This window comes from Gilliamella sp. B2969 (assembly GCF_026536195.1).
Taxonomy (GTDB): Bacteria; Pseudomonadota; Gammaproteobacteria; order Enterobacterales; family Orbaceae; genus Gilliamella.
In genome coordinates this window covers 57,672-115,342 of the sequence record NZ_JAFNOP010000005.1, presented here as the reverse complement: position 1 = coordinate 115,342, position 57,671 = coordinate 57,672, and the positions used below count along the sequence as shown (strand labels likewise).

52 protein-coding genes and 1 pseudogene (2 of these 53 cut by a window edge) are annotated in these 57,671 nt (G+C 35.8%); 24 read left to right on the top strand and 29 right to left on the bottom strand.

The window, feature by feature from the left end; genetic code table 11:
- The 3 genes from J3U66_RS05920 to J3U66_RS05910 form a co-directional block, all read right to left on the bottom strand.
- Positions 1 to 577 carry the 5' portion of a T6SS immunity protein Tli4 family protein gene (locus J3U66_RS05920; protein WP_267348357.1) on the bottom strand. The gene continues 467 nt to the left of window position 1, outside the view, so only the first 577 of its 1,044 coding nucleotides appear in the window; the start codon lies at positions 575 to 577; its stop codon lies off the left edge, out of view.
- 73 nt (positions 578 to 650) lie between these two features.
- A complete protein-coding gene (locus tag J3U66_RS05915; protein WP_267348355.1) occupies positions 651 to 905 on the bottom strand; it encodes a hypothetical protein in 255 nt (84 codons plus the stop codon).
- 79 nt (positions 906 to 984) lie between these two features.
- Positions 985 to 2,646 carry a type VI secretion system Vgr family protein gene (locus J3U66_RS05910; RefSeq protein ID WP_267348354.1) on the bottom strand — a complete coding sequence of 554 codons (1,662 nt, stop codon included), beginning with the start codon at positions 2,644 to 2,646 and terminating at the stop codon, positions 985 to 987.
- A gap of 417 nt (positions 2,647 to 3,063) precedes the next feature.
- Here J3U66_RS05910 and J3U66_RS05905 point away from each other — a divergent pair, with 417 nt between their 5' ends.
- Positions 3,064 to 4,128 (top strand): MJ1255/VC2487 family glycosyltransferase, encoded by a 1,065-nt coding sequence (locus J3U66_RS05905; RefSeq protein ID WP_267348353.1) that lies wholly within the window; start codon positions 3,064 to 3,066, stop codon positions 4,126 to 4,128.
- A gap of 14 nt (positions 4,129 to 4,142) precedes the next feature.
- Positions 4,143 to 4,640 (top strand): type 3 dihydrofolate reductase, encoded by a 498-nt coding sequence (gene folA, locus J3U66_RS05900; protein WP_416379635.1) that lies wholly within the window; start codon positions 4,143 to 4,145, stop codon positions 4,638 to 4,640.
- Positions 4,641 to 4,690: 50 nt separating this feature from the next.
- On the opposite strand, the gene relA is transcribed toward folA, so the two are convergent.
- The 11 genes from relA to trmB all read right to left on the bottom strand — a co-directional run bounded on the left by relA (position 4,691) and on the right by trmB (position 17,892).
- Positions 4,691 to 6,934 carry a GTP diphosphokinase gene (relA, locus tag J3U66_RS05895; protein WP_267348352.1) on the bottom strand — a complete coding sequence of 748 codons (2,244 nt, stop codon included), beginning with the start codon at positions 6,932 to 6,934 and terminating at the stop codon, positions 4,691 to 4,693.
- Between the two features lie 10 nt (positions 6,935 to 6,944).
- On the bottom strand, positions 6,945 to 8,273 hold the full coding sequence (gene rlmD, locus J3U66_RS05890) for a 23S rRNA (uracil(1939)-C(5))-methyltransferase RlmD (protein ID WP_267333740.1): 1,329 nt from the start codon (positions 8,271 to 8,273) through the stop codon (positions 6,945 to 6,947).
- Positions 8,274 to 8,288: 15 nt separating this feature from the next.
- Positions 8,289 to 8,777, bottom strand: coding sequence for a pantetheine-phosphate adenylyltransferase (coaD, locus tag J3U66_RS05885; RefSeq protein ID WP_267333739.1), 489 nt, complete (start codon positions 8,775 to 8,777; stop codon positions 8,289 to 8,291).
- A gap of 238 nt (positions 8,778 to 9,015) precedes the next feature.
- Entirely contained in the window at positions 9,016 to 10,014 is a 999-nt protein-coding gene (galM, locus tag J3U66_RS05880) for a galactose-1-epimerase (RefSeq protein WP_267333738.1), read from the bottom strand.
- A complete protein-coding gene (gene galK / locus J3U66_RS05875) occupies positions 10,005 to 11,162 on the bottom strand; it encodes a galactokinase (protein ID WP_267348350.1) in 1,158 nt (385 codons plus the stop codon). The genes galM and galK overlap by 10 nt, the downstream gene beginning before the upstream one ends.
- Complete coding sequence (galT, locus tag J3U66_RS05870) at positions 11,163 to 12,212, bottom strand: galactose-1-phosphate uridylyltransferase (protein WP_267343642.1); 1,050 nt, start codon at positions 12,210 to 12,212, stop codon at positions 11,163 to 11,165.
- 44 nt (positions 12,213 to 12,256) lie between these two features.
- Positions 12,257 to 13,273 carry a UDP-glucose 4-epimerase GalE gene (gene galE / locus J3U66_RS05865; protein WP_267343641.1) on the bottom strand — a complete coding sequence of 339 codons (1,017 nt, stop codon included), beginning with the start codon at positions 13,271 to 13,273 and terminating at the stop codon, positions 12,257 to 12,259.
- 9 nt (positions 13,274 to 13,282) lie between these two features.
- Positions 13,283 to 14,590 (bottom strand): MFS transporter, encoded by a 1,308-nt coding sequence (locus tag J3U66_RS05860; RefSeq protein WP_267348348.1) that lies wholly within the window; start codon positions 14,588 to 14,590, stop codon positions 13,283 to 13,285.
- A gap of 705 nt (positions 14,591 to 15,295) precedes the next feature.
- Positions 15,296 to 16,447, bottom strand: a complete 1,152-nt coding sequence (locus J3U66_RS05855) for a histidine-type phosphatase (protein ID WP_267343639.1) — start codon at positions 16,445 to 16,447, stop codon at positions 15,296 to 15,298.
- Positions 16,444 to 17,169, bottom strand: a complete 726-nt coding sequence (gene nfsA, locus J3U66_RS05850; protein WP_267343638.1) for an oxygen-insensitive NADPH nitroreductase — start codon at positions 17,167 to 17,169, stop codon at positions 16,444 to 16,446. Before nfsA ends, J3U66_RS05855 begins: the two co-directional genes overlap by 4 nt.
- An 18-nt stretch (positions 17,170 to 17,187) precedes the next feature.
- Positions 17,188 to 17,892, bottom strand: a complete 705-nt coding sequence (gene trmB, locus J3U66_RS05845) for a tRNA (guanosine(46)-N7)-methyltransferase TrmB (protein ID WP_267346715.1) — start codon at positions 17,890 to 17,892, stop codon at positions 17,188 to 17,190.
- A gap of 266 nt (positions 17,893 to 18,158) precedes the next feature.
- Here trmB and J3U66_RS05840 point away from each other — a divergent pair, with 266 nt between their 5' ends.
- Together J3U66_RS05840 and pth are read left to right on the top strand one after the other, a co-directional pair.
- The gene (locus J3U66_RS05840; protein ID WP_065634720.1) at positions 18,159 to 19,106 is read left to right on the top strand and encodes a ribose-phosphate pyrophosphokinase; all 948 of its coding nucleotides are present in this window, start codon (positions 18,159 to 18,161) and stop codon (positions 19,104 to 19,106) included.
- A 78-nt stretch (positions 19,107 to 19,184) separates the two neighbouring features.
- Entirely contained in the window at positions 19,185 to 19,769 is a 585-nt protein-coding gene (pth, locus tag J3U66_RS05835; RefSeq protein ID WP_065634721.1) for an aminoacyl-tRNA hydrolase, read from the top strand.
- Between the two features lie 89 nt (positions 19,770 to 19,858).
- On the opposite strand, the gene J3U66_RS05830 is transcribed toward pth, so the two are convergent.
- Positions 19,859 to 20,290, bottom strand: a complete 432-nt coding sequence (locus tag J3U66_RS05830) for a DUF3597 domain-containing protein (RefSeq protein ID WP_267348346.1) — start codon at positions 20,288 to 20,290, stop codon at positions 19,859 to 19,861.
- A 412-nt stretch (positions 20,291 to 20,702) separates the two neighbouring features.
- On the opposite strand from J3U66_RS05830, the gene J3U66_RS05825 reads away from it, so the two are divergent.
- The gene (locus J3U66_RS05825) at positions 20,703 to 21,974 is read left to right on the top strand and encodes an MFS transporter (RefSeq protein WP_267333729.1); all 1,272 of its coding nucleotides are present in this window, start codon (positions 20,703 to 20,705) and stop codon (positions 21,972 to 21,974) included.
- 158 nt (positions 21,975 to 22,132) lie between these two features.
- On the opposite strand, the gene uxuA is transcribed toward J3U66_RS05825, so the two are convergent.
- Both uxuA and J3U66_RS05815 read right to left on the bottom strand, forming a co-directional pair.
- Positions 22,133 to 23,314, bottom strand: a complete 1,182-nt coding sequence (uxuA, locus tag J3U66_RS05820) for a mannonate dehydratase (protein ID WP_267348344.1) — start codon at positions 23,312 to 23,314, stop codon at positions 22,133 to 22,135.
- A 78-nt stretch (positions 23,315 to 23,392) separates the two neighbouring features.
- Positions 23,393 to 24,154: a GntR family transcriptional regulator gene (locus J3U66_RS05815; protein ID WP_267333727.1), complete on the bottom strand. Its 762-nt coding sequence runs from the start codon at positions 24,152 to 24,154 to the stop codon at positions 23,393 to 23,395.
- Positions 24,155 to 24,429: 275 nt separating this feature from the next.
- Here J3U66_RS05815 and J3U66_RS05810 point away from each other — a divergent pair, with 275 nt between their 5' ends.
- From J3U66_RS05810 to rpmE, 8 genes are all read left to right on the top strand, one after another.
- Positions 24,430 to 25,899, top strand: a complete 1,470-nt coding sequence (locus J3U66_RS05810; protein WP_267348342.1) for a mannitol dehydrogenase family protein — start codon at positions 24,430 to 24,432, stop codon at positions 25,897 to 25,899.
- A gap of 16 nt (positions 25,900 to 25,915) precedes the next feature.
- Positions 25,916 to 27,334 carry a glucuronate isomerase gene (gene uxaC / locus J3U66_RS05805; RefSeq protein WP_267348340.1) on the top strand — a complete coding sequence of 473 codons (1,419 nt, stop codon included), beginning with the start codon at positions 25,916 to 25,918 and terminating at the stop codon, positions 27,332 to 27,334.
- A gap of 96 nt (positions 27,335 to 27,430) precedes the next feature.
- On the top strand, positions 27,431 to 29,806 hold the full coding sequence (locus tag J3U66_RS05800; protein WP_267348338.1) for a glycoside hydrolase family 31 protein: 2,376 nt from the start codon (positions 27,431 to 27,433) through the stop codon (positions 29,804 to 29,806).
- Positions 29,807 to 30,198: 392 nt separating this feature from the next.
- Positions 30,199 to 30,660 (top strand): DUF721 domain-containing protein, encoded by a 462-nt coding sequence (locus tag J3U66_RS05795; protein WP_267343635.1) that lies wholly within the window; start codon positions 30,199 to 30,201, stop codon positions 30,658 to 30,660.
- Between the two features lie 58 nt (positions 30,661 to 30,718).
- Positions 30,719 to 31,123 (top strand): YhcB family protein, encoded by a 405-nt coding sequence (locus tag J3U66_RS05790; protein ID WP_267333722.1) that lies wholly within the window; start codon positions 30,719 to 30,721, stop codon positions 31,121 to 31,123.
- A gap of 80 nt (positions 31,124 to 31,203) precedes the next feature.
- A complete protein-coding gene (locus tag J3U66_RS05785) occupies positions 31,204 to 32,580 on the top strand; it encodes a Do family serine endopeptidase (RefSeq protein WP_323849430.1) in 1,377 nt (458 codons plus the stop codon).
- 114 nt (positions 32,581 to 32,694) lie between these two features.
- Positions 32,695 to 33,747 (top strand): outer membrane-stress sensor serine endopeptidase DegS, encoded by a 1,053-nt coding sequence (gene degS / locus J3U66_RS05780; protein WP_267333721.1) that lies wholly within the window; start codon positions 32,695 to 32,697, stop codon positions 33,745 to 33,747.
- 137 nt (positions 33,748 to 33,884) lie between these two features.
- On the top strand, positions 33,885 to 34,100 hold the full coding sequence (rpmE, locus tag J3U66_RS05775; RefSeq protein WP_065634733.1) for a 50S ribosomal protein L31: 216 nt from the start codon (positions 33,885 to 33,887) through the stop codon (positions 34,098 to 34,100).
- A 72-nt stretch (positions 34,101 to 34,172) separates the two neighbouring features.
- Here rpmE and metJ read toward each other — a convergent pair whose 3' ends face one another.
- Positions 34,173 to 34,490 carry a met regulon transcriptional regulator MetJ gene (gene metJ, locus J3U66_RS05770; protein ID WP_267333720.1) on the bottom strand — a complete coding sequence of 106 codons (318 nt, stop codon included), beginning with the start codon at positions 34,488 to 34,490 and terminating at the stop codon, positions 34,173 to 34,175.
- Between the two features lie 172 nt (positions 34,491 to 34,662).
- Here metJ and metB point away from each other — a divergent pair, with 172 nt between their 5' ends.
- Positions 34,663 to 35,829, top strand: coding sequence for a cystathionine gamma-synthase (gene metB / locus J3U66_RS05765; protein ID WP_267348337.1), 1,167 nt, complete (start codon positions 34,663 to 34,665; stop codon positions 35,827 to 35,829).
- A gap of 84 nt (positions 35,830 to 35,913) precedes the next feature.
- Here the strand turns inward: metB and citX are convergent, their stop codons facing one another.
- The 7 genes and pseudogenes from citX to J3U66_RS05730 form a co-directional block, all read right to left on the bottom strand.
- Entirely contained in the window at positions 35,914 to 36,468 is a 555-nt protein-coding gene (gene citX / locus J3U66_RS05760) for a citrate lyase holo-[acyl-carrier protein] synthase (RefSeq protein ID WP_267333718.1), read from the bottom strand.
- A 47-nt stretch (positions 36,469 to 36,515) separates the two neighbouring features.
- The gene (citF, locus tag J3U66_RS05755) at positions 36,516 to 38,045 is read right to left on the bottom strand and encodes a citrate lyase subunit alpha (protein WP_267348336.1); all 1,530 of its coding nucleotides are present in this window, start codon (positions 38,043 to 38,045) and stop codon (positions 36,516 to 36,518) included.
- Positions 38,046 to 38,057: 12 nt separating this feature from the next.
- Positions 38,058 to 38,945 carry a citrate (pro-3S)-lyase subunit beta gene (gene citE / locus J3U66_RS05750; RefSeq protein ID WP_267343632.1) on the bottom strand — a complete coding sequence of 296 codons (888 nt, stop codon included), beginning with the start codon at positions 38,943 to 38,945 and terminating at the stop codon, positions 38,058 to 38,060.
- The gene (citD, locus tag J3U66_RS05745; protein ID WP_065634739.1) at positions 38,942 to 39,232 is read right to left on the bottom strand and encodes a citrate lyase acyl carrier protein; all 291 of its coding nucleotides are present in this window, start codon (positions 39,230 to 39,232) and stop codon (positions 38,942 to 38,944) included. Before citD ends, citE begins: the two co-directional genes overlap by 4 nt.
- Positions 39,233 to 39,253: 21 nt before the next feature.
- On the bottom strand, positions 39,254 to 40,288 hold the full coding sequence (citC, locus tag J3U66_RS05740) for a [citrate (pro-3S)-lyase] ligase (RefSeq protein WP_267343631.1): 1,035 nt from the start codon (positions 40,286 to 40,288) through the stop codon (positions 39,254 to 39,256).
- 4 nt (positions 40,289 to 40,292) lie between these two features.
- Complete coding sequence (locus J3U66_RS05735; protein ID WP_267333714.1) at positions 40,293 to 41,138, bottom strand: fumarylacetoacetate hydrolase family protein; 846 nt, start codon at positions 41,136 to 41,138, stop codon at positions 40,293 to 40,295.
- 95 nt (positions 41,139 to 41,233) lie between these two features.
- A pseudogene (locus J3U66_RS05730) lies at positions 41,234 to 42,523 on the bottom strand (2-hydroxycarboxylate transporter family protein); the annotation flags it as partial.
- A 282-nt stretch (positions 42,524 to 42,805) separates the two neighbouring features.
- Here J3U66_RS05730 and J3U66_RS05725 point away from each other — a divergent pair.
- The 7 genes from J3U66_RS05725 to J3U66_RS05695 all read left to right on the top strand — a co-directional run bounded on the left by J3U66_RS05725 (position 42,806) and on the right by J3U66_RS05695 (position 49,078).
- The gene (locus J3U66_RS05725; protein WP_267333713.1) at positions 42,806 to 44,398 is read left to right on the top strand and encodes an ATP-binding protein; all 1,593 of its coding nucleotides are present in this window, start codon (positions 42,806 to 42,808) and stop codon (positions 44,396 to 44,398) included.
- 10 nt (positions 44,399 to 44,408) lie between these two features.
- Positions 44,409 to 45,110: a response regulator gene (locus J3U66_RS05720; protein ID WP_065634742.1), complete on the top strand. Its 702-nt coding sequence runs from the start codon at positions 44,409 to 44,411 to the stop codon at positions 45,108 to 45,110.
- A gap of 168 nt (positions 45,111 to 45,278) precedes the next feature.
- Positions 45,279 to 46,250 carry a glutathione S-transferase family protein gene (locus J3U66_RS05715; RefSeq protein WP_267348332.1) on the top strand — a complete coding sequence of 324 codons (972 nt, stop codon included), beginning with the start codon at positions 45,279 to 45,281 and terminating at the stop codon, positions 46,248 to 46,250.
- 21 nt (positions 46,251 to 46,271) lie between these two features.
- Positions 46,272 to 47,012 (top strand): amino acid ABC transporter permease, encoded by a 741-nt coding sequence (locus tag J3U66_RS05710; RefSeq protein ID WP_267333712.1) that lies wholly within the window; start codon positions 46,272 to 46,274, stop codon positions 47,010 to 47,012.
- A complete protein-coding gene (locus J3U66_RS05705; protein WP_267333711.1) occupies positions 47,009 to 47,767 on the top strand; it encodes an amino acid ABC transporter ATP-binding protein in 759 nt (252 codons plus the stop codon). The genes J3U66_RS05710 and J3U66_RS05705 overlap by 4 nt, the downstream gene beginning before the upstream one ends.
- An 18-nt stretch (positions 47,768 to 47,785) precedes the next feature.
- Positions 47,786 to 48,211: a GNAT family N-acetyltransferase gene (locus J3U66_RS05700; protein WP_267343629.1), complete on the top strand. Its 426-nt coding sequence runs from the start codon at positions 47,786 to 47,788 to the stop codon at positions 48,209 to 48,211.
- Positions 48,212 to 48,256: 45 nt separating this feature from the next.
- On the top strand, positions 48,257 to 49,078 hold the full coding sequence (locus J3U66_RS05695; RefSeq protein WP_267343628.1) for a transporter substrate-binding domain-containing protein: 822 nt from the start codon (positions 48,257 to 48,259) through the stop codon (positions 49,076 to 49,078).
- A 32-nt stretch (positions 49,079 to 49,110) separates the two neighbouring features.
- On the opposite strand, the gene J3U66_RS05690 is transcribed toward J3U66_RS05695, so the two are convergent.
- On the bottom strand, positions 49,111 to 49,590 hold the full coding sequence (locus tag J3U66_RS05690) for an AraC family transcriptional regulator (RefSeq protein ID WP_267348331.1): 480 nt from the start codon (positions 49,588 to 49,590) through the stop codon (positions 49,111 to 49,113).
- A 306-nt stretch (positions 49,591 to 49,896) separates the two neighbouring features.
- Between J3U66_RS05690 and J3U66_RS05685 the strand changes: the two genes are divergently transcribed.
- Positions 49,897 to 50,754, top strand: coding sequence for an RNA ligase family protein (locus J3U66_RS05685; protein ID WP_267348330.1), 858 nt, complete (start codon positions 49,897 to 49,899; stop codon positions 50,752 to 50,754).
- A 3-nt stretch (positions 50,755 to 50,757) separates the two neighbouring features.
- Positions 50,758 to 51,900, top strand: a complete 1,143-nt coding sequence (locus tag J3U66_RS05680; RefSeq protein WP_267348328.1) for an AAA family ATPase — start codon at positions 50,758 to 50,760, stop codon at positions 51,898 to 51,900.
- 72 nt (positions 51,901 to 51,972) lie between these two features.
- Here the strand turns inward: J3U66_RS05680 and J3U66_RS05675 are convergent, their stop codons facing one another.
- Both J3U66_RS05675 and J3U66_RS05670 read right to left on the bottom strand, forming a co-directional pair.
- Positions 51,973 to 53,370, bottom strand: coding sequence for a glycoside hydrolase family 1 protein (locus tag J3U66_RS05675; protein WP_267343624.1), 1,398 nt, complete (start codon positions 53,368 to 53,370; stop codon positions 51,973 to 51,975).
- 10 nt (positions 53,371 to 53,380) lie between these two features.
- Positions 53,381 to 55,243: a beta-glucoside-specific PTS transporter subunit IIABC gene (locus J3U66_RS05670; protein ID WP_267348326.1), complete on the bottom strand. Its 1,863-nt coding sequence runs from the start codon at positions 55,241 to 55,243 to the stop codon at positions 53,381 to 53,383.
- A 258-nt stretch (positions 55,244 to 55,501) separates the two neighbouring features.
- On the opposite strand from J3U66_RS05670, the gene J3U66_RS05665 reads away from it, so the two are divergent.
- Positions 55,502 to 56,665 carry an MFS transporter gene (locus J3U66_RS05665; RefSeq protein ID WP_267348325.1) on the top strand — a complete coding sequence of 388 codons (1,164 nt, stop codon included), beginning with the start codon at positions 55,502 to 55,504 and terminating at the stop codon, positions 56,663 to 56,665.
- A 159-nt stretch (positions 56,666 to 56,824) separates the two neighbouring features.
- On the opposite strand, the gene citG is transcribed toward J3U66_RS05665, so the two are convergent.
- A protein-coding gene (gene citG, locus J3U66_RS05660; protein WP_267348324.1) for a triphosphoribosyl-dephospho-CoA synthase CitG crosses the window boundary here: on the bottom strand, positions 56,825 to 57,671 show its 3' portion. Its footprint extends 41 nt past the window's final position; only the last 847 of its 888 coding nucleotides appear in the window; the start codon falls outside the window, past its right edge — the gene reads right to left on this strand; it ends in the stop codon at positions 56,825 to 56,827.

Below are 57,671 nucleotides of genomic sequence, written 5' to 3'. Positions count from 1 at the left end.
TAAAACAAAAACCAGGTTCGGTAGGTATGGTATATTCATCACGCACCGTAATTTGTTCAAACAGTTTATACATCTGCGCTAATTTTTTGGGTACATTATTTCCATAAAGCTTTGGGGAATCTTCTCTGTCTTGGTCATATCGATTTGCTAACCCATTACGAGCTTTTATTTCAATTGTTAAGGAGACGTCGTCTTGCCAGCGATAACCTTCTAATATTCTGGCGACATCTGGAATAGTAGTATCTTCCATTCTTTCAAAAATAATACCTTGCATTTTGTCTGGATTGGTTGTAGGTACAGGATAAATAGCTTTTAAAAAATTCCCGTCAATTGCATAAACCGGTTGGGTATTTTTTAGTTCTTGCTCACGGTAAACAAGCATTTGTTTAAATGGTGGCAAATAAATCTTTTCAGTTTTAATAACAATTTTATGATTATCGGTATAATCCAATTCCGTCACCATAGAAGGGATAAATTGTTTGGGCAGATCAAATAAGTAAACCCCCATGCATCGGGTAGCGGTATTGTTTAACAGTTTATTAACTTGTTGCTGTTCGTGGGTTGTTAGGGTAACCATACGTATATCCTTAGTTAAATAGCGGTAAGTAACAAATAAAATAATGAGTAGAGCGATAATTAAGAGGTAATGCTCATGCGTTAGGGGCAGTCTTTTTTTCATTTTGTTTATTTACCTCAAGTAAAATATCGACAATAGCACGCAAGGTAAATTCTTGCGTGATTGAATTTTTGTATGCGGGCTCATGCTCTATGGGCAAATGCATGCGTGCTTTAATGCTTTCAAGAGGGATTTCCCCAGAACGTTGAGGTACCGTGCCATCACCATTACCAATGGCGGGTTTGAGGGTATAGCTCTCGGCAATGTTACCTTCATAATCTTTATACATTACATGTGTGCGTCCAGCTTTTCGTTGGACTTCATCCCAATAGTTATTCTCTGTAGTTAGGGTTCGCGTTTCTAATATTTCACTTAAATCTAAACGATTTTTTGCTCCTAAAGGAATTTTTACAGGTTTTTTGGCTATTCACCATATGCCCTAAGTTAAGTTGAGTTTTGCCATATTCGGTAGAGAGTTTGATATGTTCTTGCCCTCGTTTATCATCCATTCTTAGCTTGTTGTTTGCTGGAGTACGAATCACATTTCGATGCTTGTTGGTCGTAGTGATGTGATCGGGATGCATACTATCGTGCATAGCATGAGCAATATAGGGTCTATCAGGATTACCATTCGTAAAGGCTATGGCTACTGCGGTTGAATCAATTAATGGGAAGTGAAAACCATAAGTTTCACCGGCATAAGGTTTAGCAAGCCGGACCCATAAGCTTTCGTGGCCTTTTTTCCAATTTTTTAAATCAAAATTGAATTTGACTCGATAGCGTCCTTGAGTATCAATATAGGCATAAGTATCGTTATCTGGACTGGTTACTTTGGCTGGTAACGTACCACTAACTTGTGGCCAGGGTAAGGGCGCAGGGCGATAAGGTTTAAGTTCATCATAGGCAATGGCAGTAAAATGGGTTTGATAAGGATAAGTTCTGTCCCCATAATTTTGTGTCGAGAGAATAATAATACCATTATGGATATCATTAATTGGACATTGAGGTATGATGATATGTTGACCGGGAGCAAGATTGTAGTCATTGCATTTGCCAGAAATAATAAGTTTGCCGCTGATATACTGCTGATGGCGAATTTGTGCATACCATTGACCACTTTCAATGGTGCGTTCGTCTCCCCGTAATTTGTAATGCTCTTCATAATGATAGTCATCACCACGGGCGGTGATATCTTTAGGTTGGGTGTTGATTTGAGTATGAAGATCACTGTCAGCAGTTAGATAGTTATAGTCGTTAACAATGACATTTTGGGGCTTGGTGTGACTGGTGAATTGTAAATCCCAGACACTGTTTTGATGATCATCATGCATTCCACTTGGTGTTTTGAGTGAAATGGTGCCACCGTCTGCAAATCCTTGTTGATCATCACTTATTACCATCACATCGCAATGATGCTCAGGATGCGTTTCAAAACGGAACCAGATCCCAACATCTGCAAGTAATCGTTGTATAAAAGTGAGATCACTTTCTTGCCATTGAGTAATAAACTCTCTTTCTGGATAAGTTTCTTTAAGTTCAAATCGGTAATCAATACCAATAAAATTATGATTACGTAGGACTTCTTCTACCACAGCAACAACACTTTGATTTTGATAAATTGCGCAGTGATAGCTATTTGCCAGCAATGCTAAGCGTGGTTCAAGTGTCACCTTATAGCGAGCTTCATCTTTACTAATAGATAACAAGCTGAATTGAGTAATAATGCCATAAAACGTTTTCGGCTTTTGATCTAAGTTGTAAGAAGCTAGATGCGTTAAGACATTGGCTAAGTTGTGAGGCTGAAAGGTTAAAGAAGCATGTTGGCTAAGTACTGAATCAATCTCAATATGCTTATTTGAACAAGTGAAGATAATGTTGTAATGCCAGGGTATATTTAACGCTTCATTGCCTTTAATGGATTCAATTGAAAGAGAAAATAACTCGTTTCTTAAACCATCTATGGAAAGGGAATAGTTATTAAGAGCTAAATTATTTATCAATGATGAAATACCGTTAACAATCGATTCCATAGAATTCCTAATAATGTTAATCAATATACACAAAATAAAATACGTCTATTTTTTAGATAATGCAATCTTTATTTATTTACTGAAATCAATAAGATTATTAAATAACTTTATATTTTTATTATCATTTTACAAAAGTGCTTTTTTATTGAAAGTTAGAGACAAAAGACAGAAGAAAAAGTTATTAAAATAAATTTCGCTGATAGTGAAATTGAATCACCATATTAACCTTTTAAATGTTCAACTATGCATTAATTTATAAATAAATTATTTAACGTGATTTTGATTAGTTGAAATCAAAATTGAAACATCATAAATGTTTGTTGTAAAGATCGAGGACATTTATATAAAATTATGAAGCGAATAACTGAGTGTTCTGTTATTATATTTACCTAACTTTAAATCGACAAATCACACGATATGAAAATTCTCTTTGGTGTTCAAGGAACAGGAAATGGCCACGTCAGTCGTTGTAGAACATTAGCCAATGCACTTAAAAAAGCAGGGGCTGATGTTGATTATATTTTCAGTGGACGTGATCCTAAAGACTATTTTGATATGCAAGTTTTTGGTAATTATAAAACCTATCGCGGTGTTTCGTTTGCGACGTTAAATGGTAAGATTAATTTTCGCAAAACCGTACAACGGATTCGCGCTTTTCGTTTAATTAAAGATGTGCGTGAACTCGATTTATCGACATATGATTGTGTTATCAGTGATTTTGAGCCAGTTAGTGCTTGGGCTGCGCATTATCAACATCGTGATTGTTTAGGGATTAGTAATCAGGCGGTGTGTCAATATCTTAAACCTAAAGAATATGGATTGATAGCCAATGTGATTATGAAGTATTATGCACCAGTGACTAAACCCATTGGGTTACATTGGTTTCATTTTGGACACAAATTGTTACCGCCAATGATTGATTCATTTGAGGTTGCCTCAAGTGAAAATGGCAATATCGTTGTTTACTTACCATTTGAAGCATTAGATGAAATTACTGTGTTATTGCAGCAGTTTCCAAATTATCAATTTATCTGTTTCCATCCGGATATTAAACAAGTTGAACAGCACGGTAATATTCTTTTTCAACCACTTGGTCGAGATAGTTTTACGCACGCTTTAGTCAGTTGTTCCGGAATCATTGCAAATACTGGCTTTGCTTTAATTTCAGAAGCGTTAGTTTTGGGTAAAAAGATTTTAACTAAACCGGTATCGGGGCAATTTGAACAGATCTATAATGCTCAATGTTTACAAGCGTTAGATATGGCAACAGTGATGGAAAGTTTGAATAATATCAAACTTAAATATTGGCTTAGTTTGCCTTCTCCTAAACCAATCATCTATCCAGATGTCGCAACTGAACTTGCTAATTGGATCGTTTCAGGGCAAAAAGAGCCATTACTTTCGTTAAGTGAACGGCTTTGGAGTCAAACGATATTTCCTGAAAATGTCAATCAGAAGATAAAATCCTTAGGATATGTGTAAGTAAAGGTATAAAAATGATTTTAAGCATTATTGTTGCTATGGCGAAAGATCGTGTCATTGGTCTTAACAATCAAATGCCGTGGCATTTACCGGCAGATTTGGCTTGGTTTAAGAAAAACACACTACATAAACCGGTTATTATGGGACGCAAGACTTATGAGTCTATTGGTCGTCCTTTACCCAATAGACATAATATTATTATCAGTCGACAAGCTCAGTTAGAACATAATTCTGATAATGTAAGTTGGGCAAAATCAATTGACGAAGCATTATCTATAGCTAAAGATCAGCTTGCCGATGAAGTCTTTATTATTGGTGGCGGTAATATTTATCAGCAAGTTTTACCTTTTATCGATCGGTTATATTTAACACATATTGATGCCTATTTAAAGGGTGATACCTATTTCCCCGATTATTTGGTTCGGCAATGGCAACAAGTTTATTGCCAAAATTGCTTTGCTGATGAAAAAAATCCTTATCATTATCAATTTGAGATTTTAGAAAAAGTTTAACTATCGGTAAATTGCCACAGCATTAATTGATGTGGCAATTAAATCAAGGGTTATCCTTGAAAGCGTTTTGCTTCAACAACATCGGGTAATTGCTTAATTTTATTTAGTACACGATTAAGTGAGTCGTGATCGAAAATTTGTAAATCCATGTCAATTGTCGCTAATTGCTGTTTAGTATCACTGCGACTTGATACACCTAATACGTTGACTTTTTCGTTAGCAACAATAGTGGTAATATCGCGTAATAAGCCACTTCTATCATTAGCTATAATTCTAACAATCATGGTATAGCTTAATTGGGTGTTTTCACTCCACGCTGCACTTGTTATGCGTTCCGGAGCATGATTTTTTAACTCTTGCAATTGTTCACAATCAGCTCGATGTATTGAGATGCCTCGACCTTGGGTGACAAAACCAACAATAGGATCACCTGGAATAGGGCGACAACAGTTAGCAATGGTATACATTAAGTTACCTACGCCTTCAATGATGATTTCACCACTTTTTGTTGTATTTTTGGTTTGAGCGGTCGATTTTTGCGAAATTTGCTTTAATACCGCTTCGTCTTCTTCTTCCGCTGTTGGCTTATTAAATTGCGCGTTAATAAAGTTAACTAGTTGGTTAATTCTGATGTCACCACTGCCAATACCCGCTAAAACTTCATCAAATGAATGGGCGTTATATTTTGCGATAAGAATTTTTTCAACGCTTTTGATACTAATATTCAGCGGTTCTAATTCGTTTTCAAGTATCTGTTGACCAGCCGCAATATTCTTATCACGATCTTGTTTTTTGAACCAAGCTTGAATTTTGGCACGTGCACGGCTACTATTGACAAAACCTGTATTAGGATTTAACCAATCACGACTTGGATTAGGTTGTTTTTGCGTAATGACTTCAACTTGATCGCCAATTTTTAACATATAAGTAAAGGGGACAATGCGCCCATTTACTTTGGCACCAATACATCTGTGGCCGACATCGCTATGAATATGATAAGCAAAATCAAGTGGTGTTGAACCCGCTGGCAAATCAACCACATCACCTTTAGGTGTAAATACATAAACCCTATCATCAAAAATTTGGCTTCTTACTGCTTCTTGGATTTCACCACTTTCTGACATCTCTTTTTGCCAAGTTAATAGTTGTCGTAACCAAGAGATGCGCTGATCATAAGCCGTCATCTTGTCAGTAGTGCCTTCTTTATACTTCCAATGTGCAGCAATACCGAGTTCAGCATCGTTATGCATTTGTTCGGTACGAATCTGAATTTCGATAGTTTTGTCTTGTGGGCCATAAACAACCGTATGAATAGATTGATAGCCATTGGGTTTGGGATTGGCTACGTAATCGTCAAATTCTTTAGCAATGTGTTTGTAATGACTATGTACAATACCCAGTGCGTTATAACAATCTTCAACGCGATCGCAAATAATTCGTACCGCTCGAATATCATACAGCTCTTCAAACTGTAAATGCTTACGCTCCATTTTTCGCCAAATGCTATAAATATGTTTTGGACGACCATAAACTTCGGCATGAATATGATCTTGATTCATTAAATCCTGTAAAGTTTTAACAAATTTATTGATATATAATTCTCGGTCTAATCGCTTTTCTTGTAGTTTGATTGCGATCATGCGGTATTGGTCAGGATATAAATACCGGAAGCAAAAATCCTCTAATTCCCATTTTAATTGCCCAATACCTAATCGGTTGGCCAGTGGGGCATAAATATTAAAGCACTCTTTAGCGGCAAGGACTTGCTCTTCTTTAGGGGCATTCATTAAATTGCGTAAGTAAGTGATACGCTCAGCGATTTTGATTACAACGCTACGAAAATCATTTACCATCGCCAGTAACATACGCCTGATACTATCGATTTGTTCTGTTGTCGCATTACCGTTACGAATTGCACGTAGTTGTCGCAAGTCTTTCATTCGGATGATGCTTGAAATAATATGGGTAATTTCGCGGTCAAAATCTTCTGGAATATCTTCACGACGGATAATCTTAGATTCTAAGAAAGGTAGCAATAACGCAGCACTTAAACTGTTAACATCCATACTTAAGGTTGATAAAATTTCAACCATTTCAATGGCACTTTTGAAACAATACAGCTGCTCAGGTGCGCCTGCACTATTTTCAAAACAGAAATCCCAGACATCTTTAAATTTTTCATAAGATTGCGGGTTAGTTAGTAACAGTTCTTGTTTGGCCCATTGTTCGACATCAAACTGAGCAAGAGAATAGTGTTCTTCGCTCTGTTGGTGGGCTCCTCTAATAGATACCATAATTATGATCCTACTTCGTTAACAGCAACATTGATTCAATGTGCTTGGTTTGTGGAAACATATCTAAAATTGCAACTTGAGCAATCTTGTATCCTTTAGCAATAAATTGTTTACAATCTCTGGCTAATGTAGCCGGATTGCACGAAATATAAACGATCTTTTTAGGTGATATTTTTACAATTTGGGCGGTAGTATTAAAAGCACCTGCTCTAGCGGGATCCAATAGAACTTTCTCAAATTGTAAATGATTCCATGTTGAAAATTGCTGCTCATCCTCTAAATTACTGGTTAAAAATTGGGTATCTGCACGTATTTCACTGCGATTTAATTTGGCATTGAATTGTGCTTTTTCAACCAGTGCTTTAACACCTTCGATGCCTGTGACCGATTTACTTAATGTTGCCATCGGCAATGAAAAATTACCCATTCCACAAAATAGATCTAAAACGTTGTCCGTCGGCTCTAATGTTAGCCACTCAAGTGCTTGGTTAATCATCTTTTGATTAATTTTACTGTTTACTTGAATAAAATCTAGAGGGCTAAAGGTTAATTTTAACTTATTGATTTGATAATAATGCTGGTTATCACCGGTAATATGAACAAGTTTATCGCCATGCAAATAGAGTGAAATGTTATGTTCTTGAGCAAATTGTCGTAATAATTTGGTATCTTGTTCATCCATCGGGCTAATATGTCTTAATACAACAATTACCCCACTATCTACCGAGATTAATTCAATATGACCTAGTGATTTTTTTTGTTTAATATTAGTTAAGCAGTGTTGTAATGGAATCAGTAAGTTATTTAACTTATCAACTAAAACAGGACAATGTTTAATATTAATTATTTGATTTGATTCTGCTTGTCTAAAACCAACAAAAAGTACACCTTTGATCAGGTTGATAGATAATCTGGCTCTTCTGCGATAAGCGTAAGGTTGATCGGCAATAATAATAGGGGCATCGTTAAGCACATTATCTAATGTTGCGCCACTCTCTTTTTTTAACAAATTAATTAATGCTTGATATTTAGCTTGTTGTTGCACGCGTGGTGATATGTGCTGTAAGTCACAGCCACCACATTTTTGATAATATTGGCATGGCGGTTTAAGGCGATCTTGGCTTTGGTTATGATATTTAATGACGGTTGCTTTGGCATAATTTTTTTTATCTTCCGTAAGTTGAATATCAACTGTTTCATTAGGTAGCGCAGATTTAACGAAAATTGTTTTGCCATTATGATTGGCTACCCCTTGACCGAAGGCATCTAACGTTGAGACTGTTACAGTCAATTTTTGCGGAATAAATTTCTTTTTAGGTGGAGTATAAAAATTAACCATATTAACTTACTTAAATTATGTCAAGCGCTTTAAAAGTTCCGTTTTAACGTGTAAAGGCACTAAGTTTGAAATATCACCACCATGAAAAGCAACATCTTTTACAATAGTTGATGAAATAAATCCCATTGCGATAGATGGCATTAAAAATATCGTATCTAAATCGGGTTTTAGTGCGCGGTTCATTTCGGCCAGTTGCCTTTCGTATTCAAAGTCATGCGTGGTTCTTACACCACGGACAACCACGGTCGCATTATGTTTTTGGGCAAAATCTGCCATTAAATTATCAAAGCCAATGACTTCAACATTAAGTAAATGCTCAATGGCGCTAGATGCTAAATTGACGCGTTCATCTAGTGTAAAAAGCGTTTTTTTATTAGGATTTTGTGCAACAGCAATAATTAAACGTGGAAATAATTGCGACGCTCGGGTAATAAGATCAATATGACCATTGGTGATCGGATCAAAAGTACCAGGAAAAATAGCGGTTAAAGTTTTACTTTTCATGTTCAGGTTATCCATTAGGACATATTAAAAATATCATACCTAATTTTATGCCAGATTGTTAGTTTAAGCTGGTAAAAACTTACTGTTTTTATTTTGGTGTATATGGTGCACCTTAATTTCTTATATTTAATGGTATACCAAAATTGGTGAAAAGAGTAAAGTTGCTTTTTCTTTAATTGGTGGGTTATGGGTAAAAATTAAGTATTACTGTCATGTACTTTAATCAAATAAGTCGTTTTTACGTTGTGATAAATTGATAGGTTATATGGTGATGATACACTTCATTGGGTTGCAAATAGCAGCTTGGTTGTGGCCATTGTGGGTGATGCGGGCTATCGGGTAAAAATTGTGCTTCTAATGCAATACCCGCAAAGTTGCTATATACATCATTATGACGATTAGGCGTATTTTGTAAAAAATTACCAGTGTAGACTTGTAATGCAGGTTTAGTGGTTTTGATATTCATTAAAACTTTTTTATCTGATGATATCAGCTGTGCAGCAATAGCTTTGCTTTTATCTAGTAAATAAGCATGATCATAACCGCCTGTCACTTGCCGTTCGGGACTTTCGAGCAGTCTATCAGACAATTGTTTTGCTTGCCGTAAATCCATGTCATATTGACCAACATCAGCTAAGTTATGATAAGGAATCCCCGCGCTATTAACCGGTAAATAGAAATTTGCATTAACTTTTAATGTATGTGCAAGGACACTGTTACTCAAATCACCATCAAGATTAAAATAAGCATGATTAGTTAAGTTTACTGGTGTTGTTTTGTTAGTTGTTGCCTGAAAATCGATAATGACTTCATTTTCATTAGTTAAATAATAGGTCACAATCACCTTCAGCTCACCGGGAAAGCCTTGATCACCATCAGCCGATATCAAGTTAAATATTACTTTTTGAGCTGATTGATATTCAATGTTCCAAATTTTTTTATCAAACCCACATTGTCCACCATGAAGTAGGTTTACCCCTTGGTTGGCGGTGAGTAAATAGTGTTGACCATTGACATCGATAGTTGCATTAGCAATGCGATTTGCATAACGTCCAATAGTCGCACCAAGATAAGCATCTTGGTGTTGATATTGGTTTAGTGATTGACAGCCCAGCAGTATTTCGCGATGCTTGCTTGCTACAGGTATTAAGCATGATAACCAAGTTGCCCCCCAATTAGAGACCTTAATGGTCATTCCTTGTTGATTTGTTAATGTAATAATTTGTTTTATTGGCATAAAACGTGGGCTCCTTCACTAGGTTCACAAACATAAATTGTTTCTTTAATACCAAACTTTTTAGAATAATTGTCATTAACGATTGTTTTAACACTGTTTACTTTATCTTTTGCCACCAGTGCGACCACACAGCCGCCAAAGCCACCGCCAGTCATGCGAACGCCACCTTGTTCGCCAATTACATCATGAATAATTTCGACAAGATAATCGATAGCAGGAACCGTAATTTCAAAATCATCACGCATTGAATGATGACTTGCTGCCATTAATGCAGATAATAATTTATAATCTTTGGTTTCGAGTGCTTTTGACGCTTGAACAGTGCGTTCATTTTCGGTAATGACATGGCGTGCACGTTTAAATACTGTTGGATCTAAGGTGGTTTTAATTTTTTCAAGATCAGCTAACGATGCATCACGTAATGCCTTAACACCTAGTGCTTTTGCAGCCGCTTCGCATTGTTTACGACGAGTATTATATTCACTATCAACTAATCCCCGTTTAATATTAGAATTAATAATGACAACAGCAAAATCGTTGGGCATTTTCACTGCTTTGGTTGTCAGTGAACGACAATCAATTAATAGTGCATGTTGAGCTTGTCCTAGTGCCGAAATTAATTGATCCATAATGCCGCAATTACAACCGACAAATTGGTTTTCAGCTTCTTGACCAATTAAGGCTAATTTTGTGCCATCAAAAGGTAACTGATAAAGGACTTGTAACATTTTACCGACGGCAACCTCAAGTGATGCTGACGAGCTTAAACCTGCACCTTGGGGGACATTGCCACTAATGACACAATCGACGCCATGGATAGCATTTGTATAGTTTTTAAGATGTTTTATTACACCTCGCACATAGTTAGCCCATTGGTAATCAGGATGTTTTTCAATGGATGAATCAAGAGAAAATTGGTCTTGTTGATTATCATAATCGACAGCAATAACACGTATAATATTATCTGAACGTTTGTGACAACTTATCACTGTTTGATAATTAATTGCGCAGGGTAGAACAAAACCATCATTGTAATCGGTGTGTTCACCAATTAAGTTTACGCGCCCTGGCGCTTGTATAAAGGTATCGGGTTGATAACCGAATTGGCTTTCAAATACTTGTGTAGTGCTATCAATTAATGCTTTCATTTACTTATCCTTTTGCTCTTTATAATGCACATCACTTACGTTGCGCAGTTTTTCGGCAGCTTGTTCGGGGGTTAAATCTCGTTGCACTTCGGCAAACATTTCGTAACCAACCATGAATTTTTTTACCGTCGCTGAACGCAACAAAGGTGGATAAAAATGTGCATGTAGTTGCCAATAATCATTGTTATCCCCCACAAATGGTGCGCCGTGCCAACCCATTGAATAAGGAAAAGAACAATGAAATAAATTATCGTAGCGACTTGTTAGTTTTTTGAGCGCAATAGCTAAATCTATTTGCTGGTCATTATTTAACTGAGTTAATTGCGCAATATGCGTTTTGGGTAATAATAGTGTTTCAAATGGCCACACGGCCCAAAAAGGGACAACGGCAAGCCAATGTGCTGTTTCTACCACAATTCGTTCACCCAACGTTAACTCTTTTTGCACATAATCGACTAATAAATTTTGGTGATATTTTTCAAAATAATGGCGCATATTTAGGTCTTCACGCGCAACTTCATTGGGGATAAAGCTATTGGCCCAAATTTGTCCATGTGGATGTGGGTTAGAGCAACCCATTGCCGCACCCTTGTTTTCAAATATTTGTACCCAAGGATAATGTTGGCTCAGTTCTTGTAATTGACTTATCCAAGTTTTAATCACGCCTTCAATAGCGGGTAAATTGAGTTCGGGAAGTGTTTTACTGTGATCGGGCGAAAAACAGATAACGCGGCTAGTACCTTTAGCACTTTGGATCTGGAATAACGGATCTTGGCTTTGCGGTGATTCTGGCGTATCTACCATTAATGCGGCAAAATCATTAGTAAAAACATAGGTTCCAGTATAGTTAGGATTAATATCACCCGTCACTCGCTTATTCCCAGGGCATAAAAAGCAGTTTGGATCGTAACAGGGTTTTTGTTCTTGATTTAATGTTTCTTGCTGGCCTTGCCAAGGTCGTTTGGCTCGATGTGGCGAGACAAGTACCCATTGATTAGTCAATGGGTTATAACGACGATGAGGGTGATCAACAGGATTAAAAATAGCCATTTTTGCCTCTTTTATCTTTCTTCTTATGATTGATGCTATATGGTTTAATCTGGATAGCCTTGTGGGTTATGTGATTGCCAATTCCACGAGTCTTTTACCATATCATCAAGTGTTAATTTGGTTTTCCAACCTAAAATTTGTTCTGCTTTTTTTGCGTCAGCCCAAAATGCAGGTAAATCACCTGCACGTTTAGGAGCAAAGTGCCAATTGAGTGGTTTACCAGAGGCTTTTTCAAAAGCTTTAATAACTTCTAAGACACTATAGCCAATACCTGAACCTAAATTATAAATATGTACACCTGCTTTATGTTGGTCAGCTTTAAGTGCAGCGATATGTCCATCAGCTAAATCGACTACGTGAATAAAGTCACGAACACAAGTGCCATCTTTTGTCGGGTAATTATTACCAAAAACAGCAAGTGACTCACGTTTTCCTACAGCAACTTGGGTGATATAAGGCATTAGGTTATTGGGAATACCGAGTGGATCTTCACCCATTAATCCGCTTGGATGTGCGCCAACAGGATTAAAGTAACGTAATAAAGTTAATGACCAGTCTGGTTCAGCAACAGCTAAATCCATCATACATTGTTCAACCATTAATTTACTTTTTCCATACGGGCTACTTGGTAAACCTTGTGGTAATGTCTCGACATAGGGAACTGGTGCGAGTTCACCGTATACGGTTGCTGACGAACTAAATATTAACTGTTTTACACCCGCAGCTCGCATTGCTTTCATTAACACAATACTGCCATAGACATTGTTTTCATAATATTCAAGCGGTTTGTATACCGATTCCCCCACGGCTTTTAGTCCAGCAAAATGGATAACTGCTTGAATATCATGCTCAGCAAATATTTTTTCTAATAATTGTTGGTCACAGATATCACCATGATAAAAACTGACACTATGACCAGTAATTTGTTTAATTCTATCTAATACCGAAGCTTTGCTGTTGAATAGGTTATCAATGACAATCGGTGTGTATCCTGATTGAATTAATTGTACACATGTATGACTTCCAATATACCCGCAACCACCTGTTACTAATATTTTCATGTTAAAACCTTAATCTAATGTTATATTTTTGTTGAGTTCTTGTTGATCTTTATTTTGTTCACTGTTTAGTCTTTTAAAGATATCCCAAGGACCGCGTCCAGATAAAGTGAATGACGAAATCAATGTAAAACTTAATGCGATTGCGCCAAGGACTAAATACGTGCCTTCGTAGCCAATTTTAACATACATTAGACCTGCAAAGGTGGACATAAACATAATAGAGAGTTGTTTTGCAAAACAAAATGCAATTAAATAAACCGTTGCTGATAATCGAATAGGAAAGTGTTTAGTAATATATTTAAATGCACCAACCAATAATAACGGCGCTTCGAACATATGTAATGTTTTTAAAATAACAACTTCAATTGCGTTAGTTGCAAATGCTGAACCGGTTATACGAATCGACATAATCGCTCCAGCTATTAATAAAGTATTTTTGCTACCGATCTTCATGACAATAATTGGTGCAAAAAACATAACAGTCGCATTTAAAAATTCCCCAAGCGTTGTGACATAACCAAACGCTTCACGGCCCACTTGTTCGCTTTTGAAAAATGAAGTGAAAAAGTTAGCAAATTGCTGATCAAACACATCATAAGTACAGGCAACACCGATAATATAAAGCATAAAATACCATGTTTTACTCATGCTAAGTAAGTTAAATGCAAGTTTCAAATTGAACGGTTCTGGTTTATTAAGTCCCATTTGTTCAACAACGTCGGTCGTTGTTGTTTTGGCTGGATCGGCTATTTTAACTAAAAACAATAAGATAATTGCAAAACCTGAACATAACCAGTAAACCGCATTGATATCTTTTGAAATCATAATACCAACAAATGAAGCACAAATTGCCCAACCAAAACAACCAAACATACGGCATCGACCAAATTCAAATCCACTTCGTCGACTGATTTTTTCAACCAAGGCTTCTATTGATGGTGAACCGCAATTAAATGCCACACTCAGATAAAGTCCCCCAACTATAGCACCTAAAGTAACGTTAAATTGAAGTAGTGGTCCCAATACAAAAATAAAAAAGGGGCCAAATAGAACTAATAGTAATGTGATAATCCACAGTAGATGTTTTTTTAATCCGAGTTTATCCGAGATTAACCCAAAGAAAGGTTGAAAAAGAAGCGCAAATAATGAAATAAATGAGAACACATATCCTGTTTCGGCTTGATCTAACCCATTCATTTTTAACCATACAGGAAAAAATGGCGAATAGGCCCCCATAATGAAAAAATAAAGGAAAAAGTAAAGCGTAAATACCCAGTAATTTTTATTATAAAGGGATGAGGTTATTTTTTGATTCATAATCAACTTCCTTTGCTAATCTTTCAATGAACACGTTATTTGCATATCGTTTACATTAAAAGTAAGTACAAAAAGCCATCTGTTTTTAAGGATAATATCATCTTACTTTTTCAAAAAAAGTGATCTAGATAACATTTTGTGAAATCGATTACATTATTTTATGTTACTAATTTGTTAAATTACATCATTGAGTTTTTTTAAAATGCAGTATTAATGCTAAATCTGAGTTTATACATGCTGTTATTTATAGAAAAATAGTGGCTATTTTCATTAAACTGAATTTTTTCAACTATGATAAAATTAGTTATGACTTAAAATTGTGCTTTTATGATATCGGTTACATTTTTAAAACAGGTTAATTAAGGTAAAGATCTTTATCAAGTCAAAAATTGAGTGATTTTAAGAAATATGAACCGTAACTAAATCAAAAATAGATTATTTGTTGTTAGTTTTTAGGTATGCCATTTTAGACGATTGATAAAAAATTTTTGATGGAAATTATAAATAATCTGTTGAGTTAGCTAATATAATATGTAATTTTTAATTAGTTATGTTTGTGTATGTATTTTACTGTGTGATTTTATAAAGTTTATCAATAGAGCAATTAACATAACTATAAACGTTAAAGTTAGCTATGGCTTGATAAAACTATTCCGCCAATTTTGTTGGCGGAATGGGCACTAAGGTTATTTATACTTTTTAGCATTAAACATGGATACGTTTTTCAAAATCGCTCCAATCATAAAACCCATCAGAGTTGAGTGATGCATTTTTGAGTTTTAGCTGAAAATGTTCAGGTGGATTATTGATATCGAGCGCTTGTCCTGTATAAAGTTGTTCAAAACTTTGATAAACATATTCAGCTTTAAAATAATGCTTGCCTGTTAGCGAGTGTTTGAAGCGTTGAAAAATTACTTTACCACCAATAGGAGTGGTTTCATATTGATGAGGTAGTTGATACTCTTCAAAATCTAAAGCGCCTAATAGTGATGCGATTGTACTATCATGGCCGACTAATAAATTGACCGTATATTGTTGCTGCATTAGATCATCAATCATATTGATCAATTTGGCTGCTGCGCGTGTAGCGAGTGTTTTGGTGTGGCAAATTAAGTTAATGTACTGATTACGAATCTGCACAATTTGTTGCCACTGCTCTAAGCTATCAATTTTACCCCATGCAATTTGATTTTTAGGGAACGCTGAATAATATTGCAATAAAAAAGAATCAACGACACTAATGCCAACAGCTAAGGCACCCAATAACGCTGGCTCTTCATTCTTTTTAAAATAGAGTTCTAATGGGATATCGGCTAATTCACACTGATATTGTTTGTACAGCTCAGATTGTTTGTAATCGAGTATATCAGACAAAATTTGATAAGCCGGCGCTAAGTTTTTAAAAATTGATTGAGCCTTATCTGCTTGCTCGATATCACGTAAAACGGCTTGCTTAAATTGTGCTGAATCTTCTTCTAAACTTGGATCGAAAATTGGATCCATTCTTTCAATAGGGTATTTATGATTGATAGTTATATCACAACCAGCGTAGGCGCCGGCTACAATGAACTGTGCTGTCGCAACGGTTCTTTGTAAGCTATTGGCATAGACAAACAAGTCATGACTATTATTGGTTATTTTGATGTTGTGTTTTTCTAACCATTGTGACAGGTAGTGACCAAAATAGACTTCTAATGCTCCTCCTCTGGTTGTTAGATAACCATAAGGATGGTCCCATTTGGGCCATTGATAGGGGGTAGCTTGATCAATAAATTCTAGGGTATTTTGTAAAGCTGTACGAATACCATGACGACTTAGTATAACAACTTTCTCCAATTGGTAATGCGAGTTACTCATTTTGTGATCCAACCTTGCTTGTGTAGATAATCTAAAATAAAACTTCGTTGCCCATTTATAATCGTTTCGGCAATTTTATCACTCCAACCACCTGTTTTTTGATGGGTACTACGGTGATTGTAATAATCATTCATTTGTGTATCGTATTGTGCCAATAGAGTTTTATCTATTGATTGATATTGATTTTCAAAAAATACCAAAGGCTTAGGAAGTCTTGGCTTTATTTCAGGGTGCTGGTCTGGATAGCCAATGCATAACCCAAAAAGAGGCAAAACATATTTAGGGATGGCTAATAATTCTGTAACGTTATCAATATTATTACGTAAGCCACCAATATAAACTATGCCTAAGCCTAAAGATTCAGCTGCAATCACTGCATTTTGTGCCATGATCGCAGTTTCAATGCAGCCAACTAAAAGTTGTTCTGCTCTTTCAAGGGGGATTGTTGGATCAATTTGAAAGTGTCGATTGAAATCAGCGCAAAATACCCAAAATTCGGGTGCTTGTTTAACATAGCACTGATCGCCTGTGTAGTGAGCAAGTTTTTCACGTTTGTCACTATCAGTAATACGAATTATCGTAGCGCATTGTAAAAAATTAGAACTTGAAGCCGATTGTGCAGCTGTAACAATTGTATCAATTTGCGCTTGAGTTAAGGGGGTGGATTTATAAGCACGAATTGAACGGTGCTGACAAATTAAATCAATTGTTTGGTTTTGCATAATGGCTCCTTTATATAACTATTTTTTTATGAATTGTAAGTCCCAAACCCCGTGCCCTAAATTTTGACCTCTTTTTTCAAACTTAGTAATTGGCCTATCTTCTGGTCTGGGAATATAATCCCCCGTTGATGATAAATTCTTAAAACCTTCTGCTTGAGTTAATACTTCAAGCATATGTTCGGCATAATGTTGCCAATCGGTAGCAAGATGTAACATACCGCCAACCTTTAATTTTCTTTGTATTAATTGCACAAATTCAGGTTGAATAATTCTACGTTTATTATGTCTTGCTTTATGCCAAGGGTCGGGAAAATAAATTTGCACCTTATCAAGCGAGTGATCTGCTATCATATTATTCAAGACTTCAACGGCATCATGACACATGACTTTTAGGTTAGATAATTGGTTTTCTTCAATCGCCATCAAACAAGCACCCACTCCAGGTTTGTGCACTTCAATCCCCAAAAAATCTTTAGTCGGCGCATTTTTGGCCATTTCAACCAATGATGCCCCCATACCAAAACCAATTTCTAACACAAAGGGTTTGTTATTATTTGAACCTATAGTAACGTTTGGATTATAGTCAATACCAAATACAGGCCATAAATTCTCTAATGCTTGTTGCTGGCCTTTAGTTAAACGACCTTGTCGTAATACAAAACTTCGAATAGTTCGTTTTGATTTAATATTTTCATTGTTATTTATCATGGATTGTTCATTCATCACGTTGTCTATTTTTGTGTTGCGGTTTGCCAAATTTGTTTACTCATTAAGGTTTATAATTAGAAAGTAGTTTAACTGATTTTTGATTCACTTCAAGAAAACATATTATTGATATGTTTTTCTATTTATTATTGTGATACATATAAAAATTTTTGAATAAATTTTTATAATGTGGTTGAGCATACTCTGTAAATGATTATATAATTATTACCCCGATTTAACCGATTACGTATAAGTAATCATTATAACATGCTTGAGGATTTCTCGTGCCTGATATGAAGCTTTTTGCTGGTAATGCTACACCGGAGCTGGCAAAACGTATAGCTAATCGTCTTTATACTTCTCTTGGTGATATTGTTGTTAGTCGTTTTAGCGATGGAGAAGTAAATGTACAAATTAACGAAAACGTCCGTGGTGAAGATGTTTTTATTATTCAATCAACTTGTGCGCCTACCAATGATAACCTAATGGAATTATTAGTCATGATCGATGCAATGCGTCGTGCATCTGCTGGTCGTATCACGGCGGTTATTCCTTATTTTGGTTATGCAAGGCAAGATCGTCGTGTACGTTCAGCGCGAGTGCCTATTACAGCTAAAGTTGTTGCTGACTTTTTATCAACAGTTGGTGTTGATAGGGTATTAACCGTTGATCTTCATGCAGAGCAAATTCAAGGTTTTTTTGATGTACCTGTGGATAACGTATTTGGTAGCCCGGTTATTTTAGAAGATATGTTACAACGCGAGTTTGAACGTCCGATTGTCGTATCGCCTGATATTGGTGGTGTGGTACGTGCTCGTGCGATTGCAAAACTTTTAAATGATACTGATATGGCTATTATCGACAAGCGTCGTCAACGTGCTAATGAAGCGGAAGTGATGAATATCATCGGTGATGTTGCTGATAGAGATTGTATTTTAGTTGATGATATGATTGATACAGCCGGTACACTTTGTAAAGCGGCGGATGCATTAAAAGCGCGTGGTGCTAAAAGCGTTTATGCTTATGCAACGCATCCAATCTTTTCAGGTAAAGCCGTCACCAATATTAAAAATTCTGCCATTGATGAAATAGTTGTTTGTGACACCATTCCGTTAACTGCTGAAGTAAAAGCATTAAAAAATGTACGTCAATTAACACTATCTGGAATGCTTGCTGAAGCTATTCGTCGTATTAGTAACGAAGAGTCAATTTCAGCGATGTTCCATCAATAATTTATTTTATTATTGAACGACAAGCCCCTTTATATTGGGGCTTTTTTCTAAAAAAAATCAATAAATAATCCCAATATTATGACAACGATAAAACTTATTGTAGGACTTGCCAATCCTGGAAATGAATATGCCGCAACTCGCCATAATGCAGGTGCATGGTTTGTTGATCTTTTAGCTGAACGATATCATCAATCTTTAAAAAATGAAGCTAAATTTTTTGGCTATACAGCTAGAATAAACATTGGTGGTCATGACGTGAGATTATTAGTCCCTACTACGTTTATGAATTTAAGTGGTAAAGCGGTACAGGCACTAGCAACTTTTTATCAAATTAAACCAGAAGAAATTTTAGTCGCTCATGATGAACTGGATCTTAACCCAGGTATTGCTAAATTTAAATTTGGTGGTAGTCATGGCGGTCATAATGGTTTAAAAGATATTGCCAGCAAATTAGGTAATAATTTAAATTTTTATCGTCTCAGAATTGGTATTGGTCATCCGGGTGACAAAAATAAAGTTGTTGGTTATGTGTTAAATAAACCCTCTAAACCCGAACAAGAACTTATTGATAAGGCGATAGAAGAATCGGTACGATCGGTTGAGATTTTATTATCAGATGGTATTGAAAGTGCAATGAACCACTTACATGCTTTTAAAGGCTGAAAGAAAGGTTATTAAGCTTATTATAGTGGTAAGTCTTATTGGATGATAATCCACCTAGCATCAGGTGGATTGTGTTGAATCAAACAATCTTAAGAAAATAGATGGGTAACATCTCCCCCTTTTTCGGCGATTTTTTTCATTACTTCTTTGATTAACCACATATTCATCGATGCGGTATCATCGGTACTGCCTGGGTAGTTAAGTTCTTTTGCCAAATTTTTTCGTGCTTCTAAACTATTATCGATACCTAATAACTTCAATAAATCAACAATTGATGTTTTCCAATTAAGTTTTTCAGGATATTTGTTCGCTAAATTCTCTAAAATTGACATAACATCAGTCTGAGATACTTGTTTGGCTTGGTCTAAATTTTGTTGTGTTTCCGTTTGAATGCCAGAGGCGGCGTTTTTAGCAGCATCTGTCATACTATTTACTTTGTCTTTGACCGTATTGTTAACATTTGTTGCTGCTGCTTGTGCGCTTGGAAATATTTTAGAAAAAATATTATTTAAGATACCCATATTACATCCTCCTATGTTTAAACTGCTTAACGATATAGATGTAGATAATATCCTTTTCAGTATACCTGTTTGAAAGTAACGCTGTCAAAAAGATAAATATTTGCTGCTTTTATCTTTCAAAATTAGGCTACCAATTTTAGTCTCTATATCTATTTTTTAAAGCGATCTTTATTCAAACTTTGATGAGTTAATCTATTGAATAACTTGTATAAGTTAGTTTTGTAACAAATAATTAATACTATTTTATAAAATTATTTATTATACCAATTCTATATAAAATGTGATCACTGTCTCAATTTTAAACAAATCTGGCATACGATGTAATAAATTAGTTGTAATATTTGGTTTACCAATATGCAGTGTTACATAATTTTTTTATGTTAGAAATTTAAATTACAACTAGAGGTATATTATGAGTTCCATTTTTAAATCAGGAGGATATGTCCGTTGGGTAATGATCATTTTGTTTGCAACGGGTGTGATTCTTAATTATGTCGATCGTAACGCACTAGGTATTATGGCTCAAGAAATTATACGTGATTTAAATATAACACCTAAAGAATACTCGTATATTACTGGCGCTTTTCAACTAGCTTATACCCTTTTTCAACCTATTGTAGGCTGGTTTATTGATGTAATTGGTTTACGAGTTGGTTTTGCGATAATGGTCATCATTTGGTCTATTATGTGTATACTTCATGCTGGTGCAGGCACTTGGTTTCAATTAGCGATTTTACGTTTTTTTATGGGCGGTGCTGAATCTGTTGTTGCACCAGCCAATGCTAAAGTTATTAGTTTATGGTTTCCTAAAAAGGAACGCGCTATTGCTAATGGTTGGAGTATGGTTGGTTTTTCATTAGGTGCCATGATTGCTCCTCCTCTTATTTATGCGATACACCAATTTGGTGGTTGGCAGTTAGCTTTCTTAATTCCAGGTTCTGTTGGGTTAATTTGGGCAGGAATATGGCTCTACTTTTTCAGCGAGCCGTCAAAAAGTCGGTCTATTAGTGAGGCGGAAAGAAAATATATCTTATCCGATCAAGATGACACAGAGAGCCAACAAAACAAAAACATCTGGCAAGCAATTAAAAAAGTGATTTTGCAAAAAAAATTCTATGGTATTGCTATTCCAGCTTTTTTAGCTGAACCAGCTTGGGCGGCAGTTAATTTTTGGGTTCCTTACTATTTATTAACTGAACGCGGTATGCAATTAAAAGAGATGGCAATGTTTGTTTGGATTCCTTTCCTTGCTGCCGATTTTGGTGGTTTATCCTCCGGTTATTTTTCGCGTATGCTCAATAAGCGTTTTAATTTGTCTCGTGTTAATGCAGCTTGTGTAACTTATCTTGGCGCTGCTTTTTTCATGTTATCCATGGCGTTTGCAAGTTTAACACAAAGCCCATATGCTGCCATTGCTTTAATTGCTATAGGTGCATGGGGACATCAGATGTTATCTGCCATGCTTACTATTCAAGTTATTGAAAACTTTGATGGTAAAGAAGTATCAACAGTAAATGGTTTGCGTGGTAGCTCGGCTTGGATTGCTAGTTTCTTATTTACAATTATTGTTGGTCAGTTTGTTGCAACAATTGGCTTTAAACCCTTTTTTATTACTATGGGCTTTTTAGATATTGTTGGGGCAATTGTTATGTGTTCACTGTTGTATCAGCGTAAGCAAAAGTAATTAAATACAGAAATCATTATATTCGTTATGCAATAAAGAAGTACATCCTAACATAAAACAAAAGGGCGGTTGACGCTCTTTTTTATTTTTTATGATTATCAATAATAATAAAAAAGCCCATTATATGGGCTTTATTTTTGATTGTGTTAACAGCGGGTTTATTCAAAAAATGCACGTTTAATCGCGTATTCTACACCGCGAATTTCGGCTAATCCTCTTAAACGACCAATGGCAGAATAACCCGGATTGGTTTTCTTTTTCAGATCATCTAACATTTGGTGTCCATGATCGGGACGAACGGGAATAGCACGTTTAATTCCTGCTTTTTTACGTCGCTGTTCTTCGCTAACCAGAGCTTTAATGACTGCGTACATGTCAACATCACCAGCAAGGTGATCTCCCTCATGGAAAGAGAGTGGATTATCTTCTCGGACTGTTGCCCGTAGATGAATAAAATGCACACGATCAGCAAATTTTTCAGCCATTTTGGCTAAATCGTTATCTTGACGAACTCCATAAGACCCAGTACAGAAACAAAAACCATTATGAATACTGTCAACTGTATCTTTAATCCATTGCATATCTTCGATAGTTGAAACAATGCGCGGTAACCCTAGAATAGGACGTGGTGGATCATCAGGATGTACGGTTAATACCACGCCGACTTCTTCAGCGACAGGTACAATGTTTTTCAGGAAATAGGCGTAATTTTCACGCAGTTTATTTTTGTCAATGCCATCATAAGTGGCAAGGTGGGCTCTAAACTGATCAAGAGAGTAACCTTCTTCTGCTCCTGGTAAACCCGCAATAATATTAGCAACAAGCTTGTCCTTATCTGCTTGTGTCATTTTTTCAAAATATGTTTTTGCGCTGTCAATATCTTCATTTGAATAATCGTTTTCTGCATTAGGTCTTTTTAAAAGATGAATATCAAATGCAGCGAAAGCAACTTGGTCAAAACGGAGTGCTTTAGAACCATCAGGTAATGTGTAAGCAAGATCGGTTCGAGTCCAGTCTAAAACAGGCATGAAGTTATAACAAACAGTATCAATACCACAGGCGGCTAAATTCCGAATTGATTGCTGATAATTGGCAATATGTTGCTCAACATTACCAGTGTGTGTTTTTATCTCTTCATGAATGGGAATACTTTCAACAACTGACCAAGTTAACCCTTTTTCTTCAATCATGTTTTTGCGTTTTTGAATCTCTTCAATCGGCCACACTTCACCATTAGGAATATGGTGCAAAGCGGTCACAATTCCTGTTGCCCCAGCTTGCCTAATGTCATCTAATGATACTGGATCGCTAGGACCAAACCAACGCATTGTTTGTTCCATCTAAATTCTCCTTAAATTTTTAGCTTATTTAATATTTCAATAGCTAAAAGATCGATAAATGACGTTGGTTTATATTGTTCATTGGTTAACAATGTTAACAGGAATAGAATCAAATAAATAACCATCAAAATTTGGATCTTCACTATCAGAAACGGTCATTAATGTTTGTTTAACATTTTCTAAATGTTGCCACATTGCATGGCGCGCAGCCATCGCATCTTTTATTTGCAAAGCTTGTAAAATTTTTTCATGGTCATCAAGCCATTTTTTTCGATAACTGTGATCAGTGATACGACTATGCAATTGATTCCACATTTTACTTGCTGAACGTCTTTGCCATAAATCCTGTAATAAACCCTCAAGAACTGAGTTTTTAGTCGCTTTGGCGATCGTGATATGAAACAATTCATCGTCACTATAATCATCAATTAACCCTTGCTCTAAAATTTGTCGTTCTCGTTCCAAGATTGATCTTAACTCAATGATATCGGATTTAACTATTTGTGACGCGGCAAAAGCGGCAATATTACTTTCAATTAGTTGTCTTGCCTGCAATAATTCAAATGGCCCAAAATCTTCTTCTTCGATTTTTTTATCTTTTTCGGATAAGATTTCATCTGGTAAACCAATTACATAAACTCCCGATCCTTTTTTAACTGTGACTAAATTTTCCAGCTCTAACATAATTAGTGCTTCACGTACTACTGTTCTACTTACACTAAATGCTTCGGCAATGTCTCGTTCAGGTGGTAGTCGGTCACCTAATTTGTAAGTTCCACTTTTTAATAATGATTTCAGCTCATTACCAATTTCTTGATATAGCCGATTAACAGTAAGCATTATCTATAAATCCCCATTCTTACTTTGATTTAGTGTAATTATACGCTAATTATTATCAGTACCAGAAGTTGTTTATAAAATAATGGGCGCTAATTTTATAATTGGAATACCAATTTTGGTGTTCATTATAAATATTTTGTTATCTTCGACTATAAAATAAACCAAAAAACGTGATTTTAATCACAAAAAATAAAAAATATAGGTGAAAAATTTATTAACAAGTGAAAATATGTTTAACCAATATTATTGGTAAACAATTATCTATGGTTGAAAAAATGTTAAATTTATTAGATGTTCCGTCATCAATTCAAAATAAACCTTCTTATAACAGAAATAACATGATCGCGCGTATTGTGCATTTAGGGTTTGGTGCTTTTCATCGCGCGCATCAAGCTTTATTTACCGATCGATTATTGAATCGAGGTAATAGTGACTGGGGGATTTGCGAAGTTAACATTGTGGGTGGTGAACAATTAATTGATGATATTCGCAAGCAAGATCATCTTTATACGGTTTTAGAAAAAGGCGCAACGACTAAAGAAGCATTTATTATTGGTAGTGTAAAAGAATCACTGTTAGCGACAAGTGATGGTATTGATACTATTTTGGAAAAAATGGCTGATCCTATTGTTGAGATTGTATCATTAACAGTCACAGAGAAAGGCTATTGTATGTTACCCGGTGGTTCAGGTTTAGATTTGAATAACGCGCTGATTAAGGCTGATTTGGCTAATCCATCTAAGCCAATGTCGGCTCCGGGTGTGATTGTTGAAGCGCTTTATCGAAGAATGCAACGAGGATTAAGGTCATTTACAGCACTATCTTGTGACAATATTCCAGAAAATGGATTGGTATTGAAAAAAGCGATTTTAGGTTTAGCTAATGCTCGTGATACTCAGTTAGCTTTATGGATTGAAGCGAATACTACCTTTCCTTGTACGATGGTTGATCGCATTGTACCGGCTGCAACATCTGAAACGTTGATAGAAATTGAACATGCTTTAGGCGGCATGTATGATCCATGCGGTATTGCTTGTGAACCGTTTATCCAATGGGTGATTGAAGATAACTTTGTGACTAATCGACCTAATTGGGATGAAGTGGGTGCTGAATTTGTTGATGATGTCGTCCCATATGAAGAGATGAAACTCAGAATGTTAAACGGCAGCCACTCATTTTTAGCTTATTTAGGCTATTTAGCGGGTTATGAACATATTAATGATTGTATGAATGATAAAAACTATAAAAAAGCGACTTTATCATTAATGCTGCAACAGCAAGCTCCAACCTTAAATGTTCCATCAAATGTTAATTTACAACACTATGCTAATAAACTGATTGAAAGATTTAGTAATCCATCACTAAAACATAGAACATGGCAAATTGCTATGGATGGCACACAAAAACTACCACAACGTATGCTTGATTCAATTCGTTGGCATATTAGTCATCATTCTGATTTTTCACTACTGGCTTTAGGTGTAGCAGCTTGGATGCGTTATGTTGGGGGCGTCGATGATAATAATCAGGCTATTGATGTTCGCGATCCTATGTTAAATGAACTTACTCGGTTAGTTAAATCTAGTCCAGACGGCCTTGAAAGAGTTGATGCCTTGCTCAGTCTTAATGCAGTGTTTGGAACGGATTTACCGAAAAACGCACTATTTAAACAAAAAGTGAGTGAGCATTATCTTTCTTTGATGGATAAAGGTGCAAAACAAACAATCAACGATTTAATAATCTAATTTTGGATAAGACAGCATGAAAAGTTTTTTAGATGATAATTTTTTATTACAAACTGATGCAGCACAAAGGCTATATTTTGATTATGCTCAAGATCAACCTATCTATGACTATCACTGCCATCTTTCACCAAAAGAAATCGCGGAAAACAAAAATTTTCGTAATTTAGCAGAAATCTGGTTAGCTGGAGACCATTACAAATGGCGAGTACTACGCACTGCGGGTATTAATGAAAATCTAATCACAGGTAATGCTACTGATTATGATAAATATCTTACTTGGGCAAAAGTTGTGCCATTGACGCTAGGTAACCCAATTTATCATTGGACTCATTTAGAACTAAAACGCCCATTCGGTATAAAAAATATTCTTTTTAATGAAAACACAGCTGAAAAAATTTGGTTGCAAGCGAACGAACTGTTGGCGACAAAAGAATTTTCTACTCAAGGCATTTTAAAGAAAATGAAAGTCAAAGCAGTAGGCACAACTGATGATCCAATTGATTCTCTTGAGTATCATAAAAAAATTAGTTTGGATAATGCATTTGAAACTAAAGTCCGCCCAAGTTGGCGACCTGATAAAGTGTTTAAAATTGAATTGTCTGGATTTACAGATTATATCGCTCAACTGGGTGTAGCTGCTGATATTGAAATTAATAGTTTTGAGAAACTTCTTTGTGCTTTGACAAAAAGGTTAGATCATTTTGAACAACATAATTGTCAAGCAGCTGATCATGGTATCGAAATATTGCGTTATGCCGACATTCCTCCTGAAAAACAGCTTGATCACATTCTAACAAAGCGTTTAATGAATCAATCTTTATCTGAAGTAGAAATAGCCCAATTTAGCACCGCTATTCTTGTGTGGTTAGGTAAGCAATATCATCAGCGTAACTGGGTTATGCAATTACATTTAGGCGCGTTACGAAATAATAATCAACGAATGTTTAAAATACTAGGGCCCGATGCTGGCTTTGACTCGATTGGTGATAGACCCATAGCTGAACCTTTATCTTCGCTGCTTGGTTTATTAGATTTGACCGATCAATTACCTAAAACCATTTTGTATTGTTTAAACCCACGTGATAACGAAGTAATAGCTACTATGGTGGGCAATTTTCAAGGCTCGGATATGGCGGGTAAAATCCAATTTGGTTCGGGATGGTGGTTTAACGATCAAAAAGATGGTATGCAGCGTCAATTGATGCAGCTTTCTCAAATGGGATTATTAAGTCAATTTGTGGGAATGTTGACTGACTCTCGTAGTTTTTTATCTTTTACAAGGCATGAGTACTTTAGGCGAATTTTGTGCAATATGATTGGTGATTGGATGGAAAATGGTGAAATCCCTGCTGATTTTAATTTGGTTGGGAATATGGTTAGGAATATCTGTTTCGATAATGCGCATCGTTATTTTCAAACTAAAATTCATCAATAATATGCCAATGTAACCCTATATGTAAAACTTTACGTGTTTGACTAACTGTGTTGTTGAATGTTTTAAATAAATTGATACCAATTAAGAGGTTGTCTGATGAAAACGTTAAAAAAATGGATATTTAAAAAAGAGCAAAGTAACTGTATTGAACTTTTAGTGGATGCAAAATACTGCTTTTGCTTATACGTGTTAGAAGAAAGAATGTTTCGTGTTCTAATTAAGCGACAGGATAGTTTATCATTAGACAGAACTTGGAGTATTGCGCCGAATGGTGATGTACCATTAGAGGGACGCGATAGGTTAAGTACCGAAGGTTTTTCACTGCCAACATATCAATTATCACATTCAGATAATCAAATAACAGTCAGCACACAACATTTACGTGTGACAATTAAGCAACCACTATCGTTAAAGTGGGAGTATAAGAACAAAAATCAACAATGGGAGCTTCTGGTTGAAGATAGAAGTACCAGTGCATATCTGATAAACCCGCATGGTGATGGTATTGCACATTACCAACGAAGGTATCAAGATGAACAATACTATGGTTTGGGTGATAAAGCGGGGGATCTTAATCGTGCAGGTCGTCGTTTTGAAATGCGTAATCTTGATGCCATGGGGTATAATGCTAAAAATACCGATCCGCTCTATAAGCATATTCCGTTTACCATTACGCATCGTAATCAAGTCAGTTTTGGACTGTTTTATGATAATTTAAGTAGTTGTTGGATCGATTTAGGGACAGAACATGACAATTATCATCTGCCATATCGTCGTTATCAGGCTGAAGCGGGTGACATCGATTTTTATGTCTTTTTAGGTCCTAAAATTATCGATGTGACGAAGTCTTTTATTAAACTGACAGGTAAAACTTTTTTTGGTCCTAAATGGAGTCTAGGGTATAGTGGTTCTACAATGTTTTATACCGATGCCCCTAACGCGCAAGAACAAATGCAAAACTTTATTGATTTGTGTCAAGAGCATGGTATTGCTTGTGATTCATTTCAACTCTCTTCGGGATATACATCGATTAATGGTAAACGATATGTGTTTAATTGGAACTATGATAAATTCCCCGATCCAAAAGCGTTTACGCAATCTTACCATGCTGCGGGTTTAAAAATTGCAGCCAATATTAAACCTTGTTTGTTACAAGATCATCCTAAATATAAAGAAGTGGCTGATAAAGGATTATTTATTAAAGATTCGGAAAGTGACGCACCTGAACGTTCAATGTTTTGGGATGATGAAGGCTCTCACTTAGATTTCACCAATCCACAAGCCTATAATTGGTGGAGACAAAACGTTACTGAGCAGCTTTTAGAGATGGGAATCGACTCGACATGGAATGATAATAATGAGTTTGAAGTGTGGGACGGTGAGGCTCGTTGTCATGGCTTTGGTCAGGAGATTGCGATAAAACATATTCGTCCAGTTATGCCTTTACTTATGTCTAGAGCTTCAATGGAAGCACAACAGAGCTATAACCCAACTATTCGTCCTTATTTAATTTCTCGTTCAGGTTGTGCAGGTATTCAACGCTATGTGCAAACATGGTCGGGAGATAATCGTACCAGTTGGCAGACGCTTAAATACAATATACGTATGGGTTTAGGCATGAGTTTGTCTGGTCTTTATAATGTCGGGCATGATGTCGGTGGTTTTTCGGGTGATAAACCGGACGCAGAATTATTTGTACGTTGGGTACAAAACGGCATTATGCATCCCCGTTTTACCATTCATTCTTGGAATGATGATCATACAGTCAATGAACCGTGGATGTATCAAGAAGTTACGCCGATTATTCGCGATACAATTTGCCTTCGATATCAATTATTACCTTATTTTTATAATTTACTCTGGCAAGCCCATCAACATGATGAACCAATGTTAAGACCAACATTTTTAGATCATGAACATGATTTACAGACGTTTGTTGAAACTGATGATTTTATGATTGGTCAGGATTTATTAGTGGCAAGTATTGTTGAACCAGGACAACGTCAGCGAGTCGTTTATTTACCTGACAATCAAGTTGGCTGGTATTGTTACCATTCTCATCAGTGGTTTAGTGGTAAACAGTCAATCACTTTACCGGCACCATTAGAGTCATTTCCATTGTTAGTTAAAGCAGGTTCGGTTATTCCTGTTTCAAAACGCCTAGCTTATGTGAATCATAAACTCGATGATTATCGAGAATTTAAAGTTTTCCCAGCGAAAGGTATTCATACATCTCAAGGTTGTTTTTTTGAAGATGATGGTGAAAGCTATGCTTATCAAAATGGTGTTGGATTATGGATCAATTGGCAGTTAGTGTCGACTAATGATCGAATTGATCTTCGTTTAAAAGCAAATGGAAGTTATATTCCAGCTTGGCAAGAGCTGGTCATTACCTTACCAAAAGGAGAATTGCGTACACTTTATATTAACGATGAGCCAATAAATAAGGTTAATTTAAGTGCAATAAGCTAATGCACTTACTTACACTATGCTTTATAACAACACTTTTAAAGTGTATAAATAATTAACACTTAAATGTGAATTAAAACATAAATTTTCAATTTATTGGGGCTTTTATTAGGATTAATAACATTTGATTTTACTCTGTTGTATCAACGAGTTAATTTAACTGATGCAAGCGTATTATGATTCTGGAATATAAAAAATTCAGAACATAAATTTTAATCTTAATGAAAGTCACCTTATTTTGAAATTTATTTTCTATTATGTCTTAATAAAGATTTAAAAAACTGTAAATGTATTTTTATAGCAGGACATTTTTTATGAAATAAGGTAAATTATTTACTGTTGTATTTTATATACAATGTTAACGTGACATTAAGAAGCAAGGATAAACATAATAGATGCGTTATAACCAGCCACAAATATTACCGTCGATTTTGTCACAACAATCTTGGTTATCTGAGATAAAAGAAAGAACAGTTGCATTAGCTAAATTAGCGGATGTGATTAATGAGTTATTGCCTTCTCCACTACAACAGCATTATAGAATTGCGAATTATCGCCAAGGTGTGCTAATTTTAGAGGTGAGTTCAGCTAGTTGGTTAACTCGATTAAAATATGAGCAAAATCATTTGCTATCGGGTATACGTAAAAAAGTTTTACCGTCTTTATCTTCTATTCAATTTAAAATTAATCCCGACCTGTTAGTTGGGTCCTCAATAATGCGTGACAATGCATTGAAAAGTGCCAATGCAAGCCGCATATTAAGTACACAGAGTGCGACATACTTGTATAGTTTAGCGGAAAGTGCACCCGATAAATTAAAAAAACAATTGATTAAACTTGCTAACCATGCAAAATAAGTAAAACAATTGAACGATAATGTATATACTAGAACAAAATAAATACAAGGAGTGAAATATGGATAAACAGATGATGATTTATCTGGCGATTGGTGTAGTAATTGGTTTTATTATCGGGTTTATTTTAACTAATATGTTTAGTAAAAAAGGTCGTGAGTTTGCAAAAGTAAAACGTGAACTTGAACAGACACAAGAAGAGCTTAAAACACAAAAACAGACTATTGTTAAACACTTCTCACACAGTGCAGAAATATTAGATAATATGGCTAAAGAGTTCCGTCGCCTTTATCAACATATGGCTGAAAATTCAGGTAAATTCTCGTCTGATGACGATATCACAGCTATCGCTTTAGATATGAATAAAGATGCGGATATCAAAACAGAAATCACACTTGAAAAGCAACCTAAAGACTATTCTGATAACCCTTCTGGTTTATTTAAAACAGACGAAAATAAATCTTAACTAGCTCTAACTCTTTTCGCCAGTGTTATCTGGCGGAACATTAATGTAAAAAAATCAATTGTTAAAAACGAGAGTGTTTTATGATTAATAATTCTTTACCAAAACCAAAAAAATTATTTAGTGCAATTGCATTAACGTTAGGTATGGTCTTATCAGGGTTACCCAATGCCTATGCTACTCTCCCTGCCATTTCAACAGGAGATAACGCATCACAACCTAGTTTAGCGCCTATGTTAGAAACGGTATTACCTTCTGTCGTTAGTATTAAGGTAGAAGGTACAGCACAAATGCAAACTAATATTCCGGAAGAATTTAGACGATTTTTTGGTTATCCAGATAGCCAATCAAGATCCTTTACCGGTCAAGGATCGGGTGTGATTATTGATGCTGATAAAGGCTATATTGTCACCAATAATCATGTGATTGATAATGCCGATACCATTACAGTGGTATTGAATGATGGTCATGAATATAAAGCAAAATTAATAGGTAAAGATCCGCAAAGTGATATCGCGCTACTAAAGGTTGAAGATGCTAAAAAATTAACTGCCATTAAATTAGCCGATTCAGATAAAATGCGCGTAGGTGATTTTGTGGTCGCCATTGGTAACCCATTTGGAATTGGTCAAACTGTTACTTCTGGTATTATTTCAGCCTTAGCGCGTAGTGGGCTTAATATGAATGGTTTTGAGAACTTCATACAAACCGATGCTTCAATTAATCGTGGTAATTCAGGCGGTGCATTAGTGAATTTAAACGGTGAATTAGTTGGCATTAATACTGCAATTATTGCGCCTAGTGGTGGCAATGTGGGTATTGGTTTTGCAATTCCAAGTAATATGGTAAAAAACTTGACGTCTCAACTTATTGAATACGGTGAAGTTAAGCGTGGTGTACTTGGTATTAAAGGTAATGAGTTAACCTCGGATATCGCCAAAGCTTTCGATCTTGACGTGCAAAAAGGTGCCTTTGTAAGTGAAGTGATTGATGATTCCGCCGCTAAAGATGCGGGTATAAAATCGGGTGATGTCATTATATCAATGGATGGCAAACCAGTTGATAGTTTTGCCGAATTACGCGCTAAAATTGCCACTACTGGCGCTGGTCGAACCGTAAAATTAGGTTTGATTCGTGATGGTAAAGAGATGACAGTGGATGTTACACTAAAAAATAGTGATGAATCTTCAACTGAAGCGAAATCATTGCATCCTGCTCTTGAAGGTGCAACATTAAGCAATGGTGATATTAAAGGTAAAAAAGGTGTATTAATCGAAAGTATTGCTAAAAATTCGCCAGCATCACGATTAAGTTTACAAGAGGGCGACCTTATTACTGGCGTAAATAAAGAAAGAATCAATAATATTGCTGATTTACGTAAAATTATTGATAGTAAACCATCTGCTATTGCTTTAAATATTGTGCGTGGTGATAGCCAGCTTTATCTTATTTTACGCTAATTAATGCGTTAGCTACATGTCGCCGATAGCATTATCGGCGAAAACTAAAATTCTAACCTGCCATTAGATATGATAAAATCATCACTATTCATTCTTATCTAGATACCTCTGATAATGCTTAAAAAATTTTTATGGCCAATGTTGATTGGTGCGGTTTTAGCGATTGTATTATTAATTATCTTTCCATCCTTGCGCAATGGAACTCAGTCAAATTTTCCAAGATCGATTTTTAATAATGATCCCATGAGTTATTCCGATGCGGTAAAAGTTGCTGCACCAGCGGTAGTTAATATTTATAGTCGCTCTATTAATTCTCTGCCCAAACAACCTCAAGATAGTGCAATTACGCCATTGGGTTCGGGTGTGATCATGAGCGACCATGGCTATATTATTACCAATTATCATGTGGTGGATGGTGCAGAACAAATTATTGTCGCTTTACAAGATGGTCGAATATTTGAAGCTTTATCGGTTGGCACTGATAAACTTGTTGATATTGCGGTATTAAAGATTGACGCAAGTAATATTCCAACTATACCTATTAATCCTAATCGCGAGCCTAAAATAGGTGATGTGGTTCTCGCCATTGGTAATCCTTATAATATTGGGCAAACGATCACCCAAGGTATTATTAGTGCGACAGGTCGTGATGGATTAAGTCCTTATCGAAGACAAAACTTTATTCAAACCGATGCATCAATTAACCATGGTAATTCAGGGGGGGCCTTAGTTAATAGTAAAGGTGAATTAGTCGGTATTAATACCTTAACCTTTGCTAAAAATCTAGGTAATGAAGTGCCTGAAGGTATCGGTTTTGCTATTCCTACCGCTTTAGCTGTTAAAATTATGAATAAATTAATTCAAGACGGTAAAGTGATTCGGGGCTATATCGGTATTGATGGGTTAGAGTTTGCCCCGACTCAAAATCCGAGTGATCCACCGGTTGTATTAGGCATTTTGGTGACTAATGCGGAAGGGCCGTCATTACAAGCAGGTGTTCAAGCTAATGATATTTTGATTATGGTCGATAATAAACCGGTCAAATCCATTGTTGAAACAATGGATAGAATTGCAGAGTTGAAACCGGGCACAACAATCCCCATTATTGTATTACGTAATGGAGAAAGAGTTGAACTTCAAGTGACAATAGGTCAATTACCCGTTTAACTATTTTGTTACTTGATTATAGCCACTATAGGGCGTATAATTTGCGCCCTTATCATGTTTTTTTAACACTCGTATGGTGTTTAGATTTTGCTTTTAGCCATCTATATAGCGATACGAACAAACTTAAGAGGTTTATTATGAAAGAAGGTATCCATCCTCAATATACAGCCATTACAGCAACTTGTTCATGCGGTAATGTGATCAAAACACATTCAACTATTGGTCACGATATTCATCTTGACGTATGTGGTGAATGCCATCCATTCTACACTGGTAAACAACGTGATGTTGCAACTGGTGGACGTGTAGATAAATTCAAACAACGTTTTGCTATGGTTGGCGGCAAAAAATAAGATTGTAATGAATAATTATCAAAAAAGGCGCTTAATGCGCCTTTTTGTTTTTACTATGCTTGGAATTTCATTTTATTCATCGATTAAGCTGGGATCAATGCCTAAATTACGCATTATTTTTTGAGCTTGCATTGGAATAACATCTTCACGATCTTTTTGTAAATCCTCATCACAAGGTAAAGGTTGACCAGTGTAGGCATGCAAAAAGGCTTCACATAATAATTCACTATTTGTGGCATGGCGTAAATTATTTACCTGTCGGCGAGTACGTTCATCAGTTAATATTTTTAGGACTTTTAACGGAATTGACACTGTAATTTTTTTTACTTGCTCACTTTTCTTACCATGCTCTGCATAAGGGCTTATATATTCGCCATTCCATTCCATCATTGTTCACCAGTATTACATTACAATTAATGTGGATAATTTTATCGTTTTTTTTTAATAACTGCAATCTACACATCGAGACAGTTAGACGTCTAGACATGTTGACGGCTTTATTTATTGTGCTATTCTTATACAAAAGGTATCTAATAATAAATAAACGTTTTAGGATGATATTATGGCTAGCCAATCAAGAAATTTAAGCCAAGGAACAATTGCTGTTCGTGGTGGATTAAATACTGATGATCAATATGGAAGTGTTGTTCCAGTGATTACCCCTTCAACTTGTTACCGCTATCAAGAGTTCGCTACACCAAGACAATTTGATTACGCACGTAAATCTAATCCAAGTCGGCGATTAGTAGAACAAACTGTTGCTAAGTTAGAGGGTGGGGCAGATGCAATTTTGACTAATTGTGGTATGTCAGCTATTCATTTGGTTAGTGTTGCATTATTAACCCCCAATGATTTAGTTGTGGCACCTCACGATTGTTACGGTGGCAGTTATCGTCTTTTTAATAGTTTGAGTGAGCGAGGTTATTTTAAAACTAAATTTGTCGATCAATCCGATCCTATTGCATTAAAACAAGCATTGAGTTTAGGGCCTAAATTAGTTTTAATTGAATCACCAAGTAATCCATTATTACGCGTGGTGGATATTCAAGACATTACTCGTCAAGCGCATCAAGCCGGTGCTATTGTTTTGGTTGATAATACTTTTATGACGCCTATTTTGCAAAAACCTTTAGAACTTGGTGCCGACATTGTCACCCATTCTTGCACTAAATTTTTAAATGGCCATTCTGATTTATTGGCAGGAATTTTGGTGTTTAAGGATCAACAACTTGCAACAGATGTGTTATGGTGGGCAAACAATATTGGTACCTTGACTTCATCATTTGATAGTTACCTGTTATTGCGTGGTTTACGTACTTTAGCTGCTCGAGTGAAATTACAACAAGATAATGCGCAAAAAGTAGTGGAATTCTTAGTTAATCATCCTAAAGTTGCAAAAGTTTATCATCCTTCTTTATCGAGTAACCTTGGACATGACATAGCCAAAAAACAACAAAAAGGCTTTGGTTCACTGTTAAGTTTTGAACTTGCAGGTCAAGCAGAGGTTATGCCAAAATTTTTAAAGGCACTCAATATTTTTACCTTAGCGCAATCATTAGGCGGTGTCGAAAGCTTAATTTGCCACCCTGCAACGATGACGCATTCTGGAATAAGTGCAGAAGCGCGTAAAACTGCTGGTATTTCAGACCAGTTATTGCGTATTTCAGTAGGGTTAGAAGAGGTAGATGATTTATTAGCTGATTTACAGCAAGCATTATCGGTTATTTAAACTATTTTTTAGATGATATGGGGATGATGACAAATTATTATTTTCATTATTCCCATTGCGATTAATAGCGCTAAGTTTGGTGACTTAACTCGCTAAATTAAAATAGTCATTCGTCATTTTTTCGATAGCAGCAAGCATGTCATCAACAGTATGTTTTCTGCTTCGACCACATACTTTAGCCATATCTTGACATACCAAACATTGTCTGGATTGATGTCCTAATTGCGTACGTGAAACACTTTGCTCAGTTTTCGCATCAATAACATCGATATCCCATAATCGACCTAATGGATGATTGTTTTCAATTTCGATACAAAGCTGTTTTAATTGATCACTTGAGCATTCGACTGAAATTATTGCTTCATAACCTGTTAACGCACAGAATTGCTCTTCATGTATAATTTGAAGCATATTTTTTGCTAATAAATGGTGAATAGCGGTTATCGCTTCTTTAAACAATACCTTAGTGCCAGTACTCTTTTTTATTGGACCAGGAATGACTAAACTAAGCGAAATAAGTGGAAAAGGGTAACACTTAATTGCGTTACGCTGATGCTCGACTCGTTGTTCTTTGGCCAATAACATCTGTTCAAGGTTAACTGGCGTACCATCATCGAATTTCAATAATATATTAGTCATAATTGAAAAGCATGACATCGTTAGATGTCATGCTATAAAGTGATAAATTAATCTTTAACTTGACGAACAACATCAATGACTGAACCATCACGGAAGTGAACAATACCCACAATTTTATCTTCAAATTCAATTGGTTTTGGTTCACCTGTTAATGAAACAGCACGTTGATATAGCTCTTCAATGGTCATGACCGGTAAATTTGCTGCTTTTAAACGTTCTGCTATTTCAGGACGAGCAGGATTAACCGCAATACCATGATCGGTTACAAGTACATCAACACTTTCACCTGGCGTTACAATAGTGGTGACTTTTTTAATGACTGTAGGAATACGGCTACGAATTAATGGTGCAACAATAATGGTTAAGTTTGCACCGGCTGCTGTATCACAGTGCCCACCTGATGCGCCACGCATCACGCCATCAGAACCCGTTAACACATTAACGTTGTAATCAAGGTCAATTTCTAGTGCACTTAGGATAACAATATCTAATTCATCAACACTTGCACCTTTAGATGCAGGGTTAGCATAGACATTTGTTGATACTTCAATATGATCTTTATTTCTACCTAAAGATTGACCGGCTGCGCCATCAAAGCTTTGTGTATCTAATAAACGTTTTACTAATCCTTTTTCATGCAAATCAACAATACTTGCTGTGATACCACCTAATGCAAATGATGCAGTGATATTTTTAGCGCGCATACGATTTTCTAAAAATCGCGTTGCCGCGGTTGAAGAAGCACCAGAACCGGTTTGGATAGAAAATCCATCTTTAAAATAACCTGAATACTCAATTACATCAGCTGCGTAACGTGCAATCATAAGTTCACGTGGATTGCTGGTAATACGTGCAGCCCCTACGCTAATTTTAGTTGGATCACCAACTTCATCAACTTTCACAATATAGTCAACTTGATCTTGGCGAATAGATGCAGGATGGTTAGGATAACCAACGATGTCTTCAGTAAGTAATACCACTTTTTTAGCAAATTGGGCATCAACCATGGCATAACCTAGCGCACCACATTGTGATTTACCCGATACACCATTCGCATTGCCTTGCTCATCAGCAGTTGAAACAGCTAAAAATGCGATATCAATATTAATTTCACCACTTTGGATAAGTTTTACTCGTCCACCATGTGAATGGATATGGACAGGGTTTTGCATTAAACCATGTGAAATTGCATCAGCTAATTTACCACGTAAACCAGACGTATAAATTTTTGTGATTACGCCTGACTCGATATGTGGAATCAGTGCTGAGTTACAGCTTAACAATGAGCTTGAAGCTAAAGTTAAGTTTTTGATACCTAACTTACTAATCGTCTCGACAACTTTGTTAATAACCTTATCACCTTCACGAAATGCGTGATGGAAAGAGATGGTCATACCGTCACGTAATTCACATTTGTGTATTGCTTGTTCAATAGAATCACATAATTTTCGTGTATATTTAGACTCATCTTTTAAATAGGGAGTGGTTGTATTCGCGTCAATAAATGGCGTAATATTCTTGAGATCGGGATGCTGTTTAAGCAAATCATCAATTTTTTTGTTTATAGAAGTAGTCATTTTGTCATCCTATCAAAGTTCTTTACGTACACCGGAATATTTTGCTAACTCAATAACTTTTCTAGCGCGTTCAATAATCGGTGCATCAATCATTTTGCCATTTAGAGAAATAACGCCTAGGCCTTTTCTTTCTCCTTCTTCTGCTGCTTCAACCACTTTTTTAGCATTTTCAACATCAGCAGCTGTTGGCGCATATGCATTATGTAGTAATTCGATTTGTCTTGGATTAATCAGTGATTTACCGTTATAACCTAGTTTTTTAATTAGGCTAACTTCTTTTAAGAAACCTTCATCGTCATTAACATTGGAATAAACCACATCAAAGGCATCAATTTTTGCCACACGTGCTGCATGTAAAACTGCACAGCGAGCATAAAACAGTTCGGTACCATCACCACGCTCAGTTTGCATGTCAACTAAATAGTCAAATGCAGCTAGCGCAATACCGATTAAACGAGGAGAAGATTTAGCAATAGAAACAGCATTAACCACACCTTGTGCAGATTCGATTGCTGCCATTAACTTAGTACTACCCACTTCTCGACCACACTCTTTTTCGATTCGTTCAACGTGTGCTTCAAGTTCATGAATATCTTCTGCTGAGTTTGTCATTGGTAAACGAACCACTTCAACACCGGCACGTACCACAGCTTCAAGGTCTTTTAAACCAAATGGGGTATCTAACGCATTAATTCTTACAACCGTTTCGATACCATGTTCTTTATAAACAGGTAGTAATAATGTTTGTGCAACTAATAAGCGAGCCGAATCTTTTTCTTTAATTGAAACCGCATCTTCAAGGTCAAACATGATTGAATCTGGTTTATATACGAAAGATGTTGATAACATTGCTGCATTTGCGCCCGGAAGAAATAACATACTGCGACGTAATTTTTTCATAGTAATTTACTCCAATCTAAGTTTTCTTCTTCAGCGCCGCGTAATACTGCACATTGAATTCTTGCTTTAATCGCGCAATCTAGCGCACCTTTATCATCGATAATTATCATGCCATCGGTTACATTCAGATCACGTAATGTTTGATCGACAACTGCACGAATTTGATCGCCGAATTGTTTATTAACATCACTATTAATAACAATTTCTATCCCTGTATTTGGCATAACTTTGACTAACAAATCACTCGATTCGAGAGTCCCAGCCATGGCTTCTTTTTGTATTTTCATTTTTTTACCTTTTAAAATGTATTAAATTTTAAATTTATCCAAATTAGCTGAAAGATAGTCCCAAGTTGTTGTTGGAACTAACTGTTTTATTTGTTCATATTGCCCCGATGCTAATAATTTTCTAACTAATGATGCCGATATAATCGTATCGCCTTCGGTTTTTCGCTCAATTTCAACAACAGTAATTGGCGATGAATTGCTAACCGTATTATCCATAAGCCAATAGCGCATAGCTTCATTATAGGCTTTAGTCACTTCATCATTTGGTTCAGTTCCAACGAAGCGGTAGCTGATATTTAGCGCTGGGGCGATATAATTTCGAAAAATAAGCAGGTCGATTCCCATATAAGCGTAATTGATCTTCGCTTTATCTTTTAAAAAATAAGTAGGGAATGTTGCTCTTGAAATAATATAAGGTGAACTTGCATGGACTGTCACATTCTTGAACTGTTTGGTACCTTCTTGTACTAACTTTATTCGAGTTTCAAATGAAAATAATGAGGCATTTTCATTGACAACAAAAACATGCAACCAGTCACATTGATTTGCCGCATATTCGACAAGATATTGGTGACCTTTGGTAAAAGGGTTCGCATTCATCACAATGCTACCAATCTTTTTACCTTCTTGTTGTAGGCTACTAAGTTGTTTACAGTACTGTTGAATACCAACAGGGGTGTTTTCCATCAGCACAACAAGATTTGTTATTTCAACAATAGGATAAAAACCGCATCCCTTAAAAAAATCAATATTTTCAGGTTTTGTATATAAAAATAGATGAAAATAGCCTTGTTCGTTGGCATATTTTATAGTGTGATCCATTAAGGTTAAATTGAGCTGATTACCTCGATATTCTGGATCAATAGCAACACATTTGATGATGTCACGGTCCATACCTGCACAAGCAATAATTTTACTGTTAATTTTTGCTACTGTAAAAATGGTCACTTGAGAGTCTAAGTCAAGATCTGATAACGCGAGTAACTGTTTTATCGCTTGATAATCTTGTTCTGACTTCGAAATATCAATAACTTCATAATCAGCTAAATCATACATAATGTTACCTTTTTTCTGCAACAACAGTGTTAGTTAGACGTCCGATTTTAGTAATTTCTACTTCTATTTTATCACCATCTTGCATAAACACAGGTGGATGACGTTTTTTACCTACCCCACCTGGTGATCCTGTTAGGATAACATCGCCCGGCGATAAATGTGTAAAGGTACTGATATATGCAATTAATTCAGGTACAGTATGAACCAAATTAGAAATTGAGTCATGCTGCATTTGTTGACCATTTAGGTAAGTGGTCAGTGATAATACAGTCGGATCTGGAATTTCATCAGTGGTTGTTAAATTTGGACCAAATGCGCCAGTACTTGGCCAATTTTTACCAGCTGTAAACCAAGTATATTGCCAATCACGAATAGAACCATCCATGTAACAACTGTAACCTGCTACGTGTGATAAAGCATCTTCTTGCTTAATTCTAAAACCAAATTTACCAATAACAATGGCTAATTCACCTTCGTAATCTAACTCATTTGTAATAGCAGGCTTAATAATATTGGTTTTATGACCAGTTTGTGAATCAGGAAAACGAACAAATAATGTCGGCGCAGAACTGGTTTCATTAAATTCTGCTCGTTTTTCTGCATAATTCATTCCTACACATAGAATTTTGTTAGGATTTGGAATGACTGGTAAATACGTAATGTCTTGTTCATCAATGTCACATGGTGCGTCAAGAAAGGTTTTGGCAATAGATAATCCTTCTTTGTCTGCAAGTAATGATTTTAAGTCGACGTATTTATTGTCTAATTTTTTTCTTAAATCAATAATGCCATTTTCAGTGAGAAGACCAAAACTTGCTCGATCAGAGACAAGATAACTGACAAGCTTCATGAAAACTCCTTAAAAGCTGTTTATGTTGATTGTAAATACAAAATAAAAATGAACAACCTTAGTATAAACCAAGGTTGCTCTTAAATATGTTAAAACTATACTAAGAAATTGCCGAGAATGAGTAATGATACTGATACATTGATCGCACCACCGATACGGGTAGCAATTTGAGCAAATGGCATTAATTCCATACGTTCAGCGGCAGTTAAGATAGCAACGTCACCTGTTCCACCTTGACCACTTTGACAACATGAGATTACTGCTGCATCAACCGGATACATACCTAATTTTTTAGCTACAAAGAATCCAGTGGTAACTAAACTAACAACAGTACACACAATAACTGTCAAGTTTACTAACGTAAAGGCTGATACAATTTTATCCCAAGGTGTGATTGCAACACCTACAGCAAATAAGATTGGGTAGGTAACAGAGGTTTGGAAGAACTTGTAAACCACTTGTGAACCACTTAATACTTTTGGTGAAACACCTGATACTAATTTTACAAGAACTGCAGCAAATAACATACCTACTGGTGCAGGAATACCTGTTACTTTATGACCAATCATACCAACCATATAAAGAATAGCGGCTAATAATACACCTGAAGCAAAAGTTGTTACATCAATAACTGAATCAGCTTTAGTTGTTTTACTGCCAGCAATATCGTTTTCATCCGCTGGTAATAAACGACCATTACCGGTTAAATGTGGATACGCTTTACCAATACGGTTAAGAACACCACCACAAATAATACCTGTTAAACCACCTAACATAACAATTGGTAATACTCGGCCAAGTGCTTCACCTTGTTCCATACCTAAAATTGCAGCATAGCCAATTGAAAGTGGGATTGCACCTTCACCAACGCCACCTGCCATGATAGGTAATACTAAGAAGAAGAATGTTTCAAATGGTGTTAAACCAAGTAGATAACCTACACCTACACCGACAAGCATTCCGACAATCTCACCGCAAACCATTGGACCAAAGATTTTTAAGAAACCTTGAATAAGGGTTTTCTTATCCATGTTCATGATACTACCAACGATGATACAACAAATGTATAAATAAAGAATGTGAGTATCTTTATAGAACTTCGTTGTCGCTTCAACAACCGGTTTAGGTAGAATGCCATAATAGACTAAAGCAGAAGGAATAAAGGTTGCACAAATTGCAGCTGCACCCATTTTACCAACGATTGGCAAACGTTTACCAATTTCGCCACATAAAAAACCAAAAAAGGCACAAGTAACGACCATCACTACGATTTCACTTGGTAGTTTGCCTGTTACTAAAACTTCAGCGAAAATTAAGATACCCGCTATAATAAATAGCGGTAAAGGAATCACACCAATTTTATAATTATCCATAAGTTTCCACCATCCGTATGGCCAAAACTTTTGCGTGTTCCATTCTCTTTCTATGTTATCTTTAACCGTTTCATTCTGCTTTTTTTCAACTGAATTGAAATCCACCATATTTTTTTTATCTCCAAAATATTTTTGCTTTGTTTGAATGGCGCATATAGTGACAAAATATTAATACTATTTTTGTGATATAAATCATAAATTGACAGTGGTTTTTATGGTTTTAAAGGCTCTATGTTTTTTAATCATGTGTTAAACTCACCATTAGCGATATTAAATAGACAATTAAGTATAAAAATGCGAAAACGTATTCATCTATCATTTACAACAAAATTATTTTTCTCTCTTTTAATTTTTTCATTAATTATTTTAGCTTTACTACAAAGCTATATATGGAATTTGACAGAAACCTCGCTGTATCGAAGTTTAGGCGAAAAAGCACAAATTCAAGCCAAGGAACTGGCTGTTATACCGAGTTTAATCAAGTATGTTGAAGAAAGAGATACTGATAAAATAGCACAATTGATTTCGGATATTTATGAACAAAGCGACGCAAGCTATATTGTAATTGGCGATGCTCAGGCCTATCGTTTATATCATACCGCAAATAGTGCATTAAATTCCCCTATGGTTGGTGGTGATAATCACGAAGTGTTAAGTGGTAATAGTAGTGTTACTATAAGCCAAGGCTCACTTGGTTTAGCCCTGCGCGGAAAAGCACCAATTATTGATAAGGGTAAAGTCATTGGTATTGTTTCGGTTGGTTATATGATTGATGACATTCATGTCTTACATGTTAATCAATTTATTCCGATTATTATTTTTTGTTCACTCCTTTTTTTGGCATTGTTTATTTTTTCATTTTGCTTTTCTAAATCCATCAAAAAGCAGATGTTTAATTTAGAACCAAACGAAATTGCATTACTGGTTAAAAGTCAAAAATCGATTATGGAGTCAATTTTTGAAGGCATTATCGCAATTGATCTTAACTACAAAATAATCAATATCAATCAATCGGCAAGAAGTATGTTAAACTTTAATAATGATGATGATGATTTGCTTAATCATAATCTACGTGATTTTATTCAATCTAATGATTTTATTTATGGTAGCGATAATCAAAATCAAGATATCCATGATTATATTTGTTATTTTAACGAAACGAGTGTTATTGCTAATAGGATTAGAATTATTGTTGATGATAAAATACAAGGTTGGGTAATCACATTTCGTAACTTCAACGATATTAACGTATTAAGTATGCAATTGACCCAAGTTACCCAGTATGTTGATAATTTAAGGGCAATTAGGCATGAACACCTAAACTGGATGGCAACGTTATCTGGTTTAATTTATATGAAGCGTTATGATGAGGCACAGTCATTTATCGCTTTACATTCAGCTGATAATCAAAATAATTTAGATTTCATTACCCAGCATTTTAAAATAGCCGCTATTTGTGGATTATTAATTGGTAAATATTCAAAATCACATGAAATTGGTTTGAACTTAATATTTGACCCGGCGTGTCAATTAAATGCATTACCTGCTTCAATATCTGAAACTGAATTTATGTCTATATTGGGTAATCTGCTTGATAATGCATTTAATGCGTGTTTAAAAAACGATAATGGTGATAAATCCATTTATTTATATATAAGTGATGCTACAGACGAAATTGTCATTGAAGTAAGCGATCAAGGTTGTGGGGTAGAAGAAGAGCTTCGAGACTCTATCTTTGAACCAGGCGTTACTTCACAAGATAGTAAAGAACATGGTATTGGTTTACACCTTGTGTCAACCTACATAAAAAAGGCAAATGGTTATATTACATTTGGAGATAATCAGCCTTACGGAACAATTTTTTCCGTTTTTATACCAAAAAAATAGAGGTTAAAGTATGCAAGAAAATAAAGAAGATGCTATTAAAGTTCTCATTGTTGAAGATGAGCCTATTTTAGCTGAATTAAATGCTGATTTTATTCAGCGAGATACAAAAGTAAAAGTCGTTGGTATTGCTTCCAATTTAGAGGAAGCAAAAAAGATGGTAGAAAAGTTAAAACCCACTTTAATTTTATTAGATAACTATTTACCCGATGGTAAAGGGATTGAATTATTCGAATATATTATTAATAACAACTTAAATTGCTATGTTATTTTTATTACCGCAGCTAGCGATATGGATACTTGTAGTAAAGCCATCAGATATGGAGCATTCGATTATTTAATTAAACCGGTGTCTTATCAACGTTTAAAACACTCGTTAGCACGTTTTGAACTGTTCTTATATCGTCAAAGCTTACAAAAACATGTCAATCAGCGAAGAATTGATGAACTGTTCAACCTACAAACCAAAGATTTTGTTGATATTAATCGTCATTCAAAAGGGATAGAGGAAATTACCTTGCAAAAGGTTAAAGATCTTTTTATGCATACCGATACCCCTCAAACCGTTGATGAAATTGTTGAAAAAGCAAAAATCAGTAAAACTACAGCTAGACGCTATTTAGAGTACTGTGTTCAAACTAAAGTATTAACTGTCGAACTTAATCATGGAAAGATAGGCCGCCCTGAAAGATTGTACAAACGTTTAGGTAAATAGTTATTGTTGTTAGGTTAATTATTTGCTCAGACACCATCTTCTATATAATTGATAATTATATAAATATGCTTATTTGTTATTTTATCCATTAATTTTTTGATGTTAGATTGATTTTATCCAAGGGTTGGATTGTTTGAAATTAACGCATCAAAAAATAGGAGTAAGCATATGGCCATTGCGATAGGAAAAGTTGTTACTACCGAAAATAATGAAATTAACCAAGACGGTGCTTTTGTTCGTCAAACAAATCGTTTTGATACCCCATTTGGAAATAAACCGGGTATGTTACCGGTTGAGGCTGGTCGTTATCGTTTAATTTGGGCGGCGATTTGTCCTTGGGCACATCGGCAGATGATTGTTATCAAATTATTAGGTTTGGAAAATGTGATCAGTGTTGGCAAAGTTGCGCCAATTCGCACTGAGCATGGTTGGGAGTTTTCACTTGATCCTAATGGTGTTGACCCAGTGTTAGGCATCCGTTATTTACCAGAAATTTACGCTAAAACCGATCCTGAATATAATGGACGAGCAACAGTCCCGACCGTTGTCGATGTAAAAACCGGCAAAGTTGTCAACAACGACTATTTTAAATTAACCAACTATTGGGAAACTGCATTCAAACCTTTCCATAAAGCGGGTGCGCCTGATCTCTATCCGGAACATTTGCGTACTGAAATTGATGAATTGAATGATGTGATTTTTCATGAAGTCAATAATGGTGTTTATAAAGCGGGATTTGCTCGCTCACAAAAAGCTTACGAACACGCTTATCATCTTGTTTTTAATCGATTAGATGAATTAGAAAAACGCCTAAGTAAGTCTCGATATCTTTTTGGTGATCACATTACCGATTCGGATATTCGCTTATACGTTACATTAGCGCGTTTTGATGTGGCTTATTATGCTGCTTTTAACACAAATCGTAATCGAATTATTGATTTTCCTAATTTATGGGCTTATGCCCGAGATCTTTATCAAATCCCCGCTTTTGGTGAAACAACCGATTTTGAGTCAATTAAAAAAGGGTACTTTTTAGGTAATAATGCCCACAATCCTTATGATATTTTGCCCTTAGGGCCTGATGTTAGTCATTGGCATACTCCTCATAACAGAGATAAACAATTTCGTACTTATCAATAATTGATTATTGGGATAATACGCATGCCAAATATATTAGATTTCGGATTGATATTTACTCAAATACCTACGTTACTGGCTTATTTGCCAGTCACGTTATTTATTACCTTTTTTTCAATGCTGCTTGGCGTAATGTTTGGGTTAGTGATTGCCATTGTTAAAATGAATAAAATTCCTGTTCTTTCGCAACTAGCATCGGTTTTTGTTTCATTTATTCGAGGAACGCCTTTACTTGTTCAGCTTTATTTAAGCTTTTATGGGATCCCAATTGTTCTGCGTTATATCAACTATTTTTATCATACTGATTTTAATATTAATAGTGTGCCTCCAATGCTATTTGTACTCATTGCCTTTTCTTTTAATGAAGCTGCTTATAACTCCGAGACTATACGAGCCGCGTTACAATCGGTCAGTAAAGGTCAAATTGAGGCGGCACAATCGTTAGGGATGAGTTATAGCCAATTGTTACGACGTATTGTTATTCCTGAAGCATTTATTGTGGCCTTACCAAATCTTGGTAATGCTTTTATCGGCTTGCTTAAAGGAACTTCGTTAGCCTTTGTCTGTTCAGTCACTGAAATGACAGGTCGCGGTAAAACCTTAGCAGGACACAGTTATCGTTATTTTGAGGTTTATATCTCTTTGGCACTTATTTATTGGGCTTTAACCATTATTATTGAATTAATCATTAAGTATATGGAAAACCGGTTAACGATTTCTGACAGTGTGAATACACCCAGTTATCGCCGAGGAAAATTATTATGATTAAGGTACAGAACTTAACGTTATCTTTTCAGGATAATCTTATTTTAGATCATCTTAATTTCGCTATAAAACCGCATGAAGTTGTTGCTATTATCGGCGCATCGGGAGCAGGTAAATCCACTTTACTACGCTGTTTAAATTTACTTGAAAAACCCCAGCAAGGTAACATCCAAATTGATAATTTTGGCTTGGATGTTAGCCGCATTAAACAACGTGATATTGTTCAGTTTCGCCAAAAGTCAGCTATGGTATTTCAACAATTTAATCTTTTTCATCAAAAAAATGCCTTAGAAAATGTGATGGAGGGTTTGATTATTGTAAAAAAATTGCCAAAGGAGAAAGCACGTAAAATTGCTCATGAAAAGCTTGTTCAAGTCGGACTTGAGGGGCGAATGTACCATTATCCAAAACAGCTATCTGGTGGGCAACAACAGCGAGTAGCGATTGCCAGAGCATTAGCGATGGACCCTAAAGTGTTACTGCTTGATGAACCCACTTCAGCGCTCGATCCTGAGTTAGTTGGCGAAGTATTATCGACCATCAAATTAGCCGCACAATCAGGGATTACGATGATCCTTGTTTCGCACGAAATGAGCTTTGTGCATGAAGTAGCTAGTCGAGTACTGTTTTTAGATAAAGGACAAATTATTGAAGATGGTTCACCTAAGCAGGTGTTTAATAATCCGACCCAACCACGAACCAAATCTTTTTTAGCAAGATATTTTAGTGCAATGCAAATGGATTATGAAATCTAATCAGTTTAAGAGGTATCAATGAGTATAAAGATTCAACAACATTGTGAAAATATTAATTGGCAAGATGTTGCCGATTTATTGGCTTTTTATGGACTTAGTTCGCTCGATGCAACAGCACAAGAGCGAGTGTTTAAAAACAGTTATGGTGTGATTTTTTTGCTGGAACAAGATCGCGTTGTGGGCGTTGGTCGTACATTATCGGACGGTATTTGTCAGGCGGCAATTTATAACATTGCATTAGCTAAACACTTGCACGGGCAACAATATGGACGCTTAATTGTTGAAAAGCTCGTTGAACAGGTACAGCATTGCAATATCATTCTTTATACTCATCCACAAACAGTAGAATTTTATAAAAACTTAGGGTTTGATTTAATGAAAACAGGTATGGCTCGATATCAGGCCGATCATCGAATTGAAATGAAAAATATGGGTTTTATTTAAGGTTAACTCAATAATGCTCATTTAAAATGAAAGGAGAATTACGGTATGAACTATAAAAAATGGTATGGTTTTGTCATCTTAGCCGCGTTGTTTTTGTCTGGTTGTGATAACCAAAATAAAGATTCACAATCCACAACAAAACAAAAAATTATTATTGGGACTTCAGGATCGCCAAACCCTTTTACAACGGTCGATGAAAAAGGGGAATTGGTGGGTTATGATATTGATGTGGTGAAAGCCATATTTAGCGAGTTACCTCAATATGAAATTAGTTTTGAAGTGACTGAATTCTCATCTGTTTTAGCTGGACTTGACTCTCAGCGTTATCAAGTTGGTGCCAATAATTATGCTATGAATGAAAAGCGCAAAGAAAAATATTTCTATTCCGATCCAATTTTTAAAAACCAGTATGTTATTGCTGTGGCTAAAAGTAATAATGACATTAATCGCTTTTCTGATCTTCAAGGAAAATCAACTGAAGTCACACCAGGACTTAATTATGCGACAGCATTAGAAACCTACAATGAACAAAATCCCAATAATCCTGTTAAAATTGTTTATAGTGAAGCCGATTTACTACCTGTGTTGCAACATGTCGAGAGTGGTCAATACGACTTTCAGTTAATAGATAACGTGATGCTATCGCAATATATCAATGAACATAAACTCAATCTCAAAACGATAGAATTAAGTCAAGAAGATGGTGATCGTATTGGTTCTCCATTTAGTTATTTGTTAATTAGTAAAGGCGCAAGTGGTGAGCGATTAACTCAAGATATTAACCAAGGTATACAAAAAATTATCAATAATGGCAAACTAACGGCAATCAGCCAACACTATTTTGGTGAGGATTATTCACCTAAATAAGCTTTGTTCTGTTAGATAACCGAGTTTATTTGTTACGCTAATGGCAAATACACATCGGTTATCATCTCTGATGTTGGAATAGTTAATCCTACATTTACGTAATGAAAAATCGGTGGATAACTGCCTATTTTCTCTCTACTTTGTGGTAACCACTGTTCAAGTAAATAGATAATAGCTTGGTTATTATTTCGCGAACCAATATCACGAGCCTTGGCACAGCGGAGCGCGGGAATAGTTTTACTGACAATGCCATAGGCATTTTTAGCAATAGGTTTGTCTATTGAAATAGCAAAATCGACGTGATGCTGTTCTAACGGTGTGATAGCGGGATTGGTATAATGGATACCATAACATCGGTATTTTTCGTTATCGAATAAGTTGTTCTCTTGTCGCCATTTAATGAGTTTATTGACAGTTTCATGTTCTAACAGTGGCGAACCATGATGTTCGATAACCGCTAAATTTGTTGCGGGAAATTGCACAATTTCAACATCCATAATAACCTCAGTCACGTTATCTTCGTATCCTACTTATAATCATACTGAAATTCTTCATTGTTACTAGCATTGATTATTAAATATTATAAATTGACTTGACAAGCTAGCGGCACAACCAGATAATGGCGCCGTTTTTTTAACCTAAACTTTTTATTATAGCGAGGTGGCAAAATGCCTGTAGTTAACACTTTATCTTAATGCCGGCACGGTATTTTCTATCATATTGTATTTTTGCTTTTACCTCTCAAAGCATTCTCGTTGCACTTCAATTTATAGATTTTTGCCTTGTCGGTTTTCCCTTATATTTTTGGAGAAAACATCATGACAATGGAATCTTATATTCAAAATTTAGAATTAATTAAATATCCAAGAACACCCCATTTACAGGGTTCACGCTTACAATTTGGTGATAGCACCGACGGACAGCGTGCTTATAACCAGTTACATAATTGCTATATTGTCGTTGAAGAAAAACTCGATGGTGCTAACTGTGCTATAAGCTTTTCGCAAAGTGGCGAACTGTTATTACAATCGCGCGGCCATTACTTGATGGGTGGTTCAAGAGAGCGTCAATTTAATCTATTAAAACACTGGGCTAGTGTACATGAACATTGGCTATTAGAGCGGTTAGAAGATCGTTATATCATGTATGGTGAATGGTTACATAAAAAACACACTATCTTTTATGATGCATTACCTCACTATTTTTGTGAATTTGATGTTTGGGATAGACAGCAACAATGTTTTTTATCGACCCAAAAGCGGCATCAGCTATTAGCTAATGGTCCGGTTTTATCGGTACCGGTGCTATTTGCTGGGCAAGCACCGACTAAATTAGCTGACTTATTAGCGTTAGTTAAACAGTCTTTTGCCAAAACTCAGCATTGGCAGGCTTGTTTTGAAAAAATAGTCACACGTGACAAGATTGATTTAGCCAAAGCGTGGCAGCAGTGTGACCGCTCGGATTTAATGGAAGGGCTGTATTTAAAAATCGAAAGCGAACATCACACAATCGATCGTTTAAAATGGGTGAGACAAGATTTTGTACAAGCTATTTTAGACGCTGGTCAACACCATTTAGAGCAGCCGTTTATTGCCAATCAACTGGCTGATAATGTCGATTTATACGCACCACAGTTAACCGTCAATTGGAATCAGCAAGTTGGCGTAGGGAGATAAATAATGGACTATTTACAATTACAACAGCAAGTGGCTAACAGTATTGCTAAAGATAATTTCGATGACTGGTTAACGTGTATTCCAGCATTAACTGCGCTTATTACCACACCACAAGACCCGTTGCATCATGGTGAAGGTAATGTTTGGATACATACACAAATGGTATTGCGCGCATTAATTGAACAAACTGAGTTTGCAAAAGCCACCGAGGAGCAACAATTTGTATTATTTATGACAGCGTTGTTACATGATATTGCTAAACCAGAAACCACCGTGATTGATGAGGTCACGGGTAAAATCAGTCAACCAAGACACTCCCAAAAGGGGGAAATTCGTAGCAGAGTATTGTTGTGGCAAATGGCCGTCCCTTTTGAACTACGTGAACAGATATGTCGTATTATCGCTGTTCATCAAGTTCCGTTTTTTGCGTTAAGTGATACGCATCAGCGCTATTCACCCCAATACCTTGTGCATCGTCTGTCATGGCAATTACCGGTTTGGATGCTTTGCCTGCAAGCGAAAGCGGATATGCTGGGGCGTATATGTGCTGATAAAGCTAGAACTTTGGATGAAGTGGAGTTATTTAAACAACTCGCGCTAGAAGAAGAGTGTCTGTATCAACCTCGCCAATTTGTTGATGATCATACGCGAGTACACTATTTTCGCGGCAGTAATGTCTTGCCTGATTATGCACTATATCCACAACAAGGATCAAAAGTGATATTGATGTCTGGTTTACCGGCTTCGGGCAAAAATAGTTGGGTGAGTAAGCATTATCCAACATGGCCGGTTGCTTCTTATGATGATGCGCGCAGTGAACTCAAATTAAAGCATGGCGAAAATGAAGGATTAGTGATTCAATTTGTATTAGCTAAGGTGAAACAATGGTTACGAGATAAGCAGCCTTTTATTTGGAATGCTACCCATTTGTCACAGGATATGCGGCAAAAAGCACTCGATTTACTCTATGCTTATCACGCCGAGGTTGAAATCGTTTATATAGAACAACCGGAACAAGAGTTATATCGGCGTAATTTAAAACGCGATACAAGCTTAGCGAATAAAAAAATTCAGCGCATGTTTATTAAATGGCAAGTTCCCTTACCGACCGAAGCACATCAGGTTAGCTATGTGATAAATCAGTAATTAACACAATTTTCAGCAATAGAATGGGGCTTTATTTAGCCCCATATTTGTCAATTGATAGCTATGAAAGGGTTAAACTCCATTATCTTTAATCACTTTTTGATACCAATAAAAACTATCTTTTTTGATACGATTTAGTGTTTTTAAGTCATGATCATCTCGATCAACATAAACAAAGCCATAACGTTTTTTAAATCCTTGATGAGAACTTAATAAATCAATGACTGACCATGGGCAATAACCAAATAACTCAACACCATCTTCAATCGCATCATGACAAGCTGAAATATGAGCTTTAATATAATCAATGCGATAATCATCATGCACTTTATTATCTGGTGTTAATTCGTCTGGAGTACCTAAGCCATTTTCAGTAATGATTAGGGGTAAGCGGTATTGTCGATAATATTCATTGAGGACTAAACGTAAACCCATTGGATCAATTTGTGCACCGTAAGTGCTTGCTGTTAAATTCGGGTTTTTTTCAATTTTAAAGTAACCATACAGATCAAAATCGATATCATTATGTTTAGTTCCAAATGGATGCTTTGCATCTTCCGGCAAATAGCTTGCGACTAATGTTCGATAGTAATTGACCGCAATAAAATCCGGTTTAGCTTGTTTTAAAATGTCGGCATCTTCCGGCTGGGTTTGTGGATAGATATCACAACGTTGTAAATAGTGTTTGTAATAACCTGGGTAATCACCGAAACAATACATTTCTAGGGCATAATTAGTTTTAAAATTATCATTCATTTTAGCTGCCCAAACATCCATTGGTTTGTTACTTGCAGGGTAGGTCATGGTGGATGATACCGCCGGTCCCACTTTGCTTCCCGCAATTAGTTCATGACAATCATTAGTTGCCATCGCATGCGCAACAAACATGTGGTAATCCATTTGTGCTCTCACTTTTTCAGTATCTGCTGGTGCGACTTTATACATGTTCATTCGTTCATTAACTCGAATCATCAAATTTTGTTCATTATTGATTTGCCAATGTTTTACCCGATCGCCAAATGCTTTATAGCAGACCTGAGCATAGCGTCTAAACGCATCGACACAACGGCGGTCTTGCCAACCATTATATTTATCAACTAATGCAAAAGGTAAATCAAAATGATAAAGGGTGATAAATGGAATGATACCGTTTTTTATTAATTCGTTAATTACTCGATTATAAAAATCGATCCCAGCTTGATTTATTTTACCATCGCCATCAGGAATAATACGTGCCCAAGATATCGAAAAACGATAAGTTTTTAAGCCCAACTCTTTAAACAACGCAATATCACTCTCTACATGGTGATAAAAATCACTGGCAACTTTGCTATCGGCTTGTACTGCTGAGCGTTGAAATGAATTATAATCAGCAACTGTCATTCCCTTGCCATCGGCATCCCATCCACCTTCAATTTGAAATGCAGAAGAAGATGCACCCCACCAAAAATCCTTAGCAAATGTTTTCATATTTTTACCTCTAAACTTGAATAAATAATAATTGGTCTTGATAATTAACGTCGATATCTTTGGTGTAATCGACATTTTTATATTGTTCTGAATTAACGACAATTATTGATGTTGTTAAATCATATTGTTGTTGTTTAATCTTATCGATGTCAAAGGATACAATTTTAGTCCCTTGTTTAATGTGTTGCCCCACTTCAACATAAGATTGAAAATAGTTGCCTTGCAGGTTTACCGTATCGATACCAATATGGATTAGTAACTCTAATCCATTATCTAATTTTAAACCTATGGCATGTAAAGTGGGATAAAGTACTGTAACTGTGCAATCTGCTGGCGCAATGACTTCACCGATTTCTGGATATATAGCGACACCTTTACCCATCGCGCCAGATGCAAACACTTCATCTTTAACTTCACTAAGTGCAATAACATGCCCTTTGATAGGTGAGGTAATAGTCTGATCGGAAAGTAATAAATCTGGGCTATGCGTTTGGTTTGATGTAGACATTTCCTCGCTTGGTAGATCTTGAAATCCAACAATCATCGTTAAAATGCATGAACCGAAAAAAGCAAAAGATATGCCAATTAAATAGCATAAAAATGCAGTTGTACCGGCTTCAGCGTAAACAGGAATGGTTAATACCCCTTGATTGGCAAAAGCAGTACCGTACGATCCTCCCCAGCCCATTAGCCCGCCAGCGATAGCGCCACAAATAACCGCACAAATCATCGGTTTTTTTAATCTTAAATTCGCACCATAAATTGCGGGTTCAGTAATCCCAAATAAAGCGGTAATGGTTGCCGATGCCGCAACTGTTTTTAAATTTTTATTTTTGGTTTTGAAAAATACACCTAATGCCGCGCCAGCTTGTGAAAAATTGGCGGCTCCAGCAAAAGCGAGTAAGTTTTGCCGACCAGTTTGCGCTACGTCATTAATGCCGATTGGCACAATTGCCCGATGTGCACCAAAGATGACTAATATACACCAGATACCACCAATAAATGCCCCTAATAAAATAGGGCTAACACCCATAATGTAGTAATAGATCCAGTTTATAAATTCGCCAATGTAGATGCCAATAGGACCGAAAATTAGTAATGTAGCTGGTATCATAATCAGTAATGAAAAGGTTGGTACCATGATAATTTTCAATACTTCAGGGATGATAAATTCTAAAAATCTTTGTACGTAACTTAAAATGAATATGGCTAAAATAATTGGAATAACGCTAGAGGTGTAACTTGCTTTGGTTAATTCAATAGTAAACAGAGTGACTTCAGTTTTACTTGCCATTAACGTGACAATTGATGGATAGCACAGCGTTGCCCCTATGATCATCGATATAAATTCGTGGGCTTTAAATACTTTTGCAGCGGTATAGCCTAGTATTATTGGCATGAAGTAGAAAACTGCATCTGATGCAGCATGTAAAATCGTATAGGTGTTGTAAGTTTTGATATCTGTTTGATAGTAATAATTACCAATCATAACAGCAATCGCTAAAATTCCTTTTAACATACCAGATGCGGCAATTGCCGGAATCACGGGCGTAAAAATAGCAGCAAAAGCGTTAAGAATTTTTACGCCAATTGATACTTTAGGTGGCGTTTGTTCGCTGGTCTCTAATTTTCCGAGTAATGGTATGATTTCTTGATAAATTTTGGTGACTTTATTTCCTAGTACCACTTGATATTGTCCACTGCTTTCTACAACCGAAATAACGCCCTCTGTTTGTAATAATTTTTCACGATTCGCTTTGTTGCTATCAACTAATTGAAACCTTAAACGAGTAAAGCAATGCGTTAAGCTAACAACATTAGCTTTACCGCCGACTAATTGTAAAATTTGTTGTGCAATACTTTGATAATCCATTATTTTCTCCATTACATTACCGAATGGTTACACACTGATAAAAACTAAAATCCGCCAAATAAGGTATAGGGAATATCGGTTATAAAAATTTATAGAAGATATTTTCTGCTAATTTGTAAAATTATTTTTATCGTTGTTTGACTTACTTCAAGCTAACATAGTTTAAAAATTTAGACAAGATGGATTTGTTTGTTGCTAAATATCTAATTTAGATATATTTTTACATAAAGTAATTATAAGAAATAAAATGTTGTTCCAATGAAAGTGGCAAAAAAAAGATCGTATTTGTTGTTGTGTATTGTGTTTTTTTTCTGGTATGCACAATATATTTATATTCCTTATCAAACCCCTTATTTAGCTGCAATCCATATGACGACCAATTTTATTGGTATGGTGGTTAGCGCTTATGGTGTTTCACAGTTATTTTTACGCATACCGGTTGGGTTATTAGCCAATGTTAAAGAAAAGCATAAGATATTTATTGTATTAGGATCATTTTTAGCTGGATTTGCTTCAATTATTCGTCTTATACAGCCTACAGGTTGGGGATTTTTGATTGGTAATATTATTTCAGGATTTGCCAGCGCCATGTGGATATCATTTATGGTGTTGTTTATGGGGTTTTATCCTAAATCGAAAAAAAGTTATGCCACTAGTTTAATTATTATGGTAAATAATCTTGGTATTTTTTTAGCATTTTTATCAAGTACCTTGCTATTTGAATATTTTGGGATGCAATTTATCTGTTTACTTAGTTGTTTAAGCGGATTTATTGCTTTTATCTTGGCTATCAGACTGAAATACCCTGAAAGAATTCATCACAATTTTGAATATCATAATTTGCTTAACGTGTTTTTTGATCGCAAATTACTGTTTTTTTCTTTGTTGGCTTTGATTCAGCAGGGGATACAAATGTCGACAACTATGTCATTTACTAATCAGATATTAAGTGGATTAGGTGCAAGTTCAAGCTTAATTGGTTTATCTTCAATAATTTATATGTTGGCATCAGTCTTGTTTGGTAAAGTGGGGGCAAGTAACTTGGTTAATAAATTAAGTATATCTACTTGGATTATTCTGTCTTTTATGTTGCTGGCGTTATATTGCATTTTGATACCGCAGAGTTCATCACCTTATGCCATTTTATTACTACAAATTATTCCTGGAATGGGTACAGGAATATTATTTTCTTTTTTAACGTTTGAAGCAACATCTACTATTCCATCTTATGCGCGATCGGCAGCGATGGGATTATTTCAAGCGATTTACGCATTAGGTATGACATTGTTTCCTGTTATTGTTGGATACGTGAGTTTACGATATTCAATGCGTATCGCTTATTTAATTTTAGCGATTATGGCTATCTTGGGGGCTGTTGTGTATGGGATTTATCATTTAAAAATAAATAAAAAACAGGATTGATGTTTTTTGTTACAGCCTTGATATATATGAATTTAAACAAAAGAGGTGAATGTTATCAGTTAAAGTAATATAACACCTGCTTGCATAGGGTTGAGTTAACCAAAGCCCATCAATGGTATTGATGTGATGAATCCATCTGATTATTGTTGTACAGATGAATTAGTACTGTGATAAGAACCAAGTAATGGCGATAAGATCAGCTGAGCCACCGGGACTTAAATTACGTTTTATCAACTCGTTATCAAGCTGATTTAATTTTTGTTGGCCATGAGTATGAATCACACCACCGTGTAAAATCAGTTTTTTAGCTTGTTGTTGGACAAAGGCTAATCCATCAAGTCCCCCTCTTGCAACCAAATTGGTATCTTGGTTAAATGCGAGCAGATATAATAAGGTTTGTAATAAGCAAGTTTCCTCATCGTAACCACTTTGCTGCATATTTTTTAAAATAGGTAATGAAATGTTTTTAACTGTTGCGTAACCTGACTCCGCTTCACCCCGTGCCCCAGGAAGATTATGCAGTTTATACAGCTTTTCGCCAATTGAATGAGATCGATTATGTTGTTTTAATTCCTTATTGACGATACCTTGGCATATTATTGATACTTGCTCGCAAATTGTTTGCATTTGACATGCTAAGCCGAGTTGTTCAAGTTTGCCTATAGCGCCAAGTAATAAACCGAAAGCAAATATACCACCTTTATGGGTATTGATTTGATTAGTTGCATTAAACATGGCTTGTTCACATTGTATGCCTATGGGTCTAATACCGTCTAAAAAAACAGTGGGGTCTTGATGAGCCGATTGTTTACCATATTGATAAAACTGTTCAAACCAAGTTGAAATAGCTGAAATGCTTTGGATAAATGTTTGAAAATCCATATCACGGTGTGCGCCATTATTGTTCATATCAACTAGCCCAGGCTTAGGCGATAAGCAAATTTCCTTAATTAATGCCTTAATAGCTAGTTGCGCAGGTAAACTAAAGTTTTTAGGCTTGATGAGT

Coding starts and splice junctions, on each gene's coding strand:
- J3U66_RS05790 (WP_267333722.1), top strand. CDS start 30,719: ATGGATAAACAGATGATGATTTATCTGGCGATTGGTGTAGTAATTGGT.
- J3U66_RS05685 (WP_267348330.1), top strand. CDS start 49,897: ATGACAATGGAATCTTATATTCAAAATTTAGAATTAATTAAATATCCA.
- folA (WP_416379635.1), top strand. CDS start 4,143: ATGATTTTAAGCATTATTGTTGCTATGGCGAAAGATCGTGTCATTGGT.
- J3U66_RS05800 (WP_267348338.1), top strand. CDS start 27,431: ATGAAAACGTTAAAAAAATGGATATTTAAAAAAGAGCAAAGTAACTGT.
- citD (WP_065634739.1), bottom strand. CDS start 39,232: ATGAAAATACAAAAAGAAGCCATGGCTGGGACTCTCGAATCGAGTGAT.
- trmB (WP_267346715.1), bottom strand. CDS start 17,892: ATGAATGAACAATCCATGATAAATAACAATGAAAATATTAAATCAAAA.
- J3U66_RS05725 (WP_267333713.1), top strand. CDS start 42,806: ATGCGAAAACGTATTCATCTATCATTTACAACAAAATTATTTTTCTCT.
- uxuA (WP_267348344.1), bottom strand. CDS start 23,314: ATGGAACAAACAATGCGTTGGTTTGGTCCTAGCGATCCAGTATCATTA.
- J3U66_RS05855 (WP_267343639.1), bottom strand. CDS start 16,447: ATGAGTAACTCGCATTACCAATTGGAGAAAGTTGTTATACTAAGTCGT.
- J3U66_RS05735 (WP_267333714.1), bottom strand. CDS start 41,138: ATGAAGCTTGTCAGTTATCTTGTCTCTGATCGAGCAAGTTTTGGTCTT.
- J3U66_RS05785 (WP_323849430.1), top strand. CDS start 31,204: ATGATTAATAATTCTTTACCAAAACCAAAAAAATTATTTAGTGCAATT.
- J3U66_RS05705 (WP_267333711.1), top strand. CDS start 47,009: ATGATTAAGGTACAGAACTTAACGTTATCTTTTCAGGATAATCTTATT.
- J3U66_RS05905 (WP_267348353.1), top strand. CDS start 3,064: ATGAAAATTCTCTTTGGTGTTCAAGGAACAGGAAATGGCCACGTCAGT.
- rlmD (WP_267333740.1), bottom strand. CDS start 8,273: ATGGTTAATTTTTATACTCCACCTAAAAAGAAATTTATTCCGCAAAAA.
- J3U66_RS05910 (WP_267348354.1), bottom strand. CDS start 2,646: ATGGAATCGATTGTTAACGGTATTTCATCATTGATAAATAATTTAGCT.
- J3U66_RS05815 (WP_267333727.1), bottom strand. CDS start 24,154: ATGCTTACTGTTAATCGGCTATATCAAGAAATTGGTAATGAGCTGAAA.
- metB (WP_267348337.1), top strand. CDS start 34,663: ATGGCTAGCCAATCAAGAAATTTAAGCCAAGGAACAATTGCTGTTCGT.
- citF (WP_267348336.1), bottom strand. CDS start 38,045: ATGACTACTTCTATAAACAAAAAAATTGATGATTTGCTTAAACAGCAT.
- citE (WP_267343632.1), bottom strand. CDS start 38,945: ATGAAAAAATTACGTCGCAGTATGTTATTTCTTCCGGGCGCAAATGCA.
- citX (WP_267333718.1), bottom strand. CDS start 36,468: ATGACTAATATATTATTGAAATTCGATGATGGTACGCCAGTTAACCTT.
- nfsA (WP_267343638.1), bottom strand. CDS start 17,169: ATGCAAAACCAAACAATTGATTTAATTTGTCAGCACCGTTCAATTCGT.
- J3U66_RS05825 (WP_267333729.1), top strand. CDS start 20,703: ATGAGTTCCATTTTTAAATCAGGAGGATATGTCCGTTGGGTAATGATC.
- uxaC (WP_267348340.1), top strand. CDS start 25,916: ATGAAAAGTTTTTTAGATGATAATTTTTTATTACAAACTGATGCAGCA.
- J3U66_RS05680 (WP_267348328.1), top strand. CDS start 50,758: ATGGACTATTTACAATTACAACAGCAAGTGGCTAACAGTATTGCTAAA.
- rpmE (WP_065634733.1), top strand. CDS start 33,885: ATGAAAGAAGGTATCCATCCTCAATATACAGCCATTACAGCAACTTGT.
- J3U66_RS05720 (WP_065634742.1), top strand. CDS start 44,409: ATGCAAGAAAATAAAGAAGATGCTATTAAAGTTCTCATTGTTGAAGAT.
- galM (WP_267333738.1), bottom strand. CDS start 10,014: ATGCCAATAAAACAAATTATTACATTAACAAATCAACAAGGAATGACC.
- J3U66_RS05695 (WP_267343628.1), top strand. CDS start 48,257: ATGAACTATAAAAAATGGTATGGTTTTGTCATCTTAGCCGCGTTGTTT.
- J3U66_RS05810 (WP_267348342.1), top strand. CDS start 24,430: ATGTTAAATTTATTAGATGTTCCGTCATCAATTCAAAATAAACCTTCT.
- J3U66_RS05830 (WP_267348346.1), bottom strand. CDS start 20,290: ATGGGTATCTTAAATAATATTTTTTCTAAAATATTTCCAAGCGCACAA.
- J3U66_RS05665 (WP_267348325.1), top strand. CDS start 55,502: ATGAAAGTGGCAAAAAAAAGATCGTATTTGTTGTTGTGTATTGTGTTT.
- galE (WP_267343641.1), bottom strand. CDS start 13,273: ATGAAAATATTAGTAACAGGTGGTTGCGGGTATATTGGAAGTCATACA.
- J3U66_RS05700 (WP_267343629.1), top strand. CDS start 47,786: ATGAGTATAAAGATTCAACAACATTGTGAAAATATTAATTGGCAAGAT.
- J3U66_RS05710 (WP_267333712.1), top strand. CDS start 46,272: ATGCCAAATATATTAGATTTCGGATTGATATTTACTCAAATACCTACG.
- pth (WP_065634721.1), top strand. CDS start 19,185: ATGACAACGATAAAACTTATTGTAGGACTTGCCAATCCTGGAAATGAA.
- J3U66_RS05670 (WP_267348326.1), bottom strand. CDS start 55,243: ATGGATTATCAAAGTATTGCACAACAAATTTTACAATTAGTCGGCGGT.
- J3U66_RS05860 (WP_267348348.1), bottom strand. CDS start 14,590: ATGAATCAAAAAATAACCTCATCCCTTTATAATAAAAATTACTGGGTA.
- J3U66_RS05915 (WP_267348355.1), bottom strand. CDS start 905: ATGTATAAAGATTATGAAGGTAACATTGCCGAGAGCTATACCCTCAAA.
- relA (WP_267348352.1), bottom strand. CDS start 6,934: ATGGTATCTATTAGAGGAGCCCACCAACAGAGCGAAGAACACTATTCT.
- citC (WP_267343631.1), bottom strand. CDS start 40,288: ATGTATGATTTAGCTGATTATGAAGTTATTGATATTTCGAAGTCAGAA.
- coaD (WP_267333739.1), bottom strand. CDS start 8,777: ATGAAAAGTAAAACTTTAACCGCTATTTTTCCTGGTACTTTTGATCCG.
- metJ (WP_267333720.1), bottom strand. CDS start 34,490: ATGATGGAATGGAATGGCGAATATATAAGCCCTTATGCAGAGCATGGT.
- degS (WP_267333721.1), top strand. CDS start 32,695: ATGCTTAAAAAATTTTTATGGCCAATGTTGATTGGTGCGGTTTTAGCG.
- J3U66_RS05795 (WP_267343635.1), top strand. CDS start 30,199: ATGCGTTATAACCAGCCACAAATATTACCGTCGATTTTGTCACAACAA.
- galT (WP_267343642.1), bottom strand. CDS start 12,212: ATGGCTATTTTTAATCCTGTTGATCACCCTCATCGTCGTTATAACCCA.
- J3U66_RS05715 (WP_267348332.1), top strand. CDS start 45,279: ATGGCCATTGCGATAGGAAAAGTTGTTACTACCGAAAATAATGAAATT.
- J3U66_RS05675 (WP_267343624.1), bottom strand. CDS start 53,370: ATGAAAACATTTGCTAAGGATTTTTGGTGGGGTGCATCTTCTTCTGCA.
- galK (WP_267348350.1), bottom strand. CDS start 11,162: ATGAAAGCATTAATTGATAGCACTACACAAGTATTTGAAAGCCAATTC.